Genomic DNA, 43086 nt, shown 5'->3' with positions numbered 1-43086 from the left:
GGGGATCAAACGCGGGGAGGGTCATGAAAAGTCCTTCGAGCGGCAGCAAATTGTGATCCCAGTCAACCTCAGCCCGGCAAATATTGCAACGTTAGAATTTTGCGGAGTTGGACCATCTCCTCGTCGAGCTGGATCTGCCTCAGACGGTTGCCGGGTCCGCAGGTGCGGACGATGCCCGCTCCACCACCCGGTGGGGAATGACGACCTCGCCGTCGAGTTCCCCAAGTACTGAGGACAGGGCTGCCTCGGCCAGCGCCTCCAGATCCGGCGCCACGGAGGTGATGCCCGGGGAGGTATAGCGGACCTCGTCAATGTTGTCCCAGCCAACCAATGCCAGGTCCGCAGGAACCCGGCGGCCCAGGTCCCGGGCGGCCGCGAGGGCGCCGACGGCAAGCAGGTCATTGGCGCACACTATTGCGTCTACCCCGTGGCCGGAGAGGATCTGCTGCGTCAGCTCATACCCGTCCTGCCGGAACCAGGAGCTGGTGGCCGCCACCAGCGATTCTTCATACGGCAGGTTCGCGAACCGCAGGGCAGCTTTGTATCCTTCGAACCGCTGGCTTCCGGTGGAAATGCCGCCCGTCCTGTCCGCGCCAAGGAAAGCGATCCGGCGCCTGCCTCCCTCCACCAGGTGCCGCACCAGATCTACGCTGGAGGCTACGTTGTCGATGGCAACGTGGGGAACATCGGTGTTGATAATCCGCTCGCCCAGCAGCACCAGGGGCGCAGGATCCGTTCGTTTGGCAATGGCTTCGGCCGTGACGGCCGAGGGCGAGAAAATCAGGCCGTCAAACAGCCGGCCATGCCAACCCTGCAGATAGTGCTGCTCAACATCCACAGTGCCTCCGGAGATCTCGATGGAGATGGTGTAACCGCGCCGCTTGGCCGCACTTTCCAGGGTTTGGGCGAGCACACCGAAGTAGGGGTTGTGCAGGTCAGGCACTACGAGGGCGATCGCGCGGGTGGAGCCCTGGCGCAGCTGGCGGCCAATGAGATTGGGGGTGTAGCCAAGTTCCTCCACGGCCTGAAGCACCCGGGCGCGGGTCTCAGGATGCACCACGGGCCGGTTGTTCATCACATTGGAAACGGTCTTCCATGAGACTCCGGCACGTTCGGCAACCTCCTTGATTCCCACTCGCTTCATTGGCTGCACTGTCTGTCCTGTCATCGGGGCGGCAGGAAGCCGCATGAATGTTCACTTCAAACCCAAGAGTAGACGGTGGGCAATTGCTAACGTTAGAATCCCTTTTCATGTGGTTCAGCTCACCAGTCAGTCTGTCCTCAAAGATGAGTCAGCGTTCAGAGCCCGGAAATGGAGCAGGATGAACATGAAGTATCCGAATCGCAGGCAGTTCCTGCAGGGCGCGCTTGCTGCGGCCGTCACTGCAGGAGCTGTGGGGTCGCTGGCGGGCTGCGGCAGTCCGGGTGCGTCGGGCGGCGGTGGGAAGGTCACGGTCTGGGACCCGTTCCAGGGAGCCGATGGTGCCAACATGCGCGGAATCATCAGGGATGTTCAATCCAGGACCGGACTCTCCGTTGAGCCGACCACCCTGTCTTGGGGATCGCCGTATTACACCAAGCTAGCCATGAGTTCGGCATCCCAGCAACCACCGGATACCGCCATCATGCACCTCTCCCGGATGCCGGGCTATGCTCCAGGCGGACTGCTGGAACCGTGGGATCTTGAACTGCTGGCTGAGATGGGCGTCACCGAAGCGGATTTTGCTCCGGCTGTGTGGAAATCTTGCCAATACGAGGGGAAGCTGTACTCCCTCCCGCTGGATACCCATCCGTTTATTACCTTCTTCAACCAGGACCTCGCCGACCGCGCGGGTGTGCTGGCCAGCGATGGAAGCATTGAAATTTCCTCGCCGGACCAGATGCGCGAAGTGGGTGCCAAGCTCGCGGAAGTCACCGGGGGCTCCGGCATCAGCTTTGGCTATGTGATGGACACTGCCCAGGCCTGGCGGCTTTTCTGGGGTCTCTACCGCCAGACCGGCGGCGGCTGGAGCCTTGAGCAGGGGCAGAAGGCAGCCCTGGACGAGGCCAAGGCGGCAGACGTGATAGGGGCGGTGGCCTCCTGGACGGACGGCACTGCAATGACCAGAAACCTGGATTATGAGGGCGGGCTGGCCGCCTTCAACGGTGGCCGCGTGGGAATGATCCTTTCCGGTGTCTGGGAAGTTTCAGGCCTGCAGGCCTCCCAGCCCAACCTCGGTGCCATGCCGATGCCCACCATGTTCGGCACTCCTGCCGCCTATGCCGATTCACACAGCTATGTCCTGCCCCGCCAGCGGTCCATGACCGACGAACGCCGCCGTTCCGTGTACGAATTTGTGACGTCAGTGATCCGCGGAGGGGGACCGCAATGGGGTACGGCCGGACACATTCCCGCCTTCCTTCCCGCGCAGGAGACCTCCGAGTACCGCGGCCTGCGCCCGCAGGCGGAGTATGCGGACGCCGGCTCAAGAGTGGTCTTCGACCCGCCCGCGTGGTTCGCCGGTGCAGGCACCGAATTCCAGAACCAGATGTCCCAATCCCTTTCAGACGCCTTCCGGGGCCGAACGAAGCCGATGGACGCGGTTGGCGGCATGCTTGCCGGCATGGACCGGTTCCTGGCTGCCCCGAACCCGACGGCGTGAGGAGCCATCCATGACCACCACCACAAGTCCCGCCCAAGCACCGCGGCCTCCGGCCTCGATCAGCTCGGCGGCCGAACCGCGGAAACGCGCCCTTCCACGGACCGGCTACTGGTTCCTCGCGCCCTATCTGTTCTTCTTTGCACTCTTCCTCATTTGGCCCATCATTTACGGCCTGTGGATGAGCTTGACCAACCGCTCGCTGGTCACAGAGGATTCCGAATTTGCCGGACTCTCCAACTACGGCGAGGCCCTGACCGATCCGCAGATGTGGTCCTCACTGGGCAACACCCTGTTCTTCACGGTGATCTCCTCCGTGCCGCTGGTGCTGGTCTCCTTTGTCATGGCATACCTCGTCTACACCGGGCTCAAGGGTCAATGGCTCTGGAGGCTAACCTTCTTTGCACCGTTCCTGCTGCCGGTTTCCGTGGTCACGGCTATTTGGGCGTTCCTGTTCACCAACGACTTTGGCCTTGTCAACGGCCTGCTGGACAAGGCCGGCCTGAGCCAGGTGGGCTGGCTAAGCGACGAGCGCATTGCCATGTGGTCCATAGCGCTGGTCACACTGTGGTGGACCGTCGGCTTCAACTTCCTGCTCTATCTTTCGGCGCTGCAGAATATTCCGGACCACCTCTATGAGGCGGCGCAGCTGGACGGGGCCGGAACCTGGCGGCGTCTGTTCTCCATCACCCTGCCCATGATGAAGAGCACCACGGGGCTGATCATCCTGCTTCAGGCACTGGCTTCCCTGAAGGTCTTCGACCAGATCTTCCTCTTGACCGCCGGCGGGCCCAACGGGGCCACGCGCTCCATCCTGCAGTACATCTATGATTCCGGGTTCACCGGGTACCGGCTCGGCTATGCCTCGGCCACCTCCTACATTTTCTTCGCGCTGATCGTCCTGGTCTCCCTGGTCCAGATGCGCCTCGCGAAGCGAAAGGATTCCTGACATGGCCAGCACAACCACATCGGCAGTTAAAGCCGCGTCTGCGGCTTCCCCGGCCCAAGAGCCAGGGCTGTCCGAGCGGGCCCGCACACGGGCCCAGAAAAAGCGGGAAGTCGAACATCTGCGGACCCTGACCCTCGGTCCGGGCCGCAGGGGCAGGGTGGCCGCCTATTCCGTAGTTGCCGTGCTTGCCGCCTTGTGGGCGCTGCCCCTGGGATGGGCCGTGCTGTCCTCCTTCAAGTCGGAGGCGGACGCTTCGGCGGCACCCCTGAAATTCTGGCCGGAGGGCGGCTGGACCGCAGACGCCTACCGCGGCGTCCTGGCTGCCGGTGACATTCCCCTGTGGATCTGGAATTCGATCCTGGTCTCAACCATCGTCACCATTGTCACGGTGACCATTTCAGCGCTGGCAGCCTATGCATTCTCGCGGCAGAAGTTCCGCGGACGCCGCTGGCTGTTTGGACTCACCCTGGCCGCTCTGATGGTTCCGCCGCAGATCCTCATTGTTCCGCTCTTTGACCAAATGATCGCCCTGCGGCTTTCCGATACGCTCCTGGGCGTGGCCCTGCCCCAGGTGGTCATGCCCCTGATGGTCATCGTCATGAAGAACTTCTTTGACCAAATCCCAGTTGAACTGGAAGAAGCAGCCAGGCTGGACGGCGCCAGCGATTTCCGCGTTTTCTACGCCGTGGTCCTTCCCCTGTCCCGTTCCATCCTCACGGCTGTTTCGATCTTCGTATTCATTAGCGCCTGGAACAACTTCCTCTGGCCGTTCATCGTCACGAATTCACCCGAAATCATGACCATTCCCGTGGGACTGGGAACCGTGAAGAATGCCTACGGCGTGCAGTATGCATCGGAAATGGCCAGTGCCATGATCGGTGCGCTTCCGCTGCTGATTGTCTTCATGCTCTTCCAGCGGCACATCATTCGGGGCTTCGCAACCTCCGGAATGGGAGGCCAGTAAATGCCCGGCCGCTCTTTGTTCCCGGCGGCGGCCCGGTCGGGGGCAGCGACGCTTCCCATCCTGCACCGCCGGCACCGCCTTGCCGACGGGCGGGAAGCATTGTCCTTCACCGACCGGGGAGGGCAGCCGGTGGAACTGGAAAAGGACATGCGCCCGCTGGAAAGCCGTTCGGGCAACGGTGAGGTCCGCTTCGACCGGCTGAGCGGGGAATGGGTGGCGGTGGCAGCTCACCGGCAGTCGCGGACCTATTTGCCACCGGCAGACCAGTGCCCCTGTGTCCGGGCACCGCCGGCCGGCTGTCGGAAATCCCCGCCGCCAACTTCGACGTCGTCGTCTTCGAAAATCGTTTCCCTTCCCTTGGCCCGGCTCTGGGAACCCTGCCGGTGCCGGGGGAGGGTAGCGACCGAGACCTGTGGGGATTGCCGAAACCTGCGTTCGGCCGGTGCGAGGTGGTGGTGTTCACCCCCGAGCACAACGGCTCGTTTGGCTCGCTGCCGTACACCCGGGCCCGGACCGTGGTGGAGGCCTGGGCGCAGCGCACCGAGGAGCTGTCCGCACTGAAAGGTATCCGGCACGTGTTTCCCTTTGAGAACCGGGGCCAGGACATGGGCGTCACGCTGCACCACCCGCACGGACAAATTTATGCCTACCCCTATGCGGCTCCGCATGCCGCCCGGCTGGCGGAGCGTTCCCGCCGCCACCTGGCCGAGCATGGCCGGCCGCTGATGGGCGAACTGCTCCGGGACGAGTCCGACGCCGGTGACCGGATGGTCCTGCAGGGTGAGCATTTCTCCGCCTACGTGCCCTACGCGGCGCGCTGGCCGCTGGAAATCCATCTGGTGCCGCACCGGCAGGTGCCGGACCTGGCAGCACTGACCGGAGGGGAACGGGACGAGCTCGCAGAGGTTTACCTTCAGCTGCTGAAGCGGGTGGACGGACTTTATGAAACCCCCACCCCGTACATTTCGGCCTGGCACCAGACACCGGTCACGGCCGCTGACCGTGACGCGGGGTGGTTGCACCTGCAGCTCACCAGCCCGCGCCGGGCTGCGGACAGGCTGAAGTTCCTGGCCGGCTCGGAAGCAGCCATGGGTGCCTTCGTCAACGACGTCATGGCAGAACAGACTGCCGCGAAACTCCGGGAAGTGCAGATATGAGTACTGCGGACAGCGCCGTTTCGGGCCGGGCGGAAGCTCTGGCCCGGCACTTTGCCGACGTCTTCGGTGCGGAACCGGACGGCGTCTGGCGTGCCCCCGGCCGCGTCAACCTCATCGGGGAGCACACCGACTACAACAACGGTTTTGTGCTGCCCTTCGCCATCGACCAGAGTGCCCTGGTGGCCGTGCGGCTGCGCCGCCCGGGGCTGGAGTGCGCCGCCGACGCCGTCCGTGCCGCTTCCACCTACTCGCCGACGGGACAGGGCCTGTCCCGCGCGGCGTTCTCCACCGGGGGACTGGAACCGGGCGCGGTCTCCGGCTGGGCGTCCTCTGCCGCCGGTGTTGTCTACGCCCTCGGACGTCACGCCGGTGCCAGTGTCCCCGGGTTCGACCTGCTGCTGGATTCCACTGTTCCGGTGGGCGCCGGGCTGTCCCCATCGCATGCCGTGGAGGTTGCCGTCATCGTGGCACTCAATGACCTGCTGGGGCTGGGGCTGGACGGGCTGGAAATGGCCCGCCTCACGCAGGCCGCAGAAAATGAATTTATTGGTGTGCCAACAGGCATCATGGATCAATCGGCTTCGCTCCTTGGCCGGGAGGGCAGCGCCTTGTTCCTTGATTGCCGCAGCCTGGAATCAGAGGCGGTGCCGCTGCCCCTTGCCGCTCACGGATTAGCGGTGCTCGTAATGGACACCCGAGTGGCCCACAGCCATTCCGACGGCGGCTACGGCGCGCGCCGCGAGTCCTGCCGCCGCGGCGCTGCGGCCCTGGCAGCTCAGTCCCTGCGGGAGGTTCCGGAGGATGCGGACCTGTCGGTGCTGGATCCGGTGACCCTGCGGCGCGTGCGGCACATTCTGGGCGAGAACCAGCGCGTGCTGGATGTGGCGGCGGAACTGCGGGCCAACAACATTGAAAGTATCGGCAAGCTCTTAACGGCGTCCCATGTATCGCTCCGGGACGATTTTGAGGTGTCCTGCCCGGAACTGGACACGGAGGTGGAAGCGGCGCTGGCTGCGGGTGCGCTGGGTGCCAGGATGACCGGTGGCGGCTTTGGCGGTTCAGCCATTGCCCTGATTCGCCAAGACAAGGAGCAATCCGTCAGTGCCGCGGTGCTGGCGGCCTTCCGAGACAAGGGATTTCGGCGCCGTCAATATTTTCTGTCCTTCCGGCTGCCGGAGCAGGCCGGGCGTAGGCGCAAGGACAGCGGCGCCAAAGAAAAAAGCGGGCCCGTAAAGGGCCCGCTTTTTCTTTCCTGCGCGGAAGGTAAGGGATTCGAACCCTTGGTACGGGGTTACCGCACACTGGTTTTCAAGACCAGCTCCATCGGCCGCTCGGACAACCTTCCCCCTAGTAGTCTGGCAGACAGGTGCATTTCACCAAAATTCGATCAATCTCCGTGGAGGACAAAATGAGAGCGATTGTCATTAATACGCCCGGCGGCCCGGAAGCCCTGCAGGTGCAGGACGTTCCCGCGCCGGTGCCCGGACCCGGAGAAATCCTGATCGACGTGGCAGCAGCAGGCCTCAACCGCGCTGACGTGCTGCAGCGCCAGGGGCACTACCCGGTTCCGGCCGGAGCCTCCGAATATCCCGGACTTGAAGTGTCCGGACGGGTCGCCGCTGTGGGAACCGGAGTTGAAGGGTTCTCCGTGGGAGCCGACGTCGTTGCCCTGCTGACGGGCGGCGGTTACGCCGACCAGGTGAATGTCCCGGCGGGACAGGTCCTTCCCGTACCGGCGGGCATGGACCTTGTCACCGCAGCCTCCCTGCCCGAAACCGCTGCAACGGTCTTCTCCAACCTGTTCATGGCCGCCGGGGTCACGGAAGGGGACCATGTCCTGATCCACGGTGGAGCGGGTGGAATCGGAACAATGGCCATCCAAATGGTCGCGGCGTTCGGCGCGGTCCCCATGGTGACCGCCGGATCGCAGGAGAAGCTGGAGCTGGCCCGGTCCCTGGGGGCCAAGGTGCTGATCAACTATAAGACCGAGGACTTCGTGGCGCGGGTGAAGGAGGAAACCGGCGGCCGCGGAGCCGACGTCATCCTGGACGTCATCGGGGCGAAGTACCTGCAGCGCAACTTGGAAGCCCTGGCGGTCTCCGGCCGTCTGGTGATTATCGGCCTGCAGGGCGGCACCAAGGCCGAGATCGACCTCAACCTCGTGATGCGCAAACGGCTGGCCGTCATTGGCACCACTCTGCGCTCCCGCCCGAATGAAGAAAAGGCCGCCATCATGCAGGCGGTCAAGCAGTACGTCTGGCCGTTGGTGGAGGCGGGAAAAATCCGCCCGCTGGTGGACAAGACCTTTCCGCTGTCCGAAGCCGCAGCAGCCCACGAGTACTTCGATTCGGGCGTCCATACCGGCAAAATCCTGCTGACTGCCTGACACGGCAAATCCTGCATGAAGGCGGGCCGGTGACTGTTACGCCAGTCACCGGCCTGTCTTGTGTCCGGCGTCACTGAGCGCTGATAACCTCTGGGGCAAGAGTCCGGAATCTTCCGGCTCCCGCCGGTTCCACTGCCGGCTTCAACGCTTCATTACCGCAAGCAAAGGGACCCCTCCATGAGTGAGAATCGCCGGCGCCGGGCCGCCCCCGGAAAACCTGAGGACAGTGACGTCCTGGTGCAGGATCCGGACCTTCCGCCGGTGGCCCTGGACGCCGAAACGGCTGATGCCCAGGACCGGGAATGGACTCCGCTGAAGATTGCCGTCTGGGCCGGCATCGCCCTGCTGGGCGGCGTCAGCTGGTACATGCTGGCACTGGTCCGCGGTGAAACCGTCAACGCCATCTGGTTTGTTTTCGCTGCTGTCTGCACGTACTTCATCGCGTACCGCTTCTACTCCAAGTTCATCGAGCGCAAGCTCCTGCAGCCCAATGACCTCCGCGCCACCCCCGCCGAGTACAAGGCGGACGGCAAGGACTACGCCGGCACCGACCGCCGCGTACTGTACGGACACCACTTCGCCGCCATCGCCGGAGCCGGACCCCTGGTCGGGCCGGTTCTGGCCGCACAGATGGGGTACCTGCCCGGCACCATCTGGATCATCATCGGCGTGGTGCTGGCCGGTGCCGTCCAGGATTACCTGGTCATGTTCTTCTCCATGCGCCGCGGCGGACGCTCGCTGGGCCAGATGGCCCGCGAGGAACTGGGGCGCGTGGGCGGCACGGCGGCCCTGATCGCCACCCTGGCCATCATGATCATCATTGTGGCCATCCTGGCACTGGTGGTCGTCAATGCGCTGGCGGAGAGCCCGTGGGGCGTCTTCTCCGTGGGCATGACCATTCCAATTGCCCTGTTCATGGGCGTGTACCTGCGCTTCCTGCGTCCGGGCAAGGTCACCGAAGTGTCCATCATCGGGTTCGTCCTGCTGATGCTGGCCATCATCGGCGGCGGGATGATCGCGGATACCGCCCTCGGTGACGCGCTGACGCTGGACAAGACGGTCATTGCCTGGGGCATCATCATCTACGGCTTCATTGCAGCCGTGCTGCCGGTCTGGCTGCTGCTGGCACCCCGTGACTACCTCTCCACCTTCATGAAGGTGGGGACCATTGTGATGCTCGCGGTCGCCATCATCATCGTCCGGCCGGAAATCACGGTTCCGGCCATCAGCGAATTTGCGTCCGCGGACAACGGCCCGGTAGTAGCCGGTCCTCTGTTCCCGTTCCTGTTCGTCACCATCGCCTGCGGCGCCCTGTCCGGGTTCCACGCCCTGATCGCTTCCGGAACCACTCCGAAGATGATCGAGAAGGAACGCCAGACCCGCTTCATCGGTTACGGCGGCATGCTGATGGAATCCTTCGTAGCCATCATGGCGCTCGTAGCGGCCATCTCCATTGACCGCGGCATCTACTTCGCCATGAACTCCTCGGCAGCAGCCACCGGCGGCACCGTGGAAGGCGCCGTTGCCTTCGTCAACAGCCTGGGACTGGCCGGAGTGAACCTCACCCCGGACATGCTCACCAATATGGCGGCCAACGTGGGTGAGGAATCGATAGTTTCACGCACCGGCGGTGCGCCAACCCTCGCCGTCGGCCTGGCCCAGATCATGCAGAGCCTGATCGGCGGCTCGTCGATGATGGCGTTCTGGTACCACTTCGCCATCATGTTCGAGGCCCTGTTCATCCTCACCGCAGTTGACGCCGGAACCCGCGTGGCCCGGTTCATGCTGCAGGACTCCATCGGCAACTTCATTCCCAAGTTCCGGGACACGTCCTGGCGGACCGGAGCCTGGATCTGCACGGCCGTCATGGTGGGAGGTTGGGGCTCGATCCTGATCATGGGGGTCACGGATCCGCTGGGCGGAATCAACACGCTGTTCCCGCTCTTCGGCATCGCCAACCAGCTGCTGGCGGCGATCGCCCTGGCGATCTGCCTGGCCATCCTGGCAAAGAAAAACGTGTTCAAGTACATCTGGATTGTCGTGCTGCCGCTGGCCTTCGCCGCCGTGGTGACCATCACCGCGTCCATGTACAAGATCTTCTCCAGCGTTCCGGCCGTGGGTTACTGGGCGCAGCACAACGCCTTCAAGGGAGCGCTTGAGCGCGGTGAAACCAGCTTCGGAACGGCCAAGACCGTGGAAGCCATGGAAGCGGTGGTCCGGAACACCTTCATCCAGGGCACGCTGTCCATCGTGTTTGTCACGCTCGCCATCATCGTCATTATCACTGCCGTTCTCGCGAGCATCCGCTCGTACCGGTCCGGCGGTGCCCCCAGTGCCGAGGACCCCGCGGTGCCCTCACGGATGTTCGCGCCCTCGGGATTCCTAGCCACACCGGCGGAGAAGGAGATCCAGGCCCAGTGGGATGCCCTCCCCGAGGACCGCAAGGTTGTTCGGAAGGCCCACTCATGACGGCGGCCGGATTCCGCCGGGCGGGGGCCTTGGACGGGCTTCGCGGTTTTGTCCGGTTTTTCCGCGACGTGATGGGCGAAGACGCCTACCGGAAATACGTGTCTTTCCACCAAAGCTCCGGTTGCGGCGGACCCCTGCTGAGCGAGCGGGAGTTCTGGAAGGACAAAATGGACCGCCAGGACGCCAACCCCGGAGGCCGCTGCTGCTGACGTAACCCGGTTCATGACGACGGCGGCGGCACCCTTGCGGGTGCCGCCGCCTTTTTGCCTTCTGCCGGCCGGCGGTTCAGCCGGGCGGTCCTATTGTGTCGCCCGGCTTGAGCGGCCGGGCCGCACAGGCCTACCGTGAAGCATGGGACATCACGCGAAGAACGAGGACCTGCCGCAGGATGAGCACCTGCGCGAAGACATCAACCTCCCCGTCGCAAATGACGACAATGAGGATGAGCACCTGGCCGAGGACATCAACCGGCCCCCGGAAGAAGGTGTGGGGCCGGAATTCGATGACCGGCACTACACCGCCGGGCAGCTGAATGCCGGACAGCAGGTTGCCGGCCTGAGCCCGAACGGCGAGTACGCGAAAATGCGGGAAGAAGAGCTCGAAAACTAATTCGTCACCAGGCAATCGAGCTCAACCATGAGAGCATTAACGCATGACTGAAGAGAACGGATCCGCCGGCCGCGGGACCTCGGCGCACGCGCCCGAATCCGACGATTCATCACAATCCGGCAAACCCGGCGGTGCTGACGTGCCGTCCAGCAACCCGCCCGTGGGCGTCCCCGCGCCCGGCGGCGGAGCCTCCGGCAACGGTGCGGATAGTGCTGCCGCCGGCAGTGACAGTCCGGCCGGTCCGCCCAAGCTGCGCGATTTGGTGGACCAGCCTGCAAAGGTCATGCGGATCGGAACCATGGTCAAACAACTTCTGGAGGAAGTCCGGAACGCGCCGCTGGATGACCAGGCCCGCAACCGCCTGGCGGAAATCCATGAGCGGTCCCTCCATGAGCTCGAGGACGGACTCGCGCCGGAGCTGGTGGAGGAGCTCCACCGCATCAACCTGCCTTTCGGAGATGATTCCGTTCCCACTGACGCAGAGCTGCGGATCGCCCAGGCGCAGCTGGTGGGCTGGCTGGAAGGGCTGTTCCGGGGCATCCAAACTGCCATCGCGGCACAGCAGACCGCCGCCACCCAGCAGATGGCGTCACGACTGCAGCTTCGCCAGCTCCCGCCCGGCACCGTCCTGGCCCCCGGCGTGATTATCGGCGAGAACGGTGAGCCGCGCCGTGCCGATTCCTCCAGCCAGAGCCGTATCGGATCCACCCACCCCGAACCGCACTCCGGTCCCGGGCAATACCTGTAGGACCCATGGCACTTTTTGCAGCCGCCCGCCAGGGGCGGAAGGATGACACCCAACTCGGAAAAGGCGTGTGGCGCCGTGCCCACGATCGTTTTACCCGCGGGCTGGACCGCTACCACCAGATGCTGGAGGGCGTGGACGACGACGCCGTGTACAACGAGCTGGTGACGGTGGCCAACGGCTTGTCCGAACTGCTGCCCCGGGTCCGTGAGGTGTGCATGGTCGCCCAGACCAGGCTGCCCAGTGACGGACAGGACATTCCGGGAGCCCTCATCTCCGTGCACCGTGCCCTGTCCCGCAGCGGCAACTCCCTTGCAGCCACGGCGGAGGCCGCGGCCATGTCCCGGCTCGAGGGCGAGCGCTGGGGATATGCGTCAGCCGGCCTGCAGAATGTCCACCGGCGCGCGCAGCTGGTCGCCGAAGATGTGCTGGAGGCTGAACGGGCATTGAAGGCCGCTGTCACCGGACCTGCCGGCAACAGAAAATAACCCGGCAAATCGGGAATAGGGCCGGCGCCTTTTTCGCGTCCAGCATAGAGACGTCATTTGCCGCGGATTATTTGCAAGGATAAGCGAATGACTACATCACCGCTTTTGACTTTCAATGACGGCAACACCATTCCCCAGCTCGGCTACGGCGTGTGGCAGGTTGAGGACGAGGTTGCTGAAAAGGTAGTGGGGCAGGCCTTCGAGGTTGGCTACCGCCACATCGATACCGCCAAGATCTACGGCAACGAGGCCGGCGTCGGGCGTGCCATTGCCGCCACCTCCGTTCCCCGCGAGGACATGTTCATCACCACCAAGGTGTGGAATGCGGACCAGGGCTATGAAGAAACCCTGAAGGCCTTTGACGCTTCCATGGAACGCCTCGGCCTGGAAACCCTGGACCTGTATCTGATCCACTGGCTGCAGCCGAAGCAGAACAAGTACGTGGACACTTGGAAGGCGCTCGTGGAACTGCAGAAGCAGGGCCGCGTGAAGTCGATCGGTGTCTGCAACTTCACCGTGGAGGCGCTGCAGGAAATCATCGACGCCACCGGCGTTGTGCCCGTCCTGAACCAGGTTGAGACCCACCCGTACCTGAACCAGTCCGAGCTGCGTGCCTTCGAGGCCAAGCACAACATCCTGCATGAGTCCTGGTCCCCGCTGGGCTCCGGCAAGGGTCTGCTGGAAGATCCCAAGCTGGTGGAAATTGCCGCGAAGTACGACGGCGCCACTCCGGCCCAGGTGGTCATCGCCTGGCACCTGGCGCTGGGCAGCATCGTGATCCCGAAGTCCGTGACCGAGTCCCGGATCAAGGAAAACTGGGAGTCCCTGGACCTCAAGCTCTCCGATGAGGACATCGACGCCATCAACGCGCTGGACAACGGCACCCGTTACGGTGCGGACCCGGCCACGGCTGACTTCGCCTAGGCTGCCGGCGGCCTCCTCCTGGGGAGGCCGCCGCGGCGACATGCAAAAACCCCCGGGAAACTGAGTTTCCCGGGGGTTTTTGCTGTGGAGCCTCCTGCCAGAATCGAACTGGCGACCTTCTCATTACGAGTGAGACGCTCTACCAACTGAGCTAAGGAGGCCGGCTTCACCTGTCCGCTAACGGCCAGAATCCACAAGGAACAACTTTATATGCGATGGGGCGGCTGGTCAAAACGGGCCCCTCAGGCAGTGCTTTTGCGGAGCTGCATAGAACCGCGACCATTTTCGGGCGGCACCCGTCATTTGATAGTAGACGTTGGCTGCGGCAATGAGTACCGCTGTGGTGGCGGCGGACAGGGCTGTGGACACCGCCGGGACCATGTCAACGGGAAGGGTGTAAGCGAACAGGATGCGCAGCACGCAGTCCACCATGAGCCCGAGCCCCCACATCACCCCGGTGACGCGCCAGACACGGCGGAACCGAGGTACGCGCTCCCACAGGGCATCCCAGTCTCCGGGCCAGCCAAAGCGCCCCTCCAGCAGCGGACGGCTGAACAGATAGACCAGCGGCCGCCGGGTAAAGGCACTCGCCAGGAACCATGCTCCCGAGAGGCCGGTGGCCCATGCACCCCGGGCCAGCAGGAAACGCACGTCGCCGGCGATCAGTGAAACTCCCGTGCTGAAGACCATCAGGGTGATCACGAAGGCGGTCACCGGTCCGAGGGTCCGCCGGCGGACAATATCGACGGCGGTTCCGGCAAGGGAACCAGCGGTTCCGGCCAGCAGGGCAAGATAGGCACTGACGCCTATGGCACGAAGACCGTAGAACAGCGCCAAAGGCAACAGCAGGGCCGCAGCCATCCGCAGGCCGCGTGGCAGCAGCTTCAGAACGGAACCGTGCTGTGCTGCAGGACGTTCCACCTCGCTCCTCCTTACGTGTCGCGCCGGGTGCCCAGCTCGAAGAGCATTGCCAGCTCGCGGGCGTATGCCGTGCAGTCGAGCCGGGGCTCGCGCTCCAGCAGGAACGGCAGCCCGTCCACGCAGCGCTGGATAGCTGCGGCCATCACCACCGGATCGAAGGCCCGGAATTCTCCCGCTGCCTGCCCCCGGCGCAGCAGTTGTTCCAGGGGTGCGCCTGCCTCGGCATCATCGGCTGCTGAATAATCCAGCGCTCCGGCCAGAAGAATCTCCGTCAGCGCCTTCATCGATGCCCGGTTCTCTGCGATGAACTGCACGGTCGCCTCGATGTAGGCGCGCAGCTGGGCGGCAGTGCCGGAATGGGCCTGCATCCGGCGGCCGGTCCAGCTGCCGATTGCGGTCATGACCTCCGCAGCGGCGGCGGCCATGAGGTCAGCCTTGCCGGCGAAATGATAGGAAATCAGGCGCGTGCTGGAGATCCCGGCACGCTCGGCTATCCGGGCAAACGACGCGCGGTCGTATCCCTGGTCTGCAATGACTGCAATGGTGGCGTCGATGATCTGGGTCCGCCGTGCGGCCCCGGTGACCGTCACCGGTTTTACCTGCATGAGTAAAAATTACACCGCCGAGGTAAGGAGAACCAGAGGTTCCGCAAAAAAGAACCGCCCGCCGGCGCCTGATTCCAGACGCCGGACGGGCAGCTCGGCGGGGAGGGTCAGGAGCAGACCTTGTCCCCGCCGGGCACGGTGCCGTCAATGAAGTAGTCATCCACGGTGTCGGCAATGCACTCGTCGCCGCGTCCGTAGGCCGTGTGTCCCTCACCCTCCCAGGTCACCAGGGTGGCGGAATCCAGCTGCTCTGCCAGAGCCACGGACCACTGGTACGGGGTAGCAGGGTCCCCCGTGGTGCCGATGACCAGCATGTCTGCGGCGCCTTCAGCCTGAATCTCGTGCGGCGTGTTGACCGGTTCGTAGGGCCATGACTCGCACGTGATCCCGCCGTACCCCAGATATTTTCCAATCGTGGGGGAGGCCGCTTCCAGCCTTTTCGCGTCCAGGGCCATCTGCTCGTCGTCGGCCGTCATTGGGTAATCCAGGCAGTTGATGGCGTTGAACGCCACGGTGGTGTTGGAGCCGTAGGTGCCGTCCGGCTGACGGTCGGCATTGAGGTCGGCGAGGTACAGCATCGTGGACGGATCACCCTGGAGCGCTTCATCAAGCGCCTGCGTGAGGATCGGCCAGTTGTCCGAGTTGTACAGCGGAACGATGAGGCCGGTGACAAACGTGGCCACAGTGACCGTCCGGCCGTCCTTGGCCGTCATGGGGCTGGCCTCGACCGAGGCAATCAAGTCCCGGATCGTCTGTACAGCTTCATCCGTGCTTCCGGACAGGGGACAGTCGGAGGACGTCAGGCAATCCTCTACGTAGGCGCGGATGGCATTTTCGAAGCCTTCCGCCTGCCCCAGCGTGATCTCTTCGTTGCTGGCGGAAGGGTCCAGGCCGCCGTCAAGGACCATCCGGCCCACTCTGTCCGGAAACAGTTCGGCGTAGGTGGCACCCAGGAAGGTGCCGTAGGAGAAGCCAAGGTAATTGAGCTGCTTGTCACCGGCCACCGCCCGCAGAATGTCCATGTCGCGGGCTGCGCTGACGGTGTCCACGTGGCCCAGCAGTTCGCCGGTGTTGGCCTCGCATTTCGCCGCCAGTTCCCGCGCATCCTCACGTGCGGCTTCCAGCCCTGCAGGCTCGGCCGGGTCATAGTATTCTTCGCGAAGCGCATCCAGTTCGCTGTCGGTGAGGCATTCCACCGGAGTGGACCGTCCAACGCCGCGGGGATCAAAGCCCAGGATATTGAAGTTTTCCTGCAGCCGGTCCGTGGTGACATAGTCCACGGACTCACGCACAATGTCGTAGCCGGAGCCGCCGGGACCGCCCGGATTGAGCAGGATGGTCCCCTGCGGCGTGCCGTCGGACCGCGCCAGGATGGCCGCCAGCTCAATGCTTTCGCCCTCCGGATCCGCGTAGTCCAGCGGAACCTCAACCGTGGCGCACTGGAAGCTGCTTCTAAAACCCGATTCGCATTCTTCCCAGGTCACTTCCTGGCTGTAATAGGGCAGCAGGTCCTCGGGAACGTCCCCGATAACGTCAGCCGGGGCTGACGTAGGGGTCGCCGCAGCGGACGACGACGGGGAGGCCGCACCGGTTTCATCCGGTGCGGTGTCCCCGGTACAGGCAGTGATGCCCGTCAGCAGGACGACGGCGGACGCTGCAGCCAGCGCGAGTCGGGGAAAGCGGCGGCTGGCTGGGGTCATCGTTGCTCCTGTAAACGGTGGATGGTGCGATGGGTGACAGCGGACTGATGCTGGCCGTGCTGGCTGCGCGGGCTTATAACAGGCTAACCGCCATGGCTTCGATGGCCAGCAGCGGCGCCACGTTGGTGGATACCAGGCGCTTGCGCACCAGGTTGATTTCTTCCATCCGCAGCAGTGTCTGCTCCGGGGAGCCCTGCGCGGCATAGTCGGCCAGTTCACGACGCAGGGATTCATTTACGAGGGTGTCGCTGCTGCCCAGCTGGAGCATGAGCACGTCCCGGTAGAAGGACAGCAAATCAGTCAGGGCCCGGTCAAAGTAGTCATTTTTGGACCGTTTGGCACGGCGGACCTGATCCTCCTCCAGCCGCTTGACCTGGCTTCGGATGGACGGCGGCAGCGTTCCGCTTTCCGGCGCGCCCAGGGAGGCCAGCAGCGACTGCCGTTCGGCGGCGTCGCGCTGTTCAAAGGAACTGGCGGCTTCAGCTTCGGCCAGGGCCACCAAATCGGCGGCCGCTTTCATGGCGCCGGAGACATTGCGCAGGGACAGAGGCAGCCGAACGATGGACTCGCGGCGGCTGCGTGCGCCTTCATCGGTGGCCAGCCGCTTGGCAATGCCAATGTGGCTCTGGGCGGCACGCGCCGCCGCGCGGGCCACCTCCGGATCTATGCCGTCGCGGCGGATCAGGAGATCAGCAACATCCTCGACCGGCGGCAGGCGCAGGCTAACGGCGCGGCAGCGGGAACGGATGGTCACCAGGACGTCACCGGGGCTGGGGGTGCAGAGCAGCCAAATGGTGCGGGGCGGCGGTTCCTCGATGGCTTTGAGGAGCACATTGGTGCTGCGCTCCTGCATGCGGTCGGCGTCTTCGACGATGATGACGCGCCAGCGGCCCGTGGAGGGCTTGTCCTGGGCCTTGCGGACCAGTTCCCGTGCCTCGTCGATGCTGATGGTCACCTTCTCCGTGGTGACCGAGGTGACGTCCGCGTGTGAGCCCGCCAGTGCAGTCCGGCAGGCCTTGCATTCTCCGCAGCCCCGCAGCGCCGGGTCCTGCCGGTCGCACAGCAGGGCGGCGGCAAAGGCGCGGGCGGCGTTTGACCGCCCGGACCCGGGCGGTCCGGTGAACAGCCAGGCGTGGTTGGGGGTTGCCTGGGCTGCTCCGCGGCGCAGCTGGTCTACTACGGGTTCCTGGCCCTGCAGATCGTCCCAGACGCTCACGGCAGAAGCTCCTGCACCCTGGCCAGGATGGCGGCTGCCAGATCTTCCACCGGCCGGCCGGCGTCGAGCACCAGGTAACGGTCAGGATCGGTCCGGGCCTGTTCCAGGAAGGTGTTGCGGATGCGCAGGTGGAAGGTGTCCGGCTCGGATTCCAGCCGGTCCTCGGCCGCTTCGTTGGCGGTGCGCCGCAGCCGGCCCTGCTCGGGATCCACGTCGAGCAGGACGGTGAGATCCGGGGTAAAGCCTTCAGTGGCCCAGACGTTCAGCCGCCGTACGTCGTCCGTGCCCAGGGAACGCCCGGACCCCTGATAGGCCACGGAGCTGTCGATGAACCGGTCGCAGACCACCACGTCTCCGCGTTCCACCGCCGGGCGGATGACCTGTGCCACGTGCGCGGCCCGCGAGGCCGCAAAGATCAGAGCCTCGGTACGGGCGTCGATTTCTCCGTTGCCGTGCTCCAGCACCAGGGACCGCAGCTGCTCTCCCACGGGGGTTCCGCCGGGTTCACGCGTGCGGACAACGGTGCGCCCGGAAGATTTGAGGGCCGCAGTGAGCTGGGCGGCCTGGGTGGACTTACCGGCGCCGTCGCCGCCTTCGAAGGTTATGAACAGGCCTGGCGTACTGGCTGGGACATCAGAAATACTCACCTGCCTAGCCTACCCAGTCCGGCTGGGAGGCCGCTGCCGGTCAATGAGTCTGTTCATGAACGTAAAGCGCGGGCCAACCCCGAACCAGCGCATTAGGCTATTCCCATGAGCCAAGCGCCGAACCACCACTCCACAGCGAACCTGTCCCCGGACACCGTAGTAGTGTCCGCAGGACGCCCGCCGCGTGAGCAGGATGCCCCGGTGAATCCACCCATCGTCCTCTCCTCAACTTTCCACGGAACGGGTACCCCGGCTCCGGGAGACCGGGTGTACGGGCGGTTTTCGAACCCCACCTGGGATCCGTTCGAAACGGCCCTGTCCGAGCTTGAGGGAGCAGCTTTGCCGGCTCTGGTCTTTTCGTCGGGCCTGGCTGCCGTGGCTGCCGCGCTGTCACTGGTTCCCGCCGGCGGAGTCCTGGTGATGCCGCAGCACAGCTACCAGGGTTCCCTGCTCCTCGCTGCGGAGGAGGCGGCCAACGGCCGCTTCACCGTCCGAAGCGTGGACATTGCAGACACGGAGCAGGTGCTGGCTGCCCTGCAGGGATCCGCAGGGGAGCCCGGAGCTTCCGGGCCGGCGGATATGCTGTGGATCGAAAGCCCCACCAATCCGATGCTTGAGGTTGCCGAGATTGACGTGCTGGCACGCGCCGCACATGACGCCGGTGCGCTTGTCGTCGCGGACAACACCTTCTCCACCCCCTTGGTGACGCGCCCGCTGGAACTGGGCGCCGACGTCGTCCTCCACTCGGTCACCAAATACCTTGCCGGGCACTCGGACGTCATCCTGGGAGCACTGGCCACTTCGGATGAGGACCTCCGCAGCAGGCTGCACAATTACCGCTCCCTGCACGGGGCCATCGCGGGCCCGTTTGACGTGTGGCTGGCGCTGCGCGGCCTGCGGACTCTGGCGCTGCGGATCGAAAGGTCACAGGCCACTGCGGGTCTGCTGGCGGACAGGCTGCTGGGTCACCCGGCCGTGGAAGCGGTCCGCTACCCCGGACTGCCCGGAGACGCCGGATATGAACGCGCCGTCAAGCAGATGGACGGGTTCGGTTCCATCCTGTGCATCGAAGTTGCCGGCGGGGCCGAGGCTGCGGAAGCCGTGGCGGCCCGGGTCCGTCTGTGGCTCCCGGCCACTTCGCTCGGCGGCGTGGAATCATTGATTGAGCGCCGGCGGCGCCAGCCGGGGGAGCCGCATTCGGTACCGGAGAACCTGCTGCGGCTCTCAGTGGGCATCGAGAACGCCGAGGACCTCTGGTCTGACCTGTCCCGGGCGCTGGCAAGGTAGGCTGAAACGGTGATTGCCGTTCTGCTTCTTGAGCCCATCCTGTACCAAGTCCTCGGCTTGGCTACGCTGATCATTGCGCTGTGGGCCTTTTCGGACGCTCTGCGCCGCAAGCCGCAAATGTTCGAGGCTGCGGACAAGCGAACAAAGGGCTTTTGGCTGGGCATGACCGGCGGTGCTACGGCTGTCGGAATATTCAGCTCCCTCACCCCCGGCGCGCTGCTGCCCTTCACCCTGGCGGCACTGGTGGCCGCGTGTGTCTACCTGGCTGACGTTAAGCCGTCGGTCAGGGGTTCCGGCCGTGGAAACTCCGGCCCCTACGGCCGCTGGTAACCGCCCCAACAGACTCAGGTGCGGGGTTTAGCCTGTACCCGGCGGCCCGCATCGGCCGCCGGAAACTCAGCTCAGCTCGGGGCGACGGCGTCCCACGCAACGGTAATTTCCCCCAGCCGCCAGCGGGACGGGCCGGTCATCAGCGGCCAGCCGGAGGCACGCAGGTCAGTGCACATTGCCAGCCAGCGCTGCCGGTTCCCGTAGGAGGCCTGAGGGGCTGCCGCCAGCCACGCCTGATCCATGGCCTGCAGCAGGGCATGGATTTTTTCGCCCGGAACATTGCGGTGGATCAGGGCTTTGGGCAATCTCTCGGCCACGTCCGAAGGGAGCGTAAACGCTCCAAAGCGCAGCGAGATGCTCAGGGAAACGGGTCCGCTGGCGTCCAGTTCCACCCAGGTGGACCGTCTGCCAATCTCGTCACAGGTTCCGTCCACGAAGATGCCGCCGGGGGCGAGCCGCGAGACAACCATGTCCCAATGCGGCCGGTACTCGTCCTCGGAATACTGCCGGAGAACGTTAAACGCCCGGACCATGACCGGACGCCGCCCATCCGCCGGCAGCTCAAAGCCGCCCTGCCGGAAGGATAGGCCGCTCCGTTCCAGCGGCTTGGCCGCGCGCACCCGGGCCGCGTCAATTTCAATCCCCATGATCTCGACGTCGGCACGGACCCGTCCCAGGCGGGCATGGAGCTCGACGGCGGTGGTCGGAGCGGCCCCGTAACCAAGGTCAACAATCAAGGGGTCTGCCGCTCTGCGCAGCCGCCACCCCTGAGGTCCGGCCAACCAGCGGTCCACCCGTCGCAGCCTGTTGGGGTTTGTAGTGCCCCTAGTCACATTTCCTACGGGTTTCTGCGGTTTTTGCACTAAACAATGTTACTTGGCCACAGCCGGCCCCCGGACAGCGCAGCTAAGAGCGCAGTCGGGCCCGGGTGCACCCGGGGAGCCAGTAACGGGGAGGTTCCCAAAATGAGCCGTAATGTTGGCCGCCTGTACGCAACCCTGCCCCCGGTGCGGTGTCCTCCGTTACGATGACATATATGACTTACAAACTGATCCTTCTGCGCCACGGCCAGAGCGAATGGAATGAAAAGAACCTGTTCACAGGCTGGGTGGACGTGGATCTGACGGACCTCGGACGGGCCGAAGCCCTTCGCGGCGGTGAGCTGCTCGTGGAAGCGGACATCCTCCCCGACATCCTCTACACCTCGCGTCTGCAGCGTGCGATCAACACCGCCAACATCGCCCTGGGTGCGGCGGACCGCATCTGGATCGATGTCAAGCGCAGCTGGCGCCTGAACGAGCGGCACTACGGCGCCCTTCAGGGCAAGGACAAAGCCCAGACGCTGGCCGAATACGGCGAGGAGCAGTTCATGCTCTGGCGCCGGTCCTACGACACCCCGCCGCCGCCCCTGCCGGATGACAGCGATTTTTCCCAGGCCCACGACCCGCGTTACGCCGATCTGTCACAGGACGAGCTGCCCCGCACCGAGTGCCTCAAGGATGTCCTGGAGCGGTTCCTGCCGTACTGGGAATCGGACATTTCCGCGGACATCAAGGCCGGCAAAACCGTCATGATCGCCGCGCACGGCAACTCCCTGCGGGCATTGGTCAAGCATCTGGACGGCATTAGCGACGCCGATATCGCAGCCGTCAACATTCCCACGGGTATCCCGCTGGTCTACGAACTGGACGAAAACCTGAAGCCGATCAAGGCAGGCGGCACCTACCTGGATCCCGAGGCCGCGGCGGCCTCCATCCAGGCCGTGGCAAACCAGGGCAAAAAGAAGTAAGGATTGTCCGGGCGTCTGCGCCGGAAGTAACACTAAAGGGCGGCCCCGCGGGGCCGCCCTTTACTGTTGTTTCTGATTGTTTAGCGGCTGGACTCTGACATCGGCTGCCATTCGCCGGTCACCAGGTAGTTGACCTTCCGGGTGACCGAGACGCCGTGGTCCGCGAACCGCTCGAAGTAGCGGCTGGCCAAGGTAAGGTCCACAGTGCTGACAGCGGATACGTTCCAGTCCGGCGAAGCAATGGCCTTGAAGACGCCGGCGTGGAGCTCGTTTATCCGGTTGTTGCAGGCGTAGATGTCATTGCTCAGCTCTAGGTTCCGCGTCTCCAGCAGCTCCGTGAGCAGCTCGGAAATACGGATGTCCAGCCGGGCCATCTCGCTGAAGGTTTCCGCCATCGGCTCGGGCACCACATGCTCCGGGTAACGCAGGCGGGCCAGCTGGGCGATGTGCCGTGCCAGGTCACCCATCCGTTCCAGCGAGGCACTCATCCGCAGGGAACCCACGATCATCCGCAGGTCGCTCGCCACCGGGCCCTGAAGTGCAAGGACATCAATGGCCCGCTCGTCGAGGTCGTTCTGAAGGAAATCGATGCGCGCGTCGGCGGCGATGACGTCCTGGGCCAGCTCAGTGTCGGCGCCTTCGAAGGCTGCGGTGGCTTTCTGCATCGCTTCGGTGACGAGCTCGGAAATCTGGGTCAGCTCTTCGCCAATCTGATGAAGCTCGGCTTGAAAAACCTTACGCACTTCGGCGTCCTTTCGGTTGTGCAGCATCCTGCCCTTGTTGTCCGCAGCTGTGGATCACAGCCATGCTGTCAGGATTTCAGTCAGCGGTTAACGGTTGGGCTTCTTCTGATGAACGTTAGTTTAACGAATCACCTTATGCCACCGGAGAGGCCTGCCGCATTCCCGCGGTCAGCCTAAGCTAGGAGAGTGAATCCTGTATTGCTGGGCCTGGTTGCCGGGATCCTCGGTCTTGCCGTGGGCGTATCCGGCGTGCTTGCGTACATGGCCAGCCGGAGGCAGCGGCGGGAGCTTGCCGCAAATGATGATCCGGCTATCCCCAACGGGGCGGCGGAAGTGCTGGCCGCCATTGGCCGGGCTTACATTGTGGTGGACGCGGTCGACGGCGTGGTGAGGGCCAGCCCGGGCGCCTACGCTTTGGGGCTGGTCCGGGGGCACACCCTCGTGCCTGCAGAGCTGCTGGCCATGACCGCCCGGGTTCGGCGCGACGGCGTCATCGAGGAACGGCAGCTGGAGCTGGAGCGCGGACCGCTGGGTCAGGGGAGCACCATATTGCAGGTTCGGGTGGCAACCGTGGGGGAGGAGTACATCCTGATCCTTGCGGACGACCACACCGAAATAGCCCGCACAGAGGAAGTGCGCAATGACTTTGTTGCCAATGTGTCCCATGAGCTGAAGACTCCGGTTGGAGCAATCTCGCTGCTTTCCGAAGCATTGGATGACGCTGCAGGAGACGAAGAAGCAGTGCGGCGGTTTGCCGCCAGGATGAGCAAGGAGTCCGCAAGGCTCACGTTGCTGGTCCAGGACATTATTGAACTCTCGCGCCTGCAAAGCACCGACATGGTGGACCGTGCCCGCGAGGTGAACCTGAACCAGCTCGTTGCCGAGGCGGTGGAGGCCAACCGGCTGCCCGCCGAGAACCGGAAGACAACCGTCGTCGTCGGCGGGACAGTGGACGGGGCTGTCTACGGCGACGCGAAGATGCTGACCACGGCGTTCCGCAACCTGATCGATAACGCCATCCGTTATTCCCCGGAAGGCAGCCGGGTGGGCATCGGCCTGCGCTCCCGGGACGGCATGGCGCAGGTGTCGGTGACCGATCAGGGGCCGGGGATCAATCCCGAGGACCAGGAACGGATTTTTGAGCGCTTCTACCGCATCGACAGCGCCCGGTCACGCCACACGGGCGGCACCGGCCTGGGGCTGAGCATCGTCAAGCACGTTGTCTCCAACCACGGCGGCGAGATTAACCTCTGGTCCCAGCCGGGCCAGGGGTCCACCTTCACGGTCCGGCTGCCGGAGATGGAGTCCCCTGATTCGTCCGGGGAAGGGCTGCAGCAGCCGGATGCCGCTGCCCGTGCACGGAAGACAACTCCGCCGGCCGGCGGAGGAACGCGCGAACAAGGAGTCAGTGCTTGAGCAGGATCCTGATGGTTGAAGACGAAGAGTCCTTCAGCGACCCGCTGTCCTATCTTCTGGAACGGGAGGGTTTCGAAGTCCAGGTGGTGGACAACGGGCACGACGCCGTCACGGAGTTCGACCGGCGCGGCGCAGACCTCGTGCTGCTGGATTTGATGCTCCCGGGCCAGTCCGGCACGGAGGTCTGCCGGCAGCTGCGTCAGCGCTCCGATGTCCCCATCATTATGCTGACAGCGCTGGACGGGGAGATCGACAAAGTTGTCGGCCTGGAACTGGGGGCGGACGACTACGTCACCAAGCCCTACAGCTCCCGGGAACTGCTGGCCCGCGTCAGGGCGGTGCTGCGGCGCCGTAGCGACGGCGGTGAACTGTCCGGGCCCTCCGTTGAGGCAGGGCCTGTGCGCATGGACCTGGACCGTCACGTGGTCAGCGTCAACGGGGAGCACGTGCCGCTGCCGCTCAAGGAGTTTGAGCTGCTCGAACTGCTCCTGCGCAACGCCGGCCGTGTTCTGACCCGCGGCCAGCTGATTGAACGGGTCTGGGGGGCAGACTACGTGGGGGATACGAAAACACTGGACGTCCACGTCAAACGGCTGCGCGGAAAAATTGAACCCGAACCGTCCCTTCCGCGTCATCTGGTGACGGTGCGGGGGCTGGGCTACAAGTTCGAAGCCTGACCCCGCTGGCAGGTCCGGGGCGCTGCCGTCCGAAACGGGAAAAGGGACCAGGCCTGAGGCCGTGGTCCCTTTTCCCTGCCGGCCTTCGCCGGCTCACGCGTGAACTAGTTGGACTGCTCCGGGGCGGGCGTTTCCGCAACTCCGGTGTCGGCCCCTGTGTCCTGATCTGCATCGGCCTCGTCGGAGGGAACGGCGGTGGCAGCGTCAGTGGCTGCGGGCGACGGCGTCGGCAGATACTCGCGGTAATCAACCAGGGTTCCGTCAACAACCGGAATGTTCACCTCAACGGTCTCGGCGCCGTTGCTGGCATCGCCGCGCAGGCCCGTTCCCGGCAGCACATCGACGTTCGGCACGGTTACCTCTGCGGCAGCTGCGTCTTCGAAGACCACTTTGTCTCCGGCTTCAATGTTCCAGGTGAGGGTGGTGCCGCCGGTAGCCAGCGAGAATTCGACGTCATCGGAGGAAGCGTTCACCACGGTGCCCAGCAGGCGGCCTTCTTCGCCGCCGCCGTTGCTAACCATGAGGAGATTGCGCAGTTCCACGTCTCCGACGTTTTCGACGATGCCGTCAGACGGGGAGTACTCGCGCACCGTTGCCTGCTCGTTCACGGCGCTGCAGCTGGAGACTCCCAGTACGGCCAGCGCTATTACACCGGCGGCAGCTGCTCGCTGCGCCCGGTTCTTGGGTGTGAATCTCACAGCAGAACTCCTGGGGTATTGCGGTCTCTTGACCGGCGGCGTTTCTTTTGTGCCTAGCCTATCGGCAAACCCTCAAAATGTTGGATTTTGGCCCGCTGCGGGCGACGTATTGCTGAGCGTGAGAAGGCACATCGCCGCAGGTGGGGATGGGAAGAAGGGCCCCGATAATACTCAGCCTGATGATGATCGAGTAGCTGACCTGCGGAAACTCTACTCGGCGTATCGCACGCATGGTAAACTAGCGGTTGGGAAAGGGGAAAGTCCACATGGTTTTTGAGGTTGGCGAAACAGTTGTTTACCCTCACCACGGTGCCGCGAAGATTGAAGAGATCAAGATGCGGACCATCAAGGGCGAAGAGAAAATGTATCTCAAGCTTAAGGTGGCACAGGGTGATCTGACCATAGAAGTACCGGCTGAGAACGTCGACCTCGTTGGGGTTCGGGACGTAGTGGGCAAAGAAGGGTTGGAGCATGTTTTTGACGTGCTTCGGGCCGAGCTCACTGAAGAACCCACCAACTGGTCGCGCCGGTACAAAGCGAACCTGGAGAAGTTGGCGTCCGGTGACGTGGTGAAGGTGGCTGAGGTCGTTCGTGACCTGTGGCGCCGCGACCACGACCGTGGGCTCTCCGCCGGGGAAAAGCGAATGCTCGCAAAGGCCCGCCAGATCCTGATTTCAGAACTGGCACTGGCTGAAAAGACGGACGAAGAACAAGCAGCAGTTGTTCTGGACAAGGTCCTGGCAAGCTAAGCAGCAGCATCCAGGTAGAACGCAGCACCTACGGCACGCTGCCGGTCCCATGGGACCGGCATTTTGTCGTTAAGGGGCGGTTTCCGGACCTGATCGGCAAAAGTGCCGCCCGGTGCACCGCCGGCTTCAGGGGCACTAGGCTAAAGGGGTGCCAACAATCACTTCATCCCGTCCGCGCATCGGCGTCATTGTGGTGGCAGGAGGTTCCGGCCAAAGACTGGGCTACGGCATCCCCAAAGCCCAGGTTCCCCTGTCCGGTGTCGCGCTGCTGATCCGCGCACTGCGGGGAGTGGAAGCATCAGGGATTGCTGCCGCTGTCAGCGTGGCGGTTCCGGCCGGGGACACCGTCTTGCGTTCCCTCTGCGCTGAAGCCGGACTGGCTGTCCCGCTTGCCGTAGTCGACGGGGGAGAAACCCGTGCCCACTCTGTCCGGGCTGCCCTGGAGGCCCTTCCCGGAGACATTGAGTTTGTCCTGGTCCATGACGCCGCCAGGGCCCTTACTCCTCCCGAGGTGTTCCATCGGGTGGCGGCAGCACTGGCCGCCGGCGCGAAAGCGGTCATTCCTGCCGTTCCCGTCACCGACACCATCAAGTCAACCGCGCCGGCAACCCCCGGGCAGGCAGGGACCGCTGTACGGACGGTGACGGGCACTCCGGACCGGTCCGCGCTCAGAGCCGTGCAGACACCGCAGGGCTTCGATGCCGCACTGCTGCGCAGTGCGCACGCTGCCGCAGAAACCTTCGACGCCGCCCGGACATCAGCAGTCACTGACGACGCCATGCTCGTCGAATCCCTGGGCACAGAGGTCTATGTTGTCGACGGCTCGGAAACTTCCCTTAAAATCACCACTCCACTGGACCTGCTTCTGGCCGAAGCGCTGCTGGCCCGGGAACTGAATCGTCAGGAGGATTAAGCATGCCCATAATGAACCTTCCGCGTACCGGCATCGGTGTGGACGTCCATGCCTTCGCGCCAGCGGACGCCCCGCGCCCCCTCTGGGTGGCAGGGCTGCTTTGGGACGGCGAACGCGGACTCGCCGGGCACTCTGACGGCGATCCGGTGGCCCATGCGGCAGCGGACGCCCTGTTTTCCGCAGCAGGCCTTGGGGACCTGGGTACCCACTTCGGAACGGACCGGGCAGAATATGCCGGCGCCTCCGGCCTGACCCTCCTGGGCGAGGCCGCCCGGATCGTCCGCGACGCCGGATTTGAGATCGGAAACGTGGCGGTCCAGCTGATCGGCAACCGGCCCAAGTTTTCCCCCCGCCGTGCAGAGGCTGAAGCAGTGCTCTCCGGTGCGGCCGGTGCCCCGGTCAGTGTCTCCGCAACCACCACCGATGCTCTCGGGTTCACGGGCCGCGGTGAAGGCATCGCAGCCGTGGCAACCGCCGTCGTGGTCAAGGTGCACGAGTCCCTGCGCGACACATAGATCGGCGCGGCGGCGCCCCGGCGCGATAGCCTAGAGCGGTGAGCTTGAGATTCTATGACACCGCTTCCGCGCAGGTCCGCGACTTTGTTCCCCTGAAGGAGGGCGAGGTCAGCCTGTACTACTGCGGCGCCACCGTGCAGGGCCGGCCGCACGTGGGGCATATCCGCTCCGCGATCGCCTTTGACCAGCTCACCCGCTGGCTGCAGTTCCGCGGCTTCCGCGTCACCACGGTCCGCAACGTTACTGACATTGATGACAAGATCCTGGCTAAATCCGCAGAGTCCATGGGTGCGGAGCCGGGACCCGATGTTGTTCCCAACGAGCCGTGGTGGGCACTGGCCTACCGGTTTGAGCAGGAGTTCGCCAAGGCCTATGACACACTCGGCGTCCAGCGGCCCACCTATGAGCCCCGCGCCACCGGCCACATTCCGGAAATGCATGCCCTGATTGCACGGCTGATCGAGGCCGGCCACGCCTACCCGGCCCTGGATGATTCCGGGGACGTCTACTTCGACGTCCGTTCCTGGGACAGGTACGGGTCTTTGACCCGGCAGAACATTGACGACATGCAGGCGGCGCCCGACGCCGGTCCCCGCGGCAAGCACGATCCGCGCGACTTCGCGCTGTGGAAGGGGCATAAGGAGGGCGAGCCTGAGACGGCTGCCTGGGACAGCCCGTGGGGTAAGGGCCGTCCCGGCTGGCATCTGGAATGCTCCGCTATGGTCACCAAGTACCTCGGTCCGCAGTTCGACATCCACGGCGGCGGACTGGACCTGCGCTTTCCGCACCATGAGAACGAAATGGCCCAGTCGCAGGCCGCGGGGGACGGCTTCGCCAACTATTGGATGCACAACGGCATGGTCACCTTTGAAGGCGAAAAGATGTCCAAGTCCATCGGCAACACGGTGAGCCCCGCGGACATGCTGGCCGAAGCATCGCCCCGGGTGGTCCGCTACTATCTGGGACAGGCGCACTACCGCTCGGTGCTGGACTACCGGCCCACCTCCCTGCAGGAAGCCGCGGCCGCCGTGGAACGTATCGACGGTTTCATCGCCAAGGCCCGCGCCAAGGTCTACGGGGCCGGGGACCACGGGTCGGTCCTGAGCAGCCGTGCCATTCCCGATGCCTTCGCCGCCGCCATGGATGATGACCTCAACGTTCCCCAGGCCCTGGCCGTGCTCCATGACACCGTCCGCGCCGGAAACACTGCCCTCGCTGAGGGCGACACCGAGGCAGCCCGGAACGCACTGCACGCAGTGCTCAGCATGACGATGGTCCTTGGACTGGACTCGGTGCAGACACGGGAGGCGGGAGACAGCACCGAACACCGTGCCTTGGACTCATTGGTCCAGGCCCAGCTGGAGGAGCGCCGTGCCGCCCGTGCCGCCAAGGACTGGGGACGTGCCGATGCCATCCGGGATTCGCTCGCAGCGGCCGGTATCACCGTCGAAGACACCGCGGATGGAGCCAGCTGGAGCATAGCCCAGGCTTGATCCAGTCCAGAGGACGGCCCGTTATGTGTGCTTTCGGAGTACACTCCGGGTCATGGAACACGCATGCCCGTGAGCCTGCGTAAACTAGAAGTAATGCTTTCTTCTAGGTTTAAGGTGTAATCGATGGCCAACAACGGACGTCCCGGCGCAATGCGTAAAGCCAAAAAGGGCCCCAGCGGGGGCACCGGTGGATTGGGCCGCAAGGCCCTTGAGGGCAAGGGACCCACGCCCAAAGCAGAAGACCGCCCCTATCACAAGGCGTTTAAGAACAAGCAGCTCGCCGAGCGTTCGGCTGCCAAGCGCGGGGATTCCCGCGACAACCGTGCAGCAGGAGGCCGCAGCGGCACCAACATCCGCGGCAAGGTGGCTGAAGAAGTTGTCACCGGCCGCAACTCGGTTGTAGAAGCCCTGCGTGCAGGCATCCCGGCCAAGGCGCTGCACGTTGCCGTCCGGATCGACATGGATGACCGTGTCCGTGAATCCCTCAAGATGGCGGCCGACCGCGGCCTGCCCGTGATGGAAACGCACAAGCCTGAGCTGGACCGTATGACCAACGACGCCGTGCACCAGGGTCTCGTGCTGCAGATACCGCCTTACGAATATGCTGATCCCACGGATCTGGCGGCGGAAACGATCGAGGCCTGGAAGAAGGGCCACATCCGCAACGCGCCGCTGTTTGTGGCATTGGACGGTATTACCGATCCCCGCAACCTGGGCGCCATCATCCGTTCCGCTTCCGCTTTCAGCGCCCACGGCGTCGTTGTTCCGGAACGCCGCGCGGTGGGCATGACAGCGTCCGCGTGGAAGACCAGCGCCGGTGCAGCTGTCCGCGTCCCGGTGGCCCGTGCAGGCAACCTGAACAACACGTTGAAGACCTTCAAGAAAATGGGGATCTTCGTCCTCGGCCTGGACGGCGACGGCGACGTGTCGCTGCCGGAAATCGTCCTGGCCAAGGATCCGGTGTGCATTGTCGTAGGTTCCGAGGGCAAGGGACTGTCCCGCCTGGTCCGCGAGAACTGCGACCAGATTGTGTCCATTCCCATTGACTCGGCCATGGAATCGCTCAACGCGTCCATGGCAGTGGGCATCAGCCTGTACGAAATTTCACGGCAGCGTTCCGCCTGACCAAAGGCGGAGAAATCCGAGAGGCAGCATGGCAGACTTGACCAGCATTGAGCAGGGCCAAGCCGTCGCGCGGCGGGTTTCACGGCCCTTTCCCCTCGGCGTCCGGAATTCTGTTCCGGGCGTCGAGGCGGCGCCCGGAACCGCGAATGTCTCTGTTTACGCGCCGGGCCTCACCGGCGTGGATGTCTACTTTGAAAAAGCGCCGGGTGACTGGTCCTCGGCGCCTCTCCGCGGGTCCGTGGCGGGCATCCACCACGGCCGGGTGAACGGCCTGACCTACGGCAGCCGCTACGGATTCTGGCCGGCCGGCAAGGAGCTGCCCGGTCAGCCGGGCAGCTTCCAGCTTCTGCTGGACCCCTATGGCCGCGGAATTGATGAAGTTCAGCATCCGGACGGTGTCCCGCTGTTCTTCTCCGTCCATGTGGACCCGTCCTTTGACTGGGGCACCGCACACCAGCCGCATGTCCCGTGGCGCGACACCGTCATCTATGAAGCGCACGTCCGGGGACAAACCATGCTGCACCCGGACATCCCCGAAGAGCTCCGCGGCACCTACGCGGGCATGGGGCACCCGGTGATGGTCAATTACTTCAAAGAGCTGGGCATCACCGCGGTGGAGCTGCTGCCGGTGCACTTCCACGCCGACGAAGCTCACCTGCGTGAACTCAATCTGACCAACTACTGGGGCTACAACACACTCGGTTTCTTTGCCCCGCACGCCGCGTACGCCACCAAGGCAGCACAGGCGGCGGGACCCAAGGCGGTGCAGGACGAAGTCAAAACCATGATCAAATCCCTGCATGAGGCAGGCCTGGAAGTCATCCTGGACGTTGTCTACAACCACACGGCCGAAGGCACCAAGGACCAGCCGGCGCTGAGCTGGCGGGGACTGGGCGACAACCAGTACTACCGGCACGACGGCGAGGGCCGTTACCTGGACACCACGGGCTGCGGCAACACCCTGGATTTCAGCCAGCCGCGGGTGATCCAAATGACCCTGGACTCGCTGCGCCACTGGGTGCAGGACTACCAGGTGGACGGATTCCGCTTTGACCTTGCACCGGCACTGTGCCGCGGTGCAGACGGCCGTTTTGACCCGCGGCATCCTTTCCTGGTTGCCGTGGCCGCGGATCCCGTGCTCCACGGAACCAAGCTCATCGCCGAGCCCTGGGACATCGGGCCGGACGGCTGGCAGACCGGAAACTTCCCGCCCGGATGGGCCGAATGGAATGACCGGTACCGCGACACAGCCAGGGACTTTTGGCTCCGGGACCGGGCCGCACTGGATGCCGGGGGCACGGGCAGTTCGGTGGCGCGGATTGCGGGTTCACTCGCGGGCTCGGCGGATTTGTTCGCCCGATCCGGCCGGACAGCGCTGTCCTCCGTCAACATGGTCACCGCCCATGACGGCTTCACTCTGGCGGACCTCACGTCCTACGAACTCAAGCACAATGAGGCCAACGGCGAAGACAACCGGGACGGCAGCAGCGAGAACCGCAGCTACAACCACGGCCTCGAGGGACCCACTGAAAACCGGGACATCGCAGCCCGCCGGGCACAGAGCGCCAGGAACATCATGGCGACCCTGGTGATGTCCCTGGGAGTTCCCATGATTACCGCCGGTGATGAACTTGGACGTACCCAGCAGGGAAACAACAACTCCTACTGTCAGGACAGCCCGCTTACCTGGCTGAACTGGGACCCGGACGAGAACGGGCGCCGGATGCTGGAAACCACCCGTACGCTGCTGCGCCTGCGTCGTGAGTTCCTTGCTTCGCAGCCGTACCGCTTCCCGGCTGACGCACAGGAAGCATCGCTGCTCTGGTTTGACGAGTTTGGCCAGCCCATGGCGCTGGACAGGTGGGAGGATCCCAACTCCAGAGTGGTCCAGCTGCTGGTGGGCTCCCACAACGGAATGCTGAGGGGCCTGCTGGTCCTGAACGGCTCGCAGAACGATATCGAAATCACCCTCCCCGATGCCCGGGCACTGGAGGGGTCCGGCGCAGCCCTCAACGAGGGCCACGCCTACGAGCTGCTGCTGAGCACAGCCGGGGACGAGCAATCGGACACCGGGAAACGGCTGCGCGGAGGGGAAAAGGACCTCCTGCCGGCCAACTCCGTCAGCCTCTACCGGGCCTAGGGTGCCCGGAAGCCGCCCCGGCCGTCCGGTTGAGCGGCCTAGGCGTTGGCCACCAGTCCCAGCTCCGCCTTCGAGGCCAGTCCTGAATGCACCGGAAGCACCCGCACGGTGTAACCGAAGGGGCCGGCCTGCTCAATGCCGATCGTGCCGGAGAACAGGTGCCTGCCGGAACCCAGGTCCTCCGTCTGAACCAGCTCCGCAGTCCGAGGGTCCTCCAGATGGTCATTTTCCAGGGCCTTGCCGTACGCCACTTCCACGCTGACGTCCTCCGGCCGCAGGGAACCAAGGGAAACGTAGGCCTGCACGTTCAGATGATCCCCAATCTGCGGATCATCGGTAATGCCAATGGAATCCACGTGTTCCACCGAAACGGCTGACCAACCGTCACGGATCCGGGTGATCCATTCCGCCAGTTCCTTCGCTGCCGCATACCCGTTGGCTGAAGCAGCACGTCCGGACTGCCCGGCGGGACGGTACAGCTGGTTCACGTAATCACGCAGCATGCGGTTGGCTGACACCGCCGGACCGAGGTCAGCGAGGGTGTGCTTGACCATTTCCAGCCACTCGCTGGGCAGGGACCCTTCCCGGGCATCCGACGGGCCGGCGGCACCGGCCTCAGCGGGCGGTTCCTTGCCGTAGAACATGGGGGTCACGGCGTTTTCCAACAGGTCATACAGCGCTGCCGCTTCCAGATCATCGCGCTGGTCCGGTCCGTACACCTCCCTCGTGTGCGCTCCCTGCGTCGGGTTGGCGGAGGGGATGGCCCATCCGTTGTCGCCGTCGAACATCTCGTCCCACCAGCCGTCCAGGATCGAGAGGTTCAAGCCTCCGTTGATCGCGGACTTCATGCCCGAGGTGCCGGAGGCCTCCAGTGGCCGCAGCGGGTTGTTCAGCCACACATCGCAGCCGGGGAACAGCGTCCGCGCCATGGCGATGTCGTAGTTGGGAAGGAACACAATGCGGTGTCTGACCTCGGGATCATCGGTAAACCGGACGAGGTCCTGGATCATGCGTTTGCCCTGCTCGTCAGCGGGGTGCGACTTGCCGGCAACCACCACCTGGAGCGGATGGGTGGGATGCAGAAGGAGAGCCTTCAGCCGGGCAGGATCCCTCAGCATCAGGGTCAGCCGCTTGTAAGTGGGGACCCGGCGGGCAAACCCGATGGTAAGGATGTCCGGGTCCAGGACGTTTTCGGTCCAGGCAAGCTCGGCATCCGTGGCCCCGCGTTTGCGCCAGGCGGCACGCACCCGCCGGCGCACGTCATCAATCAGGTTGGAACGCAGGCGTCGCCGCAGGTCCCACAGATCCCTGTCACTGATTTCATAGGCCCGGTTCCAATCACGGTCATGGACAGTGGCAACCCCGAATTTCTCCCGTGCCAGCTGAGTCACTTCCGGGTCAATCCATGAGGGCACATGCACGCCGTTGGTCACCGAGGTAATGGGGACTTCCGAAACATCGAATCCGGGCCACAGGCCCGAGAACATTTCGCGCGACACCTTTCCGTGCAGCTTGGCGACGCCGTTGGCGCGCTGGGCCAGGCGAAGACCCATGACCGCCATGTTGAACTTGCCGGGATCACCGCCGTCGTAGCTTTCCGCACCCAGGGCGAGGACCTTGTCCGTGGGGACGGACTGCGCCAGGCCGGCACTGAAGAAATGCCGGATCTGGGACTGGTCAAAACGGTCAATCCCCGCCGGGACGGGAGTGTGGGTGGTGAAGACAGTGTTGGCGCGGGTGGCGGTCAGGGCTTCTTCCCATCCCATCCCGTTGTCCATCAGTTCGCGGATCCGTTCAACGCCAAGGAAACCGGCATGGCCCTCATTGGTGTGGAACACCTCGGGCGCTGCCGTGCCGGACAGGCGTTCGTAAACCCGCAGGGCCTTGACACCGCCCATGCCCAGCAAAAGCTCCTGCTGCAGGCGGTGGTCCCCGCCGCCGCCGTACAACCGGTCCGTAATGCCGCGGGCGGCGTCGTCGTTGCCGACAACGTCCGAGTCCAGCAGCAGCAGGGGAACGCGGCCGACGTCGGCACGCCAGATCTGTGCCGAAAGCCGGCGGTTGTTGGGCAACGGAAGATTAACGCGGGCAGGCGTGCCGTCCTCCTCCCGCAGCAGCGTCAGCGGCAAGCCGTTGGGATCCAGCACTGGATACGTTTCCAGCTGCCAGCCGTCGCGGGACAGCGCCTGCTTGAAGTACCCGGCCTGGTAGAGGAGGCCGACGGCGATGAGGGGTACACCCAGGTCCGAGGCCGATTTCAGGTGGTCCCCGGCAAGGATGCCCAGTCCGCCCGAGTACTGCGGCAGGACGGCGCTAATCCCGTATTCGGGGGAGAAATACGCCACGGCACGGGGCGCGTCTTCACCCAGCGTTTGGTACCAGCGCGGCGCAGTCAGGTACTCATCAAGGTCGGCACCCAGTTCCTGGATGCGCTGAACCAGATCAGCATCCTCTGCCATCCGCTCGAGGCTGCCGCGGCTCACGGACCCGAGGAACTTAACCGGGTCATGGCCGCTGGCCTGCCACGCCGCCGGGTCAAGGTCAGCGAAGAGCCGGGTGGTGGGCTCATGCCAGGACCACCTCAGGTTCGAAGCCAGCTTGCTCAGCGGAGCAATGCTGTCGGGGAGGACTGTTCGGACGGTAAACCTTCGAATTGCCTTCACCCGAGTTACGCTAGCGCAAACCGTGCCCTGAGGGGGATGGGTGGCGCGGGTAATCTGTCAGATTACGGTCAAATCCGTCTCCGGCCCGGAGCTAGGGGAAAAAGGCCCCAATACAGGGCCCCACCTGCGGCGAAACTCCGGAAAGTACGTTGCCTTAGCATTCTGCTCAGAATATCGCTAACGTCTAGTCTGTGACCAGTTCCAGTGCGATGCCATCCAATGACCTGCCCGCTGCGGAACTCCGGTTCGGCCGGATTCCCATCATCAATGTGACCCCGGTGGTCGAATGCGGACGCATTCCGGCGAAAGCCATTCCGGGTGAGGACCTCGTCATCGGGGCCACAGTCTTCCGCGAAGGCCACGACCTTGTGGGTGTCAGCGCAGTCCTGTATGACCCTGAGGGCACCGAGATACAGCGGGTGCGGATGCACCCGGTGGGAATCGGTCTGGACCGCTGGGGCGGGCTGCTCCGGCCCGAAGGCACCGGCGCCTGGAGCTTCGCCGTCGAGGGCTGGGCTGATGTGTACTCCACCTGGCATCACAACGCCGAGGTGAAGATCAAAGCCGGCGTGGACACGGAATTGATGCTCGCTGAGGGGGCTGCGCTGTTCCGGGCTGCCGCACAGGAGCGCAACGGCGACGATGCAAGGGTCTTTGAGGCTGCGGCCGCAGCGCTCGCAGACACCGGCCTGCCCGTGGATGACCGGCTCGCCGCAGCAGGTTCCGATGCCGTTCTGGCTGTCCTGGACCGGGACCCGATCCGTGACCTCGTCACCAGAAGCCCCCGGTTCCCCCTCCACGTTGAGCGTGAGCTGGCCGGCCGCGGTGCCTGGTATGAGTTCTTTCCCCGCTCCGAGGGTGCCAAACTTGATCCCGCAACCCGGGAGTGGACTTCGGGGACCTTCCGTACCGCCGCGCGCAGCCTGCAGCGGGTAGCGGACATGCGCTTTGATGTCATCTATCTTCCGCCGGTTCATCCGATCGGCGTGACCCACCGGAAGGGCCCGAACAACACGCTGGTTGCCGGCCCCGGGGATCCCGGTTCCCCTTGGGCGATTGGATCCTCCGAGGGCGGCCATGACGCCATTCATCCGGATTTGGGCACCTTCGAGGACTTCGATGCATTCGTGGACACGGCCCGGGAACTGGGCCTGGAAGTGGCCATCGACCTGGCCCTGCAGGCGTCCCCGGACCACCCCTGGGTGACGAGTCATCCGGAATGGTTCACCACACGCGTGGACGGCTCGATCGCCTACGCCGAAAACCCGCCGAAGAAGTACCAGGACATCTATCCCCTGAACTTCGACAACGACTTCACGGGTTTGTCGGAGGAGATCCTGCGGATCGTGCTGATGTGGATTGGCCACGGCGTCAAGATTTTCCGTGTGGACAACCCGCACACCAAGCCCCTGATGTTCTGGGAATGGCTGATCAAAACGGTCAATGAGAAGCACCCGGAAGTCATTTTCCTGGCCGAAGCGTTCACCCGCCCGCCCATGATGCACGCCCTGGGCATGGCCGGCTTCCAGCAGTCTTACACCTACTTCACCTGGCGGAACACCCGCAAGGAACTGGAGGAATACTTCACCGAGGTCTCATCCGAAACTGCGGCCTTCTTCCGGCCGAACTTCTTCGTCAATACTCCGGACATCCTGACCGAGTTCCTGCAGTACGGCGGTCCTGCGGCTTTCAAAATCCGCGCCGTCCTGGCCTCCACCGCCAGCCCGCTGTGGGGTGTTTACGCCGGCTACGAGCTGTTTGAGCATGTGGCCCGTCCCGGTGCCGAAGAGTACATCGACAACGAAAAGTTCGAGTACAAGGAGCGTGACTTCGCTGCCGCGGAGGCGGAGGGCAGGAGCCTTGCCCCGTACATCACCCGGCTGAACGAAATCCGGCACACACACCCGGCGCTGGGGGACCTGCAGAACCTGACAGTGCATTCCACCACGGACGAGTCAATCGTGGCGTACTCCAAGCACAAGGAGGTCCGGCCAGGGGACCCCGCCAGCAGGGACACTCTGATCATCGTGGTGAACACGGATCCGCACAGCGCCCGCGAATGCGGCGTATCGCTGAATCTGGAAGCACTGCACCTCGATCCGAAGGACTTCAACGACGACGGAACCTTCTGGGTGGATGATCTTCTCAGCGGCCAGAGCTGGCGCTGGGGAGCTCACAATTACGTCCGGCTGGACGCCCATTTTGAACCCGCACACATCCTGTCAGTTCGGAGGAACTCCTAGTGCCCAACCCGTTTCAGCTGCACGCTCCCGGTCTCACCAATGACCCGCACTGGTACCGCAAAGCAGTTTTCTATGAAGTGCTCGTGCGCGGCTTCGCTGATGCCAACGGAGACGGGTCCGGGGACTTCACCGGTCTGATCGACAAACTCGACTATCTGCAGTGGCTCGGTGTGGACTGCCTCTGGCTTCCCCCGTTCTTCAAGTCACCCCTCCGGGACGGCGGATACGACATCTCTGACTACTACGATGTCCTGGACGAGTTCGGAACCATCAGCGACTTTAAGCGGCTGGTCGCTGAAGCCCACGCCCGCGGCGTGCGCGTGATCATCGACCTGCCGCTGAACCACACCTCGGACAAGCATCCGTGGTTCGAAGAATCCCGCAGCGATCCGGACGGACCCTACGGCGATTTCTACGTGTGGTCGGATACGGACCAGAAGTATGAAGACGCACGAATCATCTTCGTGGATACCGAAGAGTCCAACTGGGCTTTTGACCCTGTGCGGCGGCAGTTCTACTGGCACCGTTTCTTCAGCCACCAGCCGGACCTCAACTTCGAGAATCCCAAGGTTGTCGAGGCTATCTTCGACGTCGTCCGGTTCTGGCTGGACCAGGGCATCGACGGGTTCCGCGCCGATGCCATTCCGTACCTGTTCGAAGAGGACGGCACCAACTGCGAGAACCTTCCGGCGACGCACCGGTTCCTCAAGGACCTGCGCACCATGGTGGATGAAAACTACCCCGGACGCGTCATCGTGGCGGAGGCCAACCAGATGCCGCACGAGGTGGTGGAGTACTTCGGTGACGAGACCGGAGCCGAGTGCCACATGGCATTCCACTTCCCGATCATGCCGCGCCTCTTCTACGCCCTGCGCGACCAGAAGGCTGCCCCCATTGTGCAGACCATGGAGGAAACCCCTGACATTCCGTCAGGAGCCCAGTGGGGAACTTTCCTCCGCAACCACGATGAGTTGACCCTGGAAATGGTCACCAACGAAGAGCGCCAGGCCATGCTCGGCTGGTACGCACCGGATTCACGCATGCGGGCCAACGTCGGTATCCGACGCCGGCTCTCACCGCTTCTGGACAACTCCCGTTCGGAAGTGGAACTGATCCATGCGCTGCTGCTTTCGCTTCCCGGCAGCCCGTTCCTCTATTACGGCGACGAAATCGGCATGGGAGACAACATCTGGCTCGAGGACCGTGACGCCTCCCGTACCCCCATGCAGTGGAATCCGGACCGGAACGCAGGCTTCTCCACCGCTGATCCGGGCAAGCTCTACCTGCCCGTGGTGCAGTCTTTGGTCTACCACTACAACCACGTGAACGTGGAGGCCCAGCTGGCCAGCTCCAGCTCGCTGCTGCACTGGATCCGCCAGATGATCATGGTCCGCAGGACCCACCCCGCGTTCGGGCTCGGCTCCTACCGGAATGTACCCACCGAGGCTGAGTCCGTGCTGGCATTCCTGCGTGAGCTGCCGGCGGATAATCCCGAGGGTGAGGTGGGAGAAGTAATGTTCTGTGTTTTCAACCTCTCCCAGCACCCGGTTTCGGCCACGATGAGTCTGCCGGAGTTTGCCGGCCGCGGACTGCGCGATGCCTTCGGCGGTACCCCGTTCCCGGCGTTCGGGCCGGACGGCTCGGTAACCCTGACCCTGGGCAGCCACGACTTCTACTGGCTGCGCCTGCGCTCACCGCAGTCGAACACTTCCTCGCCCCTGACCGACGCGATTCCCCTCATTCCTATTTCGGAGGCCGTGAAGAAATGAGCCAGTTGACTCCGTCACTGCCTGAACTCCTGACCGCCTGGCTGCCGCAGCAGCGATGGTTCCCTGCGAAGGGGCGTGAGATTTCCCTGGAGCGCGTGGGCGGAGTCCGTTTGGAGGACCCGACCGGCGCGGTGGAGCTCGAGGTCCACCTCATTGCCGTGAGCTCGGGTCAGCGGACGGACATCATTAATGTGCCCGTCAGCTATCGCAGCGAGCCGGCCCCTGAGCTCGCAGGCTCACTGCTGGGCCGCGCCCGGCACGCCGAGCTCGGTGAGCGCTGGCTGTATGACGGCACCGCTGATCCGGTTTTCGTTACGGCGTGGCTGGAACTGATGCGTTCCCGGTCCTCGTCCGTGGACGGACACACGCACGGCATCGCGTTGGCCGGATTCGCGGACTGGCCGCCCTTCGACAGCGTTGTGGATTCCAAGCTCATGAAGGGCGAGCAGTCCAACACCTCCGTGGTGGTGCCCGCCCGGCCCAACCAGCTAATCATCAAGTTCTACCGGGTGCTCGCCGCCGGAGAGAGCCCCGACGTACAGGTCAGCGCCAAGCTCACGGCCATGGGCTCCGCCGACGTGCCGACCACCTTCGGGTGGGTAACTGGTAGCTGGCGGAATCCGCTGGATGACAACGGCGCCTGGGTGACCGGAGACCTCAGCGTCCTGCGCGAGTTCATTCCCAACAGCGAAGACGCCTGGCGTCCGGCGTCGAACGCCGCACTGGAGAATTCAGATTTCACCTCCGAGGCTGAAGAGCTGGGTGCCGTCACCGGCCGCATCCACCAGCAGCTGGCACAGGCCTTCGGCAGCGAACCTCCCAGTGCGGCGGAACGCTCCGCCTTCCTCGAGTCCCTCGAAAACCGGATCCGCTGGGCCTGGAAAGAAGCCCGGAGCTACGTGGGGGAGTACGACGAACCGCTGGAGTACCTGCTGCGCCAGATCAGCAATCTCGAAAAGCTCCCCAACCTCCAGCGCATTCACGCTGACTATCACTTGGGCCAGGTACTGAAATCAGGCACCCACGGCTGGATGGTGCTGGACTTTGAAGGCGAGCCGCTTCGGCCGGCCGCTGAACGGAGCGTTCCGGATGTTCCGCTCCGTGACGTTGTGGGCATGCTGCGCTCCCTTGACTACGCAGCCGGGGTGGCCCTGGTGGAAGGCGCCGCCGAGGCAGGCGCTGCAGGCCAAAAGGAACAGCAGCGCCGCGGTCTTGATGCCGCACGCTGGGCAGCCAACGCGTCTGAGGCGTTCCTGCGCGGCTATGAGAAGGAAACCGGCACTCAGATCAACCGAAGTGATCCGCTGTATCTGGCCCTGTGGCTGGACAAGGCCCTTTATGAAGTTGTCTACGAAATTCGGAACCGTCCCGACTGGGTCCGTGTGCCTGTTTCTGCCGTTCGGCAGATTTTGGAGCAGGCACGCAGGCAGGTCCACGGAACCAGCAGTCAGGAAGAGAATTCAGTGACTAAGAACCCAGCCTCCGCTCCCAGGGGGAACCGTCCTTCGGAACCTGCGCTTCCCGCCAAAGCGGACGACGTCGTCGTACCGGCCGCCGGCGAGGCTTCAGTGAAGCCGGCGCACCGCAACCCGCTGCCGGTATCCCCGGATGTGCTGCAGGCCGTGTCCGAGGGCCGCTATCACCAGCCGCACGCGGTGCTGGGTGCCCATGTGGACGACCGGGGGCTGGTGACCATCCGCACCCTGCGTCCGCTGGCCAAGGCAGTGGTGGCCGTCACCGCTGACGGGCGGATTGATCTGCAGCACGAGCACAACGGGATCTGGGTGGGAACGCTCCCCGCGGAGCGGCCCGGACAGGTTCCTGATTACCGCCTCGAAGTGGCCTACGAAGGCCTTGCGCCGCAGCTGTTCGACGATCCATACCGGTTCCTGCCGTCGCTGGGAGAAATTGACCTGCACCTTATTGGTGAAGGCCGGCACGAAAAGTTGTGGACTGTGCTGGGCGCAAACCTGCACCATTACAAGTCGATTCTCGGTGACATTGACGGCGTGAGCTTTGCCGTGTGGGCACCCAACGCCCAGGCCGTGCGCGTGAAGGGTGACTTCAACGCCTGGGACGGCCGGATGCACGCCATGCGTTCCCTTGGCGGCTCAGGAGTCTGGGAGCTGTTCATTCCCGGAGTTGAGCCCGGCGCACGCTACAAGTACGAGATACTCGGCAGCGACGGAGTGTGGCGTGACAAGGCCGACCCGCTGGCGCAGGCCACTGAGGTTCCGCCGCTGACCGGGTCCCGGGTGGTTGAGTCCACTTACGTGTTCCAGGATGCAGAGTGGATGGAAGCCCGGGCTGCCCGGGACCCGCACAACGCACCCATGAGCGTCTACGAAGTCCATCTTGGATCGTGGCGCCTGGGCCTGGACTACCGCCAGCTGGCGGACCAGTTGGCCGAATACGTGAAGTGGCAGGGATTCACCCACGTAGAGTTCATGCCCGTCGCCGAGCATCCCTTCGGCGGCTCGTGGGGTTACCAAATCACCTCCTACTTCGCTCCCACGGCGCGTTTTGGGCATCCGGATGACTTCCGGTACCTGGTGGATAAGCTGCACCAGGAAGGCATCGGCGTCATCCTGGACTGGGTTCCGGGGCACTTCCCCAAGGACGAGTGGGCACTGGCCAAATTCGACGGCCAGACCCTGTACGAACACGGAGATCCGCTCCGCGGCGAACAGCCCGACTGGGGCACGCTCATTTTCGATTACGGACGCCGTGAGGTCCGCAACTTCCTCGTCGCGAACGCGATCTATTGGCTTGAAGAGTTCCACATCGATGGACTACGCGTAGATGCCGTGGCCTCCATGCTGTACCTGGACTACTCCCGCCCCGCGGATCAGTGGCGTCCCAACGCCTTCGGCGGCAGGGAAAACCTTGAGGCCATCTCCTTCCTGCAGGAAGTCAACGCCACCGCGTACCGCAGGGTTCCCGGCATCGTGATGATTGCGGAAGAGTCCACCGCGTTCCCGGGAGTTACCCAGCCCACCAGCAGCGGCGGTTTGGGATTCGGCCTGAAATGGAACATGGGGTGGATGCACGACACCTTGGAGTACATGTCCGAGGACCCCATTAACCGGATGTACCACCACGCAAAGCTGACGTTCTCACTGGTTTACGCCTATACGGAGAACTTCCTCCTGCCGATCAGCCACGACGAAGTTGTGCACGGCAAGGGTTCGCTGCTGCGGAAGATGCCCGGTGACCGCTGGCAGCAGCTGGCCAACCTGCGTGCGTACCTGGCGTTCCAGTGGGCACATCCGGGTAAGCAGCTGATCTTCATGGGTACGGAATTCGCCCAGGAAGCTGAATGGTCGGAACAATACGGCTTGGACTGGTTCCTGACTGACACCCCGCAGCATAAGGGCGTGCAGCTGCTGGTTCGCCAGCTCAACGAGATCTACCGGAATACACCGGCGCTCTTCGACCGGGACAACGAGCCCGCCGGCTTCCAGTGGATCAACGAGAACGACGGCGCCCGCAACGCACTGTCCTTCATCCGGTACGACCATCAGGGCAACCCGCTGGTGTGTATTGCCAACTTTGCCGGAACCCCCCATGAAAACTTCCGGCTCGGCCTGCCGTGGGCCGGTGAATGGGTGGAGGCGCTCAACACCGACGCGGCGGAGTTTGGCGGTTCAGGAGTGGGCAACATGGGTGTTGTTATCGCAGAGGAGGGCGCCTGCAACGGGCAGCCCGCTTCAGCGACACTTACGGTGCCGCCGCTGGGTGTGCTGTATCTGAAGCCTAAGGACGTTTAGCCCGGGCACTTCGCGGTGCGCCAGGCCCTGGCCTCAGCAACTCAGGGCCTGGTGCGCCACGACCGTTAAACCGTGCTAGAGTTAATACCCGCGCTGATCGAGGAAACGAGAACAGCTGAGCGTCACAGAGCTTCGGCTCTCTCCGGTTCGCCGGCAGGACAAACAGCCGTTTTGACAGGCCCTGATCGGAGCGGTAAGATTGAAAAGTTGCTCCGGAGCGATGCAGAGCGGAAGATCCCTTGGATCTGAGCCTGTTGGTGCCGGAAGCAGTCTGTTGTTTGAGAACTCAATAGTGTGCCAAGTTTATTGATACCAATTATTTTAATTGGTTGAACTGGTTGTTTCCG

Annotated in this window: 34 protein-coding genes, 2 tRNA genes and 2 pseudogenes; 26 read left to right on the top strand and 12 right to left on the bottom strand. The window is 64.1% G+C overall.

Annotation, left to right across the window (positions count from 1 at the left end):
* Nucleotides 1-139 precede the first annotated feature (139 nt).
* Nucleotides 140-1144: a LacI family DNA-binding transcriptional regulator gene (locus QMA10_RS15665; RefSeq protein WP_290169826.1), complete on the bottom strand. Its 1005-nt coding sequence runs from the start codon at nucleotides 1142-1144 to the stop codon at nucleotides 140-142.
* A gap of 184 nt (nucleotides 1145-1328) precedes the next feature.
* On the opposite strand from QMA10_RS15665, the gene QMA10_RS15660 reads away from it, so the two are divergent.
* From QMA10_RS15660 to galK, 5 genes and pseudogenes are all read left to right on the top strand, one after another.
* Nucleotides 1329-2642, top strand: a complete 1314-nt coding sequence (locus QMA10_RS15660; RefSeq protein ID WP_290169824.1) for an extracellular solute-binding protein — start codon at nucleotides 1329-1331, stop codon at nucleotides 2640-2642.
* 10 nt (nucleotides 2643-2652) lie between these two features.
* Nucleotides 2653-3588 (top strand): sugar ABC transporter permease, encoded by a 936-nt coding sequence (locus QMA10_RS15655; protein ID WP_290169822.1) that lies wholly within the window; start codon nucleotides 2653-2655, stop codon nucleotides 3586-3588.
* Nucleotide 3589: 1 nt separating this feature from the next.
* Nucleotides 3590-4552, top strand: a complete 963-nt coding sequence (locus tag QMA10_RS15650; protein WP_290169820.1) for a carbohydrate ABC transporter permease — start codon at nucleotides 3590-3592, stop codon at nucleotides 4550-4552.
* A pseudogene (gene galT / locus QMA10_RS15645) lies at nucleotides 4553-5709 on the top strand (galactose-1-phosphate uridylyltransferase).
* A pseudogene (gene galK / locus QMA10_RS15640) lies at nucleotides 5706-6782 on the top strand (galactokinase); the annotation flags it as partial. The pseudogenes galT and galK, both read left to right, overlap by 4 nt.
* Before the next feature lie 184 nt (nucleotides 6783-6966).
* Here the strand turns inward: galK and QMA10_RS15635 are convergent.
* Nucleotides 6967-7054: transfer RNA gene (locus tag QMA10_RS15635), tRNA-Ser, on the bottom strand.
* A gap of 63 nt (nucleotides 7055-7117) precedes the next feature.
* Here QMA10_RS15635 and QMA10_RS15630 point away from each other — a divergent pair.
* From QMA10_RS15630 to QMA10_RS15600, 7 genes are all read left to right on the top strand, one after another.
* On the top strand, nucleotides 7118-8095 hold the full coding sequence (locus QMA10_RS15630) for an NAD(P)H-quinone oxidoreductase (RefSeq protein ID WP_290169818.1): 978 nt from the start codon (nucleotides 7118-7120) through the stop codon (nucleotides 8093-8095).
* Nucleotides 8096-8272: 177 nt separating this feature from the next.
* Complete coding sequence (locus QMA10_RS15625) at nucleotides 8273-10564, top strand: carbon starvation CstA family protein (RefSeq protein WP_290169817.1); 2292 nt, start codon at nucleotides 8273-8275, stop codon at nucleotides 10562-10564.
* Complete coding sequence (locus tag QMA10_RS15620) at nucleotides 10561-10773, top strand: YbdD/YjiX family protein (protein WP_290169815.1); 213 nt, start codon at nucleotides 10561-10563, stop codon at nucleotides 10771-10773. Before QMA10_RS15625 ends, QMA10_RS15620 begins: the two co-directional genes overlap by 4 nt.
* Before the next feature lie 142 nt (nucleotides 10774-10915).
* A complete protein-coding gene (locus QMA10_RS15615; protein ID WP_290169814.1) occupies nucleotides 10916-11173 on the top strand; it encodes a hypothetical protein in 258 nt (85 codons plus the stop codon).
* A 43-nt stretch (nucleotides 11174-11216) separates the two neighbouring features.
* On the top strand, nucleotides 11217-11921 hold the full coding sequence (locus QMA10_RS15610) for a bacterial proteasome activator family protein (RefSeq protein WP_290169812.1): 705 nt from the start codon (nucleotides 11217-11219) through the stop codon (nucleotides 11919-11921).
* A gap of 5 nt (nucleotides 11922-11926) precedes the next feature.
* Nucleotides 11927-12406 carry a hypothetical protein gene (locus tag QMA10_RS15605; protein ID WP_290169810.1) on the top strand — a complete coding sequence of 160 codons (480 nt, stop codon included), beginning with the start codon at nucleotides 11927-11929 and terminating at the stop codon, nucleotides 12404-12406.
* A gap of 87 nt (nucleotides 12407-12493) precedes the next feature.
* Complete coding sequence (locus tag QMA10_RS15600; RefSeq protein ID WP_290169808.1) at nucleotides 12494-13330, top strand: aldo/keto reductase; 837 nt, start codon at nucleotides 12494-12496, stop codon at nucleotides 13328-13330.
* An 85-nt stretch (nucleotides 13331-13415) separates the two neighbouring features.
* Here QMA10_RS15600 and QMA10_RS15595 read toward each other — a convergent pair.
* The 6 genes from QMA10_RS15595 to tmk all read right to left on the bottom strand — a co-directional run bounded on the left by QMA10_RS15595 (nucleotide 13416) and on the right by tmk (nucleotide 18419).
* Nucleotides 13416-13491 (bottom strand) — tRNA-Thr (locus QMA10_RS15595).
* A gap of 67 nt (nucleotides 13492-13558) precedes the next feature.
* Nucleotides 13559-14251, bottom strand: a complete 693-nt coding sequence (locus QMA10_RS15590; RefSeq protein WP_290169805.1) for a VC0807 family protein — start codon at nucleotides 14249-14251, stop codon at nucleotides 13559-13561.
* Nucleotides 14252-14262: 11 nt separating this feature from the next.
* Entirely contained in the window at nucleotides 14263-14856 is a 594-nt protein-coding gene (locus QMA10_RS15585) for a TetR family transcriptional regulator (protein WP_290169803.1), read from the bottom strand.
* A 107-nt stretch (nucleotides 14857-14963) separates the two neighbouring features.
* Nucleotides 14964-16556 (bottom strand): alpha/beta hydrolase, encoded by a 1593-nt coding sequence (locus QMA10_RS15580; protein ID WP_290169801.1) that lies wholly within the window; start codon nucleotides 16554-16556, stop codon nucleotides 14964-14966.
* Nucleotides 16557-16629: 73 nt separating this feature from the next.
* A complete protein-coding gene (locus QMA10_RS15575; RefSeq protein ID WP_290169798.1) occupies nucleotides 16630-17772 on the bottom strand; it encodes a DNA polymerase III subunit delta' in 1143 nt (380 codons plus the stop codon).
* Nucleotides 17769-18419, bottom strand: coding sequence for a dTMP kinase (gene tmk / locus QMA10_RS15570; RefSeq protein WP_290169797.1), 651 nt, complete (start codon nucleotides 18417-18419; stop codon nucleotides 17769-17771). The genes QMA10_RS15575 and tmk overlap by 4 nt, the downstream gene beginning before the upstream one ends.
* A 105-nt stretch (nucleotides 18420-18524) precedes the next feature.
* Between tmk and QMA10_RS15565 the strand changes: the two genes are divergently transcribed.
* Together QMA10_RS15565 and QMA10_RS15560 are read left to right on the top strand one after the other, a co-directional pair.
* Nucleotides 18525-19706, top strand: a complete 1182-nt coding sequence (locus tag QMA10_RS15565) for a PLP-dependent transferase (RefSeq protein WP_290169795.1) — start codon at nucleotides 18525-18527, stop codon at nucleotides 19704-19706.
* Nucleotides 19707-19715: 9 nt separating this feature from the next.
* Nucleotides 19716-20036, top strand: coding sequence for a DUF2516 family protein (locus QMA10_RS15560; protein WP_290169794.1), 321 nt, complete (start codon nucleotides 19716-19718; stop codon nucleotides 20034-20036).
* A gap of 71 nt (nucleotides 20037-20107) precedes the next feature.
* On the opposite strand, the gene QMA10_RS15555 is transcribed toward QMA10_RS15560, so the two are convergent.
* Nucleotides 20108-20869, bottom strand: a complete 762-nt coding sequence (locus QMA10_RS15555; protein WP_290169792.1) for a class I SAM-dependent methyltransferase — start codon at nucleotides 20867-20869, stop codon at nucleotides 20108-20110.
* Nucleotides 20870-21072: 203 nt separating this feature from the next.
* Here QMA10_RS15555 and QMA10_RS15550 point away from each other — a divergent pair, with 203 nt between their 5' ends.
* A complete protein-coding gene (locus QMA10_RS15550) occupies nucleotides 21073-21825 on the top strand; it encodes a phosphoglyceromutase (protein ID WP_290169791.1) in 753 nt (250 codons plus the stop codon).
* A gap of 80 nt (nucleotides 21826-21905) precedes the next feature.
* Here QMA10_RS15550 and phoU read toward each other — a convergent pair whose 3' ends face one another.
* Complete coding sequence (gene phoU / locus QMA10_RS15545) at nucleotides 21906-22568, bottom strand: phosphate signaling complex protein PhoU (RefSeq protein ID WP_290169790.1); 663 nt, start codon at nucleotides 22566-22568, stop codon at nucleotides 21906-21908.
* Nucleotides 22569-22754: 186 nt separating this feature from the next.
* On the opposite strand from phoU, the gene QMA10_RS15540 reads away from it, so the two are divergent.
* Both QMA10_RS15540 and QMA10_RS15535 read left to right on the top strand, forming a co-directional pair.
* Nucleotides 22755-23984 (top strand): ATP-binding protein, encoded by a 1230-nt coding sequence (locus QMA10_RS15540; protein ID WP_290169789.1) that lies wholly within the window; start codon nucleotides 22755-22757, stop codon nucleotides 23982-23984.
* Nucleotides 23981-24661 (top strand): response regulator transcription factor, encoded by a 681-nt coding sequence (locus QMA10_RS15535; protein ID WP_290169787.1) that lies wholly within the window; start codon nucleotides 23981-23983, stop codon nucleotides 24659-24661. The genes QMA10_RS15540 and QMA10_RS15535 overlap by 4 nt, the downstream gene beginning before the upstream one ends.
* Before the next feature lie 104 nt (nucleotides 24662-24765).
* Here QMA10_RS15535 and QMA10_RS15530 read toward each other — a convergent pair whose 3' ends face one another.
* Nucleotides 24766-25359 (bottom strand): hypothetical protein, encoded by a 594-nt coding sequence (locus QMA10_RS15530; protein WP_290169785.1) that lies wholly within the window; start codon nucleotides 25357-25359, stop codon nucleotides 24766-24768.
* A gap of 266 nt (nucleotides 25360-25625) precedes the next feature.
* Between QMA10_RS15530 and QMA10_RS15525 the strand changes: the two genes are divergently transcribed.
* The 6 genes from QMA10_RS15525 to glgX all read left to right on the top strand — a co-directional run bounded on the left by QMA10_RS15525 (nucleotide 25626) and on the right by glgX (nucleotide 32294).
* Nucleotides 25626-26108 carry a CarD family transcriptional regulator gene (locus tag QMA10_RS15525; RefSeq protein ID WP_227892398.1) on the top strand — a complete coding sequence of 161 codons (483 nt, stop codon included), beginning with the start codon at nucleotides 25626-25628 and terminating at the stop codon, nucleotides 26106-26108.
* Nucleotides 26109-26265: 157 nt separating this feature from the next.
* Nucleotides 26266-27021 carry a 2-C-methyl-D-erythritol 4-phosphate cytidylyltransferase gene (gene ispD / locus QMA10_RS15520; RefSeq protein WP_290169830.1) on the top strand — a complete coding sequence of 252 codons (756 nt, stop codon included), beginning with the start codon at nucleotides 26266-26268 and terminating at the stop codon, nucleotides 27019-27021.
* 11 nt (nucleotides 27022-27032) lie between these two features.
* Nucleotides 27033-27536 (top strand): 2-C-methyl-D-erythritol 2,4-cyclodiphosphate synthase, encoded by a 504-nt coding sequence (gene ispF, locus QMA10_RS15515; protein WP_290169829.1) that lies wholly within the window; start codon nucleotides 27033-27035, stop codon nucleotides 27534-27536.
* A gap of 38 nt (nucleotides 27537-27574) precedes the next feature.
* A complete protein-coding gene (gene cysS, locus QMA10_RS15510; protein WP_290169783.1) occupies nucleotides 27575-29029 on the top strand; it encodes a cysteine--tRNA ligase in 1455 nt (484 codons plus the stop codon).
* A gap of 123 nt (nucleotides 29030-29152) precedes the next feature.
* Entirely contained in the window at nucleotides 29153-30154 is a 1002-nt protein-coding gene (gene rlmB, locus QMA10_RS15505) for a 23S rRNA (guanosine(2251)-2'-O)-methyltransferase RlmB (RefSeq protein ID WP_290169781.1), read from the top strand.
* A gap of 28 nt (nucleotides 30155-30182) precedes the next feature.
* Nucleotides 30183-32294, top strand: coding sequence for a glycogen debranching protein GlgX (gene glgX, locus QMA10_RS15500; RefSeq protein WP_290169780.1), 2112 nt, complete (start codon nucleotides 30183-30185; stop codon nucleotides 32292-32294).
* Between the two features lie 38 nt (nucleotides 32295-32332).
* On the opposite strand, the gene glgP is transcribed toward glgX, so the two are convergent.
* Nucleotides 32333-34957 carry an alpha-glucan family phosphorylase gene (glgP, locus tag QMA10_RS15495; RefSeq protein WP_290169778.1) on the bottom strand — a complete coding sequence of 875 codons (2625 nt, stop codon included), beginning with the start codon at nucleotides 34955-34957 and terminating at the stop codon, nucleotides 32333-32335.
* A 209-nt stretch (nucleotides 34958-35166) separates the two neighbouring features.
* Between glgP and QMA10_RS15490 the strand changes: the two genes are divergently transcribed.
* From QMA10_RS15490 to glgB, 3 genes are read left to right on the top strand one after another with little or no spacing between them, the layout of a single operon-like run.
* Nucleotides 35167-37200 carry an alpha-1,4-glucan--maltose-1-phosphate maltosyltransferase gene (locus QMA10_RS15490; protein WP_290169828.1) on the top strand — a complete coding sequence of 678 codons (2034 nt, stop codon included), beginning with the start codon at nucleotides 35167-35169 and terminating at the stop codon, nucleotides 37198-37200.
* Entirely contained in the window at nucleotides 37200-38969 is a 1770-nt protein-coding gene (gene treS / locus QMA10_RS15485; protein ID WP_290169776.1) for a maltose alpha-D-glucosyltransferase, read from the top strand. Before QMA10_RS15490 ends, treS begins: the two co-directional genes overlap by 1 nt.
* A complete protein-coding gene (gene glgB / locus QMA10_RS15480; RefSeq protein ID WP_290169774.1) occupies nucleotides 38966-42739 on the top strand; it encodes a 1,4-alpha-glucan branching protein GlgB in 3774 nt (1257 codons plus the stop codon). The genes treS and glgB overlap by 4 nt, the downstream gene beginning before the upstream one ends.
* The last annotated feature ends 347 nt before the right edge of the window (nucleotides 42740-43086 follow it).

It is taken from the genome of Arthrobacter sp. APC 3897, assembly GCF_030407495.1.
Classification (GTDB): domain Bacteria; phylum Actinomycetota; class Actinomycetes; order Actinomycetales; family Micrococcaceae; genus Arthrobacter_B.
Note: the sequence above shows the minus strand (reverse complement) of the source record. Positions and strands in the feature narration are given on the sequence as shown.

Excerpts from the sequence above, each read along its gene's own strand:
- QMA10_RS15665 (WP_290169826.1), bottom strand. The coding sequence starts at position 1,144 with ATGAAGCGAGTGGGAATCAAGGAGGTTGCCGAACGTGCCGGAGTCTCA.
- QMA10_RS15660 (WP_290169824.1), top strand. The coding sequence starts at position 1,329 with ATGAAGTATCCGAATCGCAGGCAGTTCCTGCAGGGCGCGCTTGCTGCG.
- QMA10_RS15655 (WP_290169822.1), top strand. The coding sequence starts at position 2,653 with ATGACCACCACCACAAGTCCCGCCCAAGCACCGCGGCCTCCGGCCTCG.
- QMA10_RS15650 (WP_290169820.1), top strand. The coding sequence starts at position 3,590 with ATGGCCAGCACAACCACATCGGCAGTTAAAGCCGCGTCTGCGGCTTCC.
- QMA10_RS15630 (WP_290169818.1), top strand. The coding sequence starts at position 7,118 with ATGAGAGCGATTGTCATTAATACGCCCGGCGGCCCGGAAGCCCTGCAG.
- QMA10_RS15625 (WP_290169817.1), top strand. The coding sequence starts at position 8,273 with ATGAGTGAGAATCGCCGGCGCCGGGCCGCCCCCGGAAAACCTGAGGAC.
- QMA10_RS15620 (WP_290169815.1), top strand. The coding sequence starts at position 10,561 with ATGACGGCGGCCGGATTCCGCCGGGCGGGGGCCTTGGACGGGCTTCGC.
- QMA10_RS15615 (WP_290169814.1), top strand. The coding sequence starts at position 10,916 with ATGGGACATCACGCGAAGAACGAGGACCTGCCGCAGGATGAGCACCTG.
- QMA10_RS15610 (WP_290169812.1), top strand. The coding sequence starts at position 11,217 with ATGACTGAAGAGAACGGATCCGCCGGCCGCGGGACCTCGGCGCACGCG.
- QMA10_RS15605 (WP_290169810.1), top strand. The coding sequence starts at position 11,927 with ATGGCACTTTTTGCAGCCGCCCGCCAGGGGCGGAAGGATGACACCCAA.
- QMA10_RS15600 (WP_290169808.1), top strand. The coding sequence starts at position 12,494 with ATGACTACATCACCGCTTTTGACTTTCAATGACGGCAACACCATTCCC.
- QMA10_RS15585 (WP_290169803.1), bottom strand. The coding sequence starts at position 14,856 with ATGCAGGTAAAACCGGTGACGGTCACCGGGGCCGCACGGCGGACCCAG.
- QMA10_RS15580 (WP_290169801.1), bottom strand. The coding sequence starts at position 16,556 with ATGACCCCAGCCAGCCGCCGCTTTCCCCGACTCGCGCTGGCTGCAGCG.
- QMA10_RS15565 (WP_290169795.1), top strand. The coding sequence starts at position 18,525 with ATGAGCCAAGCGCCGAACCACCACTCCACAGCGAACCTGTCCCCGGAC.
- QMA10_RS15550 (WP_290169791.1), top strand. The coding sequence starts at position 21,073 with ATGACTTACAAACTGATCCTTCTGCGCCACGGCCAGAGCGAATGGAAT.
- QMA10_RS15525 (WP_227892398.1), top strand. The coding sequence starts at position 25,626 with ATGGTTTTTGAGGTTGGCGAAACAGTTGTTTACCCTCACCACGGTGCC.
- ispF (WP_290169829.1), top strand. The coding sequence starts at position 27,033 with ATGAACCTTCCGCGTACCGGCATCGGTGTGGACGTCCATGCCTTCGCG.
- rlmB (WP_290169781.1), top strand. The coding sequence starts at position 29,153 with ATGGCCAACAACGGACGTCCCGGCGCAATGCGTAAAGCCAAAAAGGGC.
- glgX (WP_290169780.1), top strand. The coding sequence starts at position 30,183 with ATGGCAGACTTGACCAGCATTGAGCAGGGCCAAGCCGTCGCGCGGCGG.
- QMA10_RS15490 (WP_290169828.1), top strand. The coding sequence starts at position 35,167 with ATGCCATCCAATGACCTGCCCGCTGCGGAACTCCGGTTCGGCCGGATT.
- glgB (WP_290169774.1), top strand. The coding sequence starts at position 38,966 with ATGAGCCAGTTGACTCCGTCACTGCCTGAACTCCTGACCGCCTGGCTG.